Origin of the sequence: Flavihumibacter stibioxidans, from assembly GCF_014332695.1 — a bacterium.
Classification (GTDB): domain Bacteria; phylum Bacteroidota; class Bacteroidia; order Chitinophagales; family Chitinophagaceae; genus Flavihumibacter; species Flavihumibacter stibioxidans.
Genome location: NZ_MBUA01000032.1, coordinates 1 through 47,500, shown reverse-complemented (window position 1 = coordinate 47,500; position 47,500 = coordinate 1). Strand labels below are relative to the sequence as shown.

The following is a 47,500-nucleotide window of genomic DNA, read 5'->3' as shown; positions in this document are numbered from 1 at the left end:
ATGGCAAGAATCTATACTATAAGCAAACTTGCCTAAATAAATAGCAAACTTTCTATTAATAAACCAGCACACAACCCCATTTATTCACACCTTTGCCAATAACTATTGATTTTACTAACCAAGAGTGCTAATTTTGCCCTATACCTATTGCACAAAAGCCCTTATCATGGAGTTTAAAGACCGACTTAAGCAGGCAAGAACCAAAAAAGGCCTCTCACAAAGTGACCTCGCCAAAACCATCTGTGTCCATGTGACCAATATCTCCCGCTATGAGCGTGGGGAAAACAGGCCCGCTTCCGAAGTGTTGACCAAACTGGCCAATGCCCTGGGCACCACTGTAGATTTTCTAATAAGCGGATCCCTTAATGATCTGGCCGAAATACAAATTGCCGATAAAGAATTACTCTCCCAATTCAAACGGGCTGAGCATCTACCACAGGAGAAAAAACGGCTGGTCAAAGAGTTTCTGGAATCTTTTCTGATCACCAATGAACTCCAGCAAAAACTGGCCATTAAATAATATTGATCATTATACCATGGAACAACTGGTCGTACATATCAAAAAGAAAAACAAGCTGGCCTTTATCAAAGAACTGCTCAAAGCCTTTGACTATGTAGAAGTGCTGGAACCTTCCCAGCTTTCTGCAAAAGAAAAAAAATGGCTGGCTGGCCTTGAAGAATCCGTGCAGCAGGTCAACCAGCACAAGCAGGGGAAAATAAAATTGAAGTCCGCCAAAGCGTTGCTGGATGAACTATAAGGTACTGGTCACTGCTTTTTTTGAGCGGGAACTCAAAGCCCTGGCTAAAAAACACCGGTCCCTTAAAAAAGACCTGGCGGTCTTAATTGAACAACTGGAACAGCAGCCCACCACCGGCACCGACCTCGGCAACAACTGTTACAAAATACGCCTGGCCATTTCCTCCAAAGGAAAAGGAAAATCCGGGGGCGCCAGAATTATCACCCACGTCAAAGTCACTAACACCACCGTCTACCTGCTCTCCATTTACGATAAAAGCGAGATGGAGAATATCGCAGATAATACCATCAAAGAAAGGCTGAAGGAGATAGAGTGAGACTTGTTCTTTTAGTTGTCCACCTTATACAGTCTCATTCACAATGTCTCTTATTAGAATATAAATCCAATATTGGAAAATCCGCTCTGACTAATCACTATTTTCCGTCAAAAATTGACCACAGAAACCAATGCAGATAAAACGCTGCCGTAAGAGAATTGATTCGAAATTTGGACCTGACTAATAGTGGTAATATAGACCCGGAATAAAGTGCTCAGCTTCCGTGGAATTTCCAATCATTGCGCGTAATAGATAATATTCTCAAAAACAATTTTTTTCTTAGAAAGCACTTTAATACGTTTCTGTGTCAGATCCACCCACATGGTGTCAATAGGATTCTTGAACGCAGGCTTTAAATCGTTATAAGTGCTTAATAGAATTTCATTTCGATCTCCATCATATTGCCACCGCCCTTTCGACAAAAAAAATGAAGGGCCAGAACCATAATAAGCAAACGAGCTGTCTGGCTGAATACAAAAAACGCTTTGCCCACCATAGACTGGATTCAGCTTACTTTTAAAACACCTCTCACTTTTTAAAGCCATCCGGGGAGAGCAGGAGCATAAAAAAGCAAAAATAGCATACAGCAATATTCTCATTTACATATCTTTTATTTTGAAACAAATCCAGTAAATACTGTTTTCTTAGAATCTCGATACTTAAGTGTAGTTCCAGGATAATAAGAAACTTTAGGATTTATAATGCGGTGGGCCATAAAAATTGAATGCAAATAAGATCCAGTTGTTAACGACGTTGATGGCATAGTTTGATACGTTGGATGCAATCCTCGCACATACGCTACATCGATGTTCAAAACACTCTTTTTGTTTATTGCAAATTGTCGCTTGAACGCAGAAACTTCATCTGTCAAATCATGTAGATACCCCCTACCTGACCCATCGGCTTTTAAATCTGTTTGTCCTCGATCAAATTGAGCACCATGTGTTAATTCGTGTGCCAGACCAGGAATACCATATGATGCAGAAATATTAATATCAACAGCTCTGGTCGCGGGATTATACGCGATTTCGCCATCAATACCGCTGCCAGAAGGCGCTGTCCAATTACTATTTATATGATATTCTTGATCTGAAGCTGGAAATTCCACGGAAGCTGACCACTTTATTCCGGGTCTGAATGATCACTATTATTAAGGTACAAATTACGAATCAATTCTCTTACGGCAGCGATTTGTCTGCATTAGTTTCTGTGGTCAATTATTGACGGAAAATAGTGATTATGAAGAGTGGAATTTCCAGTCGTTTGCGCAAACTTTACCGTTTACAACGCATTGGAAATTTTGATTACCAGCAAGTCCGCTGCTATTTCACCGGGCTTGAACCCCGATAAATCTATCCTCGTATGCGCACCCGACTGCTTTAGTGGTAATGATTTGGACGAACCTAGTACACTGGCAGTGGCACCAGCCGCTAGTTTCAGGTCACGCAGCAAAACTGTGGACCTGTATTGCGGCAGCATGACATATAGATCCTTCCCTTTGGCGGTGAAAAAACATTCAATATGCGCACGGCCCGCAGCCGGTTTTACCAGGTTGGCCACACTATAGCCCGACATATAACTGTCATCTTTTTTATCAGGCCTCTTTCCTTCACTCCACTGGCAGTTGATCCTGAAGGCACTTGTGCCATAAATGGCTTCCCCATTCACTTCCAGCCACTTGCCCATATCTGTCAATCGCTGCTGCATGATCACCGGTATCCGGCCATCCGCAGTGGGACCAATATCCAGCAACAAATTACCACCCCTCGACACGATATCCACCAGCATCAATACCAGGTCATGACTTGATTTATAGTCTTCCAGTTTTTCATTCCGGTTATATCCATAGGAATGCCCTATCCCCTGGCTTTCTTCCCAGACAACACTGGCATCCATACCACTTCCGTATTCTGAAGTCGTGTAGGTCGCTCCGGTGTTTTTCCCGCGGGTATTATTTCCCCAACGGTCATCCACCACCACTTCTTTTGCAACCGGCGATTCATTGAATAACCAGGCCAGCAGTGATTCACTTTTCCAAGCAGTGTCGGATAGATCCCATTCCCCATCAGAGAAAATAACAGATGGTCTATATTTTGTCACCAGATCCCTGAACTGCGGGATCATGTGTTCGTCCACATATCTTTTCCTATCAGTCAGCCACAAGGGATTAAACCATTCATACAGGGAATAATAATAACCCATTCTGAGTCCCTTGTCCCTTACCGCATTGGTAAGATCGCCCAGCAGGTCGCGCCTGGGCGTTCCCGTTACAGCATTCCAAGATCGGCCCCAGGTTTTATCGGCTTCGGCACTGGGCCACAAACAATACCCCTCATGGTGTTTGGAAGTTAGCACCACATATTTTGCGCCGGATTTCTTAAATACCTCAGCCCATTGATTCGGGTCAAATAACTCCGCCCTGAACATAGGCTCAAATTGTTCATAGGTAAAATCCCTGCCATAATTCTTCTGGTGAAAGGTGAGAAAGTCTATCTGCTTTTCATGTAATCGATACCAATACCACTCGGCATAACTGTAACCACTATTCGGAATCACAGGAGCATAAGCAGGTACGGCATAGAGTCCCCAGTGAATGAAAATGCCGAATTTGTCCTGCTGAAACCAGTCCGGCATTTTTCTTTTATTCAACGAATTCCAGTTTGGTTCAAATTGCTGGGCAGGCAGGGTCCATGCCAACAGGACCAGGCACAGTAGTGACACTATTTTTTTCATAATAAGCTCTCCCTAATAATTTTTTTCATCAATACTATCCAGGATGGTACAATAACTGACGTACCTGTCGATATGTATCTTTCCATCGTTAACTGCCTGCTTCACTGCGCAGCCGGGTTCATTCATGTGAAGGCAGTTATTGAACTGGCATTCGTTGATGACGGCTCGCATTTCGGGGAAATAATGTGAGAGTTCCTGTTTGGTGATGTTTACCAGTCCGAGTTCCCGGATGCCCGGTGTATCAATAATCCTGCCACCACCCGGTAGGTCGAACATTTCCGCGAAGGTGGTAGTATGCATTCCCTTTCCGCTCCAGCCACTGACTTCCTGGGTGCGTAAGGCCATGTCCGGAAAAACCGCATTGATAAAAGTTGATTTACCCACCCCGGAATGACCGCTGATCAAAGTGGTCTTATCGTGCAGCATATCCTTAAGCTCCGCTATCCCCCGTCCGTCTTTTACGCTGATCAGCGCAACACGATACCCAATGGAACTATACATATCCTCGTATTCGGCGTACTTCTCCAGTTCTTTTTCGCGATAGAGGTCAGCTTTGTTGAAAACGATGATGGCCGGAATATGATAGGCTTCCGCAGTGATCAGGAAGCGATCGATGAAGCCCTGTGAAGTGCGGGGCTCCCTAAGGGTAGCAAACACCAGGGCCTGGTCGAGATTGGAAGCAATGATATGATGCTGTACTTTCTTATGCGGCGAAGTGCGGGCGATATAGTTCTCACGGTCATGGATACCTGTAATAGTAACGGTTTGCTCCAGTTCATTTTCCGGCTCCGCATCCACCCAGTCGCCCACGGCAATGGGATTGGTGGATGTGATTCCATCGATCTTCAACACACCTTTGATCCTTCCGTTGAACTGTGCTCCCGATTCATTCTTCAGGACATACCAACTTCCGGTAGACTTATACACTCTTGCTTTCATCCATACCAATGATTACTGCGAATGTACTGCAATATGTATTAAGGAAATTTTTTGAACAGGGTCAGGCGAAGCACCCATTCCAGGAAGAGAAAGAATCCGGCAGCCAGGACCAGGGGAAGGAATCTTTCGGTAAACCGGTGAATGGCGGTTACTTCCACAGTTGATTTTTCCAACTGGTCAATTTCTGAGTAAACCCTTGCCAGTCCTTCATTATCGGCCGCCCTGAAATATTTTCCGCCGGTTTCAGTGGCTATTTCCGTCAGCAGCTTTTCATCGATGTTTACCTTCTCGCGCTGCATGGAAACACGGCCATCACTGCCCTGTACCGGTATGGAAGCAAAGCCTTCCGATCCCACCCCGATGGTGTACACCCGGATGCCCAGTTTTTTTGCGATCTCTTTGGCTGTAACCGGTGGTATCTGGCCTCCGTTGTTCTCACCGTCGGTCAGGAGAATCACGACCTTACTTTTCGACTCACTGGTGCGCAATCGATCCGAACTGGTTGCAAGTCCCGATCCGATGGCTGTTCCATCCTCCAGCAGTCCGCTCTGGATACTGTATATCTGGCTTTTGAGTACCGCCTTGTCGGTTGTAAGCGGACAAAGGGTAAAGCTTTCACCTGAAAATATCACCACACCCAGGCGATCGGTTTTACGGCTGTCAACAAAATTGGCGGCCACTTCCTTTGCCGCTTCCAGCCGGTTGGGTGTAAAATCCTGCGCAAGCATACTGCCGCTGACATCAATACAGATGATGATATCAACCCCTTCACCCTTTACCTGCTCTTCATCAAACTTAGTCTGGGGTCTTGCCAGCGCCATAATAATAAACACCAGCGACAACAACCTGAATACAAACGGAAGCCTCGATAAACGGGCCTTCCAGCCCCTGCTGCCCCGCTCAAAAGCCGAATTGGTGGAGATAATTACTGTGGCCCTCTTCCCGGGTGAACGCTTCCAGTACCACCAGGCGAGCATGGGCACTAAAAGCAACAGCCATAATATCCATGGCCAGGCAAAACTGATGTTTTCAAAATACCTGGTTATCACGCGCTGGGGGTTTTACGGATTTTTGTTTCTATGTTTTCTATACTTTCCTTAATGTCGTTGAAAACCTGCTCATGCTCATTGACCCCGGGTTCATACCGGGCAAATTTAACGGCATCGGCTAACCGAAGCGACTGCGCCAGGCGATAGACCGATTCATTATCGAGACGTGACTTAACACCCACCACCAGTTGTTCGTTGGAAGCATCCGGACTGGTTACCAATTGCTGTTCCCTGAAATAGGTGCGAAGGATGTCATTCAACCTGGTATAAAACTGTTTTAACTGACCGGCGGCCGGAAGCCCCGATGCTTTCAAGGAAGCCAGTTCTGCTGTTGCCCGTTCATAAGGTGTTAGTCGCGGACCCGTCTGTACAGGGCTTTCGCCCGCTGTTTTCCTCTTCCTCCTGAGCAGCCAGATCAAGGCAGCGATGGCCAGTAATGTAACCACCGCAATTATGTAATTGATATAAAGCTGCTCCGTTTCCGGCACTTCTACAATATCCCTGATATCATGGTATGGCTGTGAAGGATCGGCAGGCGAATAACCCACATCGATCCTGATGGAATCGGTAAGATATCGGTTATTGTTTATCGTTATAGAATACCTGGGGATTGTCCAACTGCCTGAATCAAAGGAAGTGATGGTGAACAGTTCCTTGAATATGATGGCATTTACATTGATCTGCGTGTCTTTAACGGGTTGCTTCAGGTAGTCAAAATGTTCAATGCTGTCCACCTTAAACCAGCCCGTCTCGCTGCTTTTTGGGATTTCTGCTTCCAACTTCAACACGATCGGTTCGCCAATCAGGATACGGTCTTTACTGACTGAAGCCTTTACCATAATGTCCTGTGCCTGCAATGCAGTAGAGACAAGGAACAGCAAAAGCCCTGAGAATATTTTAATTGTAGTAAACGACATCTTTGGTTCAGGATCTTCCGATAAAAAATTTCTGTAACACTTTTACGTAATCTTCCCTGGTGGCAATATGAAGCAGGTCGCATCCGGCACGCAAAAAAACCTGCTTGCACCATTCTGTATGCTGGAAGAATGCGTCCTCGTGTGTTTTCCTTACAAAATAGTCTGAAGTATCGATCAGCAGTACCTTACCCGTTTCAGCATCTTCCGTTTCCATTATCCCGATATCGGGCAGTTTCATGTCCATGGGATCATACACTTTTATACCGATCACATCATGCTTTTTCCCGGCAACACGCAATGCGTCTGAAAACGCAGGATCCAGGAAATCGCTCAGCACGAAAACAATGCATCTTTGCCTCGTGGTATTATTCAGGTATCGCAGGGCCTGGGTAATATCCGTTCCTTTTCTTTTCCCCTCCAGGGTCAGCAGTTCCCGCACGATAAAAAGGCCATGGTCACGTCCCTTTTTAGGCGGGATATATTTTTCAATGCCGTCACTGAATAGTACGGCGCCCACCTTGTCGTTGTTGCTGATGGCGGAAAAAGAAAGGACCGCCCCTATTTCAGTAACCAGGTCTTTTTTCCTTGCATGAACGGTACCAAAGAGGGAACTGGCACTGATATCCACCAACAGCATCATGGTCAGCTCCCGCTCCTCTTCAAACATTTTACTGAAGGGGGTATTGAACCTGGCGGAAACATTCCAGTCGATGAAGCGGACATCATCACCGGGATGATACTCACGCACTTCCTTAAACGACATTCCCTTGCCCTTGAACGCACTGTGGTACTCACCCGTAAACAGGTGACGTGTGAGCTTTTTGCTTTTAATCTCTAGCTCCTTTACCTTCTTTAATATGTCAGCCGTTGTAAGCATGGTGTTAAGGTACCTGTATGGCTCTTAGAATATCATCCACTACCTGTTCAACATTCACATTCTCCGCTTCTGCTTCATAGGTGAGTCCCACCCGATGACGCAGTACATCTTTTGCAATGGCCTTCACATCATCGGGAATCACGAAGGCGCGTTTCGACAAATAGGCATAGGCTTTTGCGGCGAGTGCCAGGTTGATACTTGCCCTGGGTGAACCTCCATAGGAGATCAGTGGCTGCAATTTTGAAAGCCCGTACTGGTCAGGCTGGCGGGTAGCAAACACGATATCGAGAATATACTGTTCGATCTTTTCATCCATATACACCTGGCGGGTGAGATCCTTTGCTTCAAGGAGTTCCTGCAAGGTCACCACCTGCTGCACTTTGGGAGCTTTCATGCCCTGGACATTCTGACGGATGATCATCTGTTCTTCCTGTTTGGAAGGATAACCAACAATCACTTTCATGATGAAGCGATCTACCTGTGCTTCCGGCAAGGGGTAGGTTCCCTCCTGTTCCAGTGGGTTCTGGGTAGCCAGCACCAGGAAAGGTTCTTCGAGCGGGTAGGTACTATCGCCGATGGTTACCTGCCTTTCCTGCATGGCTTCCAGCAAGGCGCTTTGTACTTTTGCCGGGGCTCGGTTGATTTCATCTGCCAATACAAAATTGGCGAATATGGGTCCCTTTCTTACCACGAATTCGTTTCGCTGCTGCTGGTAGATCATGGTACCGATCACATCTGCGGGCAGAAGATCCGGCGTGAACTGGATCCGGCTGAACTTTGCATGTACAGCCTGTGCCAGGGATTTGATGGTGAGGGTCTTTGCCAATCCGGGTACCCCTTCCAGCAATACGTGACCATTGCTGAGCAGGCCGATCAGCAGGCGGTCAAGCATATAATGCTGTCCGATGATGACGCGACCCACTTCTTCACGAAGCCTGTCGATAAACACTGCCTGGTACTGGATTTTTTCATTTAACTGCCGGATATCATCAGATGTAGGCAACATATCTTAAATTTAATGATGCAAAATACAAACTCTATTCTTGCAATTCCTGCGCCAATATCTGTAAATCAATTGGCTGCACTAATATTTTTTTGCCGGTGCAATAAAACTGAAAAAATAATGTTATTAATACCGAATCCAACCTTATGATAAAACGCATGTACAAATACCTGCTTTTAACCGGATGCTTATTCTCTGTCCTGCTGAGCGCCTGCTCAAAAAACGATGACAGTCCGGCTAAAACAAAAACAGAACTGCTGACCGCAAGTTTGTGGAAGATCGCATCTGTTGGGGTTGACCTGGATAAGAATGGCACGGTTGATTTACCCTACTCACTGGAAACCTGCGAAAAAGACAATACATTTAAGTTTAATACAAATGGTACCGGCATTTCCGATGAAGGCCCGACCAAATGTGATGCATCCGATCCCCAGACCGAAGATTTCACCTGGGCATTTAAATCCGGCGAAACGATCCTGTACATCGCCATTCCCAATTCCCTGATCTCCGGGGATACTGTCATCAAAACACTTGATAACACCAAACTGGAAGTTTACCTCGACTTTACCGATCCGCAATCAGGCGCCAATGTGCGTTTACACTTCACCCTGACACATTAAGAAATACTATATAGAGTAAGTTTTTTTATCTGCTGATTTCATAAACAAAGCCCTGGCATTTTCATGCCGGGGCTATATTTTTGAAATCAACTCAGGTATTTCCCCACGATCGGCATCCTCCGGCCTACACCAAAAGCCTTGGAGCTGACACGGATAATGGGACAAAACTGGTTTCTTTTGTATTCATTGGAATTGACAAGTTTCAGTACCCTGTTCACCAATGCTTCTTCAATTCCCATGGAGATCAGGTCCTGCGGGCCCTGGCGCCTTTCTATATACTGGTAAAGCACTTTGTCGAGCAGTTCATATTCAGGCAGGCTGTCGCTGTCTTTCTGTCCAGGCCTGAGTTCAGCAGAAGGTGGTTTGGTGATGATATTTTCCGGAATGATCTCCTTATCGCGGTTGATAAATCTCGCCAAAGCAAAGACCTGCATTTTGTACACATCCCCCAACACACTGAGCCCGCCTGCCATATCTCCATACAAGGTACCATAACCCGTGGCCAGTTCACTCTTATTGGAAGTATTCAGTAAGATATAGCCGAACTTATTGGCGATGGCCATGACCAGGTTACCGCGGGTGCGGCTCTGGATATTTTCTTCCGCCACACTGAAAGGAAGGTCGCCGAAGACTGGTTTCAACGAATCCATGAAAGCGTCGAAAACAGGTTTAATCGGAATGATATCATAAGGGTTGCCCAGGTTCTTACTCAGTTGCACCGCATCGTCAACTGAATGGGAAGTGGAGAATTGCGAGGGCATCAAAATTGCCCTTACATTTTCAGCACCCAGCGCATCACAGGCAATGGCCAATGTAACGGCGCTGTCTATCCCACCACTGCTTCCAAGGATGGCTTTGGTAAAACCCATCTTGCTGAAATAATCACGGATACCCAATACCAGGGCTGCATATATCTGCCGGATATTGTTTTCGGCAGTGAGGTAAGAAATGATTTTTTCGGGGTCACTGATTTTGGAAACCCGCATATCCTTATCCAGTTGCCTGCGCTCTGTATCGCCGGCACCGGTTACTGTTGCGGATGCATCCAGATCCACCAGCATGAAATCCTCTTCAAAATATTTTGCTTCCCGGATCAGTTCGCCTGTTGCATTGTATATGAGGCTGCCGCCATCAAACACGATTTCCGTCTGCGAGCCCACACAGTTGCAATACACCATGGGGAGATGGTATTTGAGCACATTGGCGCGAACCACTTCCTTGCGATCTTCATCATGATCATAATCAAAAGGGGAAGCGGAAATATTGATCATGATATCGGGGTGCTGGCCGATCAGTTGTTCCATGGGTGATATCCTGTACAGCGGGTTTTCGCTGAGGGCCCAGATATCCTCGCAGATGGTCAGCGCGATCCGCCTGCCTTTAAACTCCAGCACATTCCATTCCCAAGCCGGTTCGAAATAACGGTATTCATCAAACACGTCGTAGGTGGGCAGGCAGGTTTTATGCGCAATGCCTTTTATCTCTCCCTGGTAAAGCAGCCATGCCCCGTTGAAGAGGTCCTTTCCTTCCTTCACGGGGTTGCGTACAGGAGCGCCGATGATCACACCGATATCCCGGGTATGGGCCCGGATGAGGTCAATGGATGCATTGCACTGGTTGATAAAATCATCAAACTCCAGGAAATCACGGGGGGGATAACCGCAGATACTCAGCTCAGAAAACACCACCAGGTCGGCGCCCTGTTTCCTCGCCTCCTCTATTGCCGATATGATCTTATTGGTATTGGCCGTAAAATTGCCGATATGATAATTCTGTTGTGCCAGCGCGATCTTCATCTTGTTAATTTTACTCTTCTTTACTGTACGAATGTACGTTAAACGACAGTATCATTATCTTGCAGCCGGACTGCAACAAATCAGCAAACAGAACGTTTTCGGAACATGAAATTCAGCATTTATCTGACAATAATAGCCCTGGCTTTTTCAGCCTGTACCGGTAACGGGAAAAAAGGACCGGATGTTTCCGGCATCAAAGTAAATACAACCATCGCGCGTTTTGACAAAGACTATTTTGCCATTGATTCCGGCAAGCTGAATGATGGCCTGAAACAATTACGGCAGCAATATCCCTGGTTCATCAATGATTTCACGGCGCATATTTTAGGAGCAGGTGTCATCAGCGATTCCAACCAGGTACTGCCCATCGCCAACCAGCGTTTCTATAGCAGTTATTACAGTGTTTACCAGTCTGTAAAAAAGGATTTTGAAAACCTGGCCGACACGGAGAAAGAACTCAACAAAGGATTCAGCACCCTGAAATATTATTTCCCTGCCTACGAAGTGCCCCGCTTTGTGAGTTATTTCGGTCCATTTGATGCGCCGGGTGCCGCCCTCACGGAGAATGCCATTGCCATCGGCCTGCAATTGTATGCGGGAAAGGATTTCCCCGTTTATACCACCACACAGGGACAGGAAATTTTCCCTGCCTATATCTCCAGAAGATTTGAGAAACCTTATATTGCTTCCAATTGCATCAAGGCGGTGATGGAGGATATGTTTCCCGATAAGAGCCAGGGACTGCCATTGGTAGAACAGATGGTGGAAAAGGGGAAATACTGGTGGCTGCTGGACCAGTTGCTGCCTGAAACTGCCGACAGTATCAAAACAGGATTCACCGGAGAACAGTTGAAATGGTGTGCCGGCAATGAAGGGGTTACCTGGAACCAGATGCTGCAGAACGACCAGTTGTATTCCATGGAGCCCGGCATCATCCAGATGTATATTGGTGATGCCCCGGGTACACAGGGTTTTCCGCCAGCCGCGCCGGGTAATATCGGCCAGTGGATCGGACTTCGCATTGTGCAGAGCTATATCAGCAAAAACCCTGATACCACACCGGAACAACTGATGAAATTAAGCGCCCGCACAATTCTCGACGGCGCCAAATACAAACCCAGGTAATAATTTTCTTAAGGATGCTGTCCCAGCGCTTTCATCATCCTGAAATGTGAGATCATGGAAGCTGTCATGGTCGGATAACAATGGTATGGCAATCCATGCTCCTTGCAGGTTGCCTGTACGATTTTACTGAGCGCGGGATAATGCACATGGCTGATCCGGGGAAACAGGTGATGTTCCACCTGGTAATTCAATCCACCTACATACCAGTTGATAAATATATTATCCGGTGCAAAATTGGCGGTGGTCTTCACCTGGTGTTCGGCCCAGGCATTTTCGATATGGGTAACTTCTCCCGAAGCATGTTCAAATTCAGTATGCTCTACCACATGCGCCAGTTGGAATACCAGTGCAAGTGTAAGACCAAGTACCAGGTGCATTACGGTAAAGCCGATGGCCCAGGGGCCCCATCCCACTATTGCAACCGGAATGGCGATATAAAATACCACATATAAAACCTTGCTCATCCAGAACACAAAATGTTCCTGCCAGCTCATTTTCTGCAGGGGGGTCTGGATGACCCGCTGTTTGAGGTACTTGTTGAAATCCATGATAAATACCCAGGCAAAGGATGAAATAGCATATACAAGCAGCACATAATAATGCTGGAAGCGATGTGCAGGAACCCATTTCTGGGTGCGGCACTGGCGCATGAGCGGACTCTTGGCAATATCATCATCCATGCCATCCACATTCGTATAAGTATGGTGCAGGATATTGTGCTTGAATTTCCAGATGAATGCATTTCCACCCAGGCCATTGAGGGTAAGTCCGAGCAATTCATTCACCCACTTTTTGGAAGAATAACTACCATGGCAGGCATCGTGCATCACGTTAAAACCGATGCTGGCCAGGACAGCTCCAAGCAGGGCGGCAAGTGATACCTGGACAAATACAGGCATTTCAAATGTGAGCAGGGAAACGTAGATCAGCAGGGCCGATGGTAATAAAACCAGGGTTTTAGCGTACAGACCAAGATTTCCGGTCTTCTTCAGGTTATTGTCCCGGAAATAATTATCTACATTGGTTTTCAGGGCATTGGAGAACGAATTCTGTTTGTTGTTGAAACTTACTTTGGGCATAAAGGGCTAAATTCCGCATTTAGGGATTTGGAAAGATAAGTGAATTGCACCAGATAAGTTTGTTAAAGGTTCATTCACTGTTTACTGCAACTGTTTCAGACCGAACCATCAGGATCCTGCAGCCCTGATTTTTTCTTTCATCATATCCCGCGCAGCCTGCTGGTCGGTTATGTTCTCAAAGGCGTCTTTGGGCACCAGGAAAAAGGACCTGTTATCAAAATACAGGTGAAAAAAATAGGGTGTTTCAATGAATTTGCTGAAACGCTGCCAGGGCCATGATTGCCTCCCCCTGTCTGTTGTCAGCGTGATTTCCTGTTCGTCAATGGACATCAGGAATTCGTCCCTGAAGGTTTGCGATTTTTTGTATATGCTGTTGGGCAGAATACGCCAGATCACCAGCATCAGTGCCATCCATAAAGTGGAAAACAGCAGGAAAGAAAACGGCTGTATCCTTTTGAAATATAGCAACACTGCCGCTGCGATGGTGAACACATTGATCAGGATGACCAGCAGCCTGATCTCGGGGCGGGAAAAAAAATGATACCGCAGTGCCTGGATCACCTGCTTGCGGTCATACGAAAAGGAAATATTCATGTCCGTTATTTTGCTTTCAGTTCAGTTTCAGTAACGCTCCAGTTACCCAGGTTTTCACCCTTAACGCCCCTGAAATCGATGGAGAGTTTCCTGCTGCCACGGGCACCTGTAACCGAAATTCTTCCGTAATTCTGTTTCTGGTCAATTCCCAAAACACGGAAGGGATTATCTTTCTCCGCGTTTCCAAAAACATGTGTGCCGGAGGTAAGGGGTGAGATGGTGATATCGTGTAAGGGATAATTACCCGGACGATCCACTTTAATGATCTCTGTATGGTGACGATCTCCCGTCAGGAACAATACCCCACTGATTTTCTGGTCCCTGATGAAGCCGGTCAGCTCATTGTATTCTACCGGGAAATCGAGCAATTTATCAAAGGGGGATGCAGGGTTCAGCACCTGGCTGCCCACGACAATTATCTTAAATGTTGCGGTGCTGTAAAGGAGTGACTGCTTCAGCCAGTCCAGTTGCTCCTTACCCAGCATGCGCTTCTCCGGATTCGGTTGTCCATATATGGTAGCTGGTGTTTTGTCCTCACTTCTCCATGTCCGGTCGTCGGTGAGGAAAAAATCAACATCGCTGTAAGCCAGTTTGGTGTAGATGCCTTTTTCGCCATCGCCATAGCCCGGATTGGCCCAGTAGTTTTTGAAGACCTCCCTGCTGGTGTTTTTGAGGTGGTAGGAACTGCCCATATCGTTGGGACCGAAGTCGTGGTCATCCCAGGTGGCATAATGGGGCATTGCCTTCAGGAAAGGCTGCAAAACAGCCATGCTGCGTTCGCGGCTGGGGCGGTACCAGAGTCCCCACTCGCTGCTGTAGTCCACTTCGCGGGTATACCAGTTATCGCCCAGCCAGAGCATGAAAGCTGCTTTTTCGGTGGCCATGTTGGAAAAGATGGAGGAATCCATTCCATAGGGTTTTCCCGGGCGGTCGAACACCGGTTCGTTGAAATAGGTACAACTACCGGCCAGGAAACTGAAATCCGGTGCGGGTTTCCGCCACTGCCAGAGGTCTTTGGTGGTAAACTCGCCACCGTACGTGGTTTCTTTATTATTGTAGACGATACTGTATTCATAAGTGGTATTAAAATCCAGTCCGCCAATCTCTACCTGTGTGGGGAAAAAATCGGTGGTGGGGGCGGTACCCAGCGGCATGTCCTTCAGGTAGGAAGGGGTTTTCTGTCCTTTAACCCAGTACCTGACTGCAACCGTTCTGGCGTCCTTTCCGACTTCCAGCCAGATTTTGGCGGTGCGAAGTTCTACCTGTCCAAGCATCGGGCCGGAAACGATACCCTTTTTATCCTGGGCATGGGTGCTGGCAACAGTACAAAAGAAGAGAAGGCCGAATACTACTGATCTCATGGATTTAAATTGAAGCTGCAAAGTAGTAAAAGGCTGAAAACAAACCACCCCGGAACTGTAAGTAACCGGGGTGGAGTGTCAATTCATTTACCAATCAGTCTTAGCGGATGGGCCTGCAGCTCTTGTAGTGCTTACCGGCAGCTTCACCGGGTGTAACAGCCCTGCAAGAACCGAATAACATCGCTAAAACCATAAAAGCCAGGAGTTTCTGCATAGATATGGGGTTTAGTGAACAAATGCAGGGTAATAACGCAAAAATCGTGCAAACGGTATGTGACCCGAAAAAAAAGCCCCCGGCTAAAGCCAGGGGCGTAGTTTCAATAAGAAACCGTCCAAGTATTTTTCAGGTGTCTGCCGTTTGGTATTTATGAATTCAATAATCCTAAACGTCAGACACCTATGAATCCCCTATGAACAACCCAAACTGTTACCGCAGTTCAGGCACTTATAGCAGGTACCGCTGCGGATGGTCAGGTGGCCGCAGACATTACAGGCAGGCGCATCACTTTGCATGGACTTGCTGGCCTGGTTCAGGGCATCATATCCGCTTCCGGTGCTGGTGCTCACCCTGGGTGCAGGTTTGGCAGCTTTTGGTGCTTCCGGTGCTTTGGAGGCTGCAGCAACCACCCTTACATCACTCAGCTCAGGTGTTTTTTTTTCGTGTTGCTGCGCAGTGGCGGGTTCATCCCAGTCGTCGTTACCGGTATTCATTACTTCGGGCTTATCCAGCACATGCACCAGATCGGTACGATCCAGGTATTCATATGCCAGGGACCTGAAGATGAAGTCCACGATTGAGGTTGTGCTCTTGATATTCGGATGGTCTACCATTCCTGAAGGCTCAAAGCGGGTGAAGACAAACTTCTCCACAAACTCTTCCAGGGGCACACCATATTGCAGGCCGATGGAAACCGAGATGGCGAAACAGTTCAGCATACTACGCATGGTAGCGCCTTCCTTGGCCATATCGATGAAGATCTCTCCCAGGGTGCCATCACCATATTCGCCGGTGCGGACAAATAGTGCCTGGCCGTTGATCTTGGCTTTCTGGGTGTATCCGCGGCGCTTGGCAGGCAGGGTCCTGCGCTCTACGATGCGGGCCAGTTGGCGCTTCAGTTTGGTATCGGGCGAAGACTGCACACGCTTTTGAACTTCTTCCAGCAATTCATCCACCGTCAGTTTGCCGAGGTCAATGATATTGGATTCGGTCATCGTGGTTTCAGCCTGCTCTGCCTGTGTTTCTTTTCCTTCGTCGGATTTCTTTTTCTTATCGCTTTTGTTGCTCAGCGGCTGGCTCAGCTTGGATCCGTCGCGGTAGAGGGCGTTTGCCTTCAGACCGAGTTTCCAGCTCAGCATGTAGCAGTCTGCAATTTCTTCTACGTTGGCCTCGTTCGGCAGGTTGATGGTCTTGGAAATGGCGCCGCTGATGAAAGGCTGTACGGCAGCCATCATGCGGATATGCCCGTGTGCATGGATATATCGCTCTCCTTTTTTACCACACTTGTTGGCACAGTCAAACACCGGCAGGTGCTCGGTTTTCAGGAAGGGGGCGCCTTCAACGGTCATGGTTCCGCACACATAGTCGTTGGCTGCATCAATCTGCTCTTCGGTGAAGCCCAGGGCTTCCAGCAGGTTGAAGTTCCAGTCGTTGTATTGATCAGCGGAAAAGCCAAGTCTTTCCAGGCAGGCTTCACCCAGTGCAAAGCGATTGAAAACGAAACCGATTTCGAAGGCAGCTTTTACCGCATCATCGAGTTTCTTGATTTCTTCTGCGATGAATCCTTTTTCACTCAGTGTCTGGTGGTTGATGTAAGGAGCGCCGGAGAAGCTTGCAGAACCAACTGCATATTTGATAATCGCGTCCATTTCCTTCTCGCTGTAGCCGAGATTTTTCAGGGCAGAAGGAACAGACTGGTTGATGATCTTGAAATAACCACCACCACTCAGTTTTTTGAATTTCACCAGGGCGAAATCAGGCTCCACGCCGGTAGTATCGCAGTCCATTACCAGGCCAATGGTTCCGGTTGGTGCAATCACAGTGGTCTGGGCGTTGCGGTAACCATTTTTCTCACCCAGTTGAACGGCTTCATCCCAGGCTTTGGTGGCAGCTTTCAGCAGGTAATCCGGACAGTACTTGGCCTGGATACCCTGTGGCTTGATGCTGATTCCTTCATAGGCTTCGGAAGCATCGTATGCGGCTGCACGGTGGTTGCGCATTACCCGCAGCATATGTGTTTTATTCTCTTCGTATTTGGCAAACGGTCCGTGTACACCGGCCAGTTCTGCAGAAGTTTTATAGGCGATACCGGTCATGATGGCGGAGATGGCCCCGGCAATTCCGCGGGCTTCTTCACTGTCATAAGGGATGCCGCTCACCATCAGCATGGTGCCGAGGTTGGCAAAACCGAGTCCCAGGGTGCGGTAGTCGAATGACAACTGTGCCACTTCCTTTGAAGGGAACTGAGCCATCAGTACGGAGATCTCCAGTACTACGGTCCACAGGCGGCAACTGTAAGCATATCCTTCCACATCAAACATATTATTGCTGGTGTCGAAGAATTTCATCAGGTTGGCAGATGCCAGGTTACAGGCCGTGTTGTCCAGGAACATGTACTCAGAACAAGGGTTGGAAGCCCTGATGGGTCCGCCTTCCGGACAGGTATGCCATTCGTTGATGGTAGTATCGTATTGTGTGCCGGGATCAGCGCAACGCCAGGCTGCATAGGAAATCTTGTTCCAGAGTTCGCGTGAAGAAACCTTCTTCATAGTGCGGCCATCACTGCGAGCCTTCAGTTCCCAGTCTTCATTCTTTTCCAGCTTCTCAAAGAAACTGTTGGGGATACGAACAGAGTTGTTGGAGTTCTGACCGCTAACGGTGCGGTAGGCTTCCCCTTCATAATCGCTGGCATAACCGGCTGCGATCAGGGCGCCAACTTTTTTCTCTTCTTCCACTTTCCAGTCGATGAAGTCCACGATTTCGGGGTGGTCGAGATCCAGGCAAACCATTTTGGCAGCGCGACGCGTTGTACCGCCGCTTTTGATGGCGCCGGCAGCGCGGTCGCCGATCTTGAGGAAACTCATCAGGCCAGAGGACGTGCCACCACCGCTCAGCTTCTCTCCTTCGCCGCGGATATTGGAGAAATTGGTTCCCACACCTGAGCCATATTTAAAGATGCGCGCTTCCCGAACCCAGAGGTCCATGATACCGCCTTCGTTCACCAGGTCGTCTTCCACGCTCAGAATGAAACAGGCGTGTGGCTGGGGACGCTCGTAAGCGGAGGTTGATTTTTTCAGCTGGCCGTCGATCTGGTCAACATAATAGTGACCCTGGGGCTTACCCTTGATACCGTACACTTCGTAGAGACCGGTATTGAACCACTGCGGACTATTGGGAACGCAGGCCTGGTCGAGAATGGAATAAACCAGTTCCTCATAGAACACCTGGGCATCCTGTTCGGAAGCGAAATAGCCATAACGCTCGCCCCAAACCCGCCAGCAATGTGCCATACGGTGGGCTACCTGCTTGGAAGATGTTTCACGGCCCAGGCTTCCATCCGCCTGTGGCACACCTGCCTTACGGAAATACTTCTGTGCCAGGATATCCGTAGCGATCTGGCTCCAGCCTTTCGGGACCTCCACATTATTCATCTCAAAAACCACTTCACCGCTGGGGTTGCGGATGACCGAGGTTCTGTAATCGTAGTCGAACAGGTCAAACACAGGAACGCCCTCTTTGGTAAAGCGACGGGGAAACTGCAGCCCTTTGGTGGCGGTTTTTTTATTGGCCATAATAATCTCTTGTTTAAAAAATTGAAAAGTCAGATACTACGGATACGGATGGGAAGGCGAAAATAGGAGGGCACTCCCTAAAATCAGAATCGTAAATATCCACCTATGTGGATAATCAATGGGGAAAATCCGGGGGTTCCCTACGGGGTTGCATTTGGTGCAAAATCCACATCCTGTAAATAACTTATTTGGCCTTACATGCAAAAAATTCAGTAAATAAGAATGAGTGATTTATATGCACAATTTAACCGTAAGAAAGCCGCTAACATACTGCCAGCAAGGATTTTAACAGAAATTAAACCAGTCCGGCGTAGTTTTGCCCCCTAATCGTCATATCCGGATGAAACACACTATTGCTATCGCTTTCGTAATACTGGCATCTGTCAGCACCCTTTCTGCCCAGAAAACGGAAACCACCTGGTTTGCCAGTTTCAATACCATCGGGCTGAACAAACGCTTCAGCATTCATTTTGACGGCCAGTGGCGGTCTGGCGATCATTACAGCAAAATGCTGACCTTGCTGCTGCGTCCCGGACTCAATTACAAAATTTCCGACAAACTCACCGTTACTGCCGGGTATGGACTGATCAGTGGTCGCAGGACCATCAGTGGCATCAGCGGTTACGCGCCGGAACACCGTATCTGGCAGCAGGCGGTTTATACACACCCTTTGCTGAACAGCAGCCTGGCGCACCGGTTCAGGCTGGAGCAGCGTTTCATCAGCAAATCATCTGTCAGTGCCGAACAGTTGGTGAATGATGGAAATATATATGCCAACAGGTTCCGGTATTTTTTCCGCACCGTGCTTCCCTTCAGGTCTGTTAAGGGTTTCAGCAAAGGTACATTCGGGGCCATCCAGAATGAGATCATGTTCAATATCGGCAACAATTCCGGTGTAAACGGCCGCAGTTTTGACCAGAACCGGGCATATGCCGCTTTCGGATACCGGTTCGGTAAAAAATTTGATCTGGAGGCAGGTTATATGAACCAGTATATTCAGGGACGGGGTACTGCCTTTACCAACAACCATGTAATCCAGCTGGCTACCTATACCCGTCTTTAAGGCCAATTGTGCCATACCAGCATTTTTTTGCATTTTTGTGCCCAGCCATTACCTATTGAATGCAGAAAGGCATCTATCAACAGATACAGGAAAAGAAACTTGCGAGGCAGAAATCCTTCGCCGTACTCGTGGACCCCGACAAGGTTCAGCCCGATCAATTGGAAGAATTGACAAAACTGGCTACCGATGCCGGAGTTGATTATTTCCTGGTAGGCGGCAGCCTGGTGATTTCCAACCATCTGGATGAATGTATCCTGGCCATAAAGGAGCAATGCGATATTCCGGTGATCCTTTTCCCCGGAAGCCCGTCACAGGTTTCACGCCATGCCGATGCGCTCCTTTATCTTTCCCTGATCTCGGGCCGTAATCCGGAACTGCTGATCGGACAGCATGTAATTAGTGCCCCATTTATTAAAAAAAGCGGGCTGGAAATCATGAGCACGGGGTATATGGTAATCGATGGCGGTGCGCCCACTACGGTTTCTTATATCAGCAATGCCAGTCCCATTCCTGCCGATAAAAATGAAATTGCCCTCTGTACCGCCATGGCAGGGGAAATGCTGGGCATGAAACTGATCTATATGGATGCCGGCAGCGGCGCACGCAAAGCCATAACCGAAGAGATGATCAGCAATGTGGCGGCCAATATCAGTATTCCGCTGATCGTTGGTGGTGGCATCAAAGACCCTGAAAAAGCCTATCTCAATTGCAAGGCCGGGGCCGATATTATCGTTGTTGGCAATGCCATTGAAAAAGACGCGGGACTGATCAGGGAAATGAGTGCAGCGGTTCATGCTGTGAGCAAGGTTATCCCGGGATGATCATTTCAGGACAATACGACCCGGCGTGTCAGTTCCCTCCACAATGGTTGAAATAGCCACAATAATGGCATTGGTAAGATCTGCCATGTTGCGGATATCAATTCTCTTCAGTTCATCGCAGCCCTGGTGATAACAACGGTCGCGGTCATCGCTGGCCATGATACTGTGCGCGGGTACGCCTTTTGACGCGAAAGGATAATTGTCAGACCTTTCAAACAAATCCCCCTTTTCATTCAGCAAACGGATCCCGGTGCCCTTCAGGTTACTACGCATTATACCAGCCAGGTTTGATTTTTTCATGCCTGTAACCATCAATGATCTTTTCCCGTATTGGGGAACGCCCAGCATTTCAAGATTGATCCCCGCCACAATTTTCCCGGCAGGAAGTTTTTGTGCCAGGTCCTGCGACCCCAGCAAACCGCTCTCTTCGCCATTGAAAGCACAGAAAATAATACTTCGTTTATTGGTCTCTGTTAGTGCATAATGTTTGGCCAGCATCATCATAGCAGTTGTGCCGGAAGCGTTGTCGTTGGCTCCGTTATATATTTTATCCACCTGGTTGTAAAAGCCCGACACTACATGGTCAAAATGCGCTGAAACCAGGATATATTCATCGGGTTTTGAGCTTCCCCTGAGGTAGCCGATTACATTGCTGATGGAATAGCCAGTATCATTGTCATTGGTATAAAAAGTATTGATGAAATGTTCATCCAACAGGGGTTTCAGGCCGATGGATGAAAAATAATCTGCCAGGTACTGCGTAACCTGTCGGTTTTCGATGGTGCCGGCAGATCTCCCGTTGAGGCTGTCGTGAGTCAGATAGGAAAGGATGCTGAGAATTTCCGCTTCGGTTACAAAAGCAGAGCGGACAAGTCCGCTGGCGGAACCGTCACTTTGATTAACAGGCCGGGGAGTACAGGCAGATACCTGAAGAAGCAGGGAACAGAAAAGGATAAACCAAATTCGCATTACCCGAAACTAAGGAATCTGTGCAAAGCGTAAAAGCGCTTTAACGTAAGTCTGAGGTATTCACCCGCGAAGGTGTATCCTGCCCTGCCACAATGGTCCTGGAACTGATGGCAATGGCACGGATGATACGGGTCATGTTCTCCATATCAAGGGTTTCGAATTCGTCATCGGCAGTATGATAATATTTTTCGCTGTCCATCTTGGAAGTGGAGATGGTATGCGCCGGCACGCCAAGTCTTGCCAGCGTTGCATTATCGGAACGGTAGAAAAGCTGCTGGTCGGGATAGGGATCTGGATGAAAAGTGAAACCGGAACCCTGCAGGTTCTTTGCCAGGATTTCGCCCATATTGGTTTTATCGTAACCTGTTATGTAGGCAGAATTAGTGCCCCATTTGCTTTCGGTTCCGATCATCTCAATATTGAACATGGCCATCACCTGTGCCGGATCAAACTGGCGGGAAAAATAGGTAGCTCCGTACCCGCCGGATTCTTCAGCCGTGAAGGCTGCAAAGATGATGGTGCGTTCGTTGTTATTAAGCTGTTTGAAATAGTTGGCCAGCATGATCACTGCAGTTGTTCCGGCCGCATCGTCATTGGCGCCATTGTAAATGGAATCGCCATTCAGTGGTTTTCCGATACCCAGGTGATCGTAGTGACCTGAGAAAATCACATATTCATTTTTACGTGATTTGCCGGGTAAGATACCCACCACATTGCTCAGGGAAGATCGCTCAATGGTATGCGTTGCGTCAACCCGGAAAGCAGATGGCTTGTCCTGCCCCAGGATAAAAATGGTACTGGTAGCGGTTTCCATCATCTGCCTTTTGAAGAAGGCCAGCCGGGGAAAGTTTTTTGAAAAAGATGTATCCACCATCACCAGCCTGTTCTTTCCTGAGCCGATATGTTCATTTGCTTTCTGGAAAATATTTGCACCCTTTTCGATGGACACTATTTCATAACCAGATTCAGGGGTAACAGAAAGAGTTGGCTGCCCTGTTACCACGACAAACTCACCGGCGGGCAGATCACGGCCATCAATAACCGCAGTTGCGCTCACCTGTGTGGGTTTCAGCATGGAAAAAGTTTGCAGGTATCCATTGCCGTTATCCGGTCTCTGCAGCCCAGCTTTTTCAAACTCTGCGGCGATAAAAGCGGCGGCCTTGTCGATTCCGGGCGAAAAGACTTTGCGGCCGGCCATATCATCGGCAGACAGTGTTTTCTCTATCCGGCTGACTTCATGGATATCAATTGTTGGTTCACCGGAAGCGGCACCGGGTTTGGCAGATTTACATGCGGAAAAACCAAGGGCGATCACCAGCGCCCACAAGGCGTTAGAACGTATATTTCTCATACTAAATTTTAAAAAATTCACCATTCACCATTCACCATTCACCATTATCAAAGACTCATCATCTCCTTGAATTTCACCGTCTGCCTGCGGCTGACTTCGATTTTCTCGCCGCCTTTCAGTTCGAGCAGGAGACCGCCATTGAAATACGGTTCAATCTTTTCGATCAGGCGAAGGTTCACGATATGCTTGCGGTTGGCGCGGAAGAATACTTTCTCATCGAGCCGCTCTTCCAGGGCATTAAGCGATTTCAGGATCAGGGGTTTATTATTGCCGAAGAAAACCTTGGCATAGTTGCCCACACTTTCAAACAGCCGGATGTCACTGAGTTTCACGAACCAGCAACGTTCACCGTCTTTTACAAAGACCTGGTCGTTCTCACTGAGCAGGCTGCGGTTGCTGCTGATGGCCGGTGCCATGGCTTCCTTCTCCTCCGCAATATGTAGTTTATTGATCGAATCTGCCAGGCGTTTGGTATCCACGGGCTTCAGGAGGTAATCCAGCGCATTTACTTCAAAAGCCTTCAGCGCATACTCATCATAAGCCGTGGTGAAAATAACATGGGGAGCTTTTTCGAGCTCACTCAGCATATCGAAACCGGTTTTACCCGGCATCTGGATGTCGAGGAAAACCAGGTCGGGTTGCAGGTTCTCGATTACCTCAATGCCTTCTGCGGCATTGGCGGCTTCTCCCACTACTTCGATCTCGGGAAAATCCTGCAGCAGTTTACGCAATTCGGTCCGGGCCAGTCTTTCATCATCTATCAGTACAGCCTTTATCATATGTCGGGGTTTATTAGGGGGTTGTAACCGGGATCTTTACACGTGCTTCCACCATATTGCCGTTGGACTCGCGGATACTGAAATCGGCCTTATTGCCAAAGAGTAACTGCAATCGGTTACGGGTACTGCTGATGCCGAATCCGTCACCGTTGATATGTCCGTTCAGCCGGCCGGTATTTTGTACCAGCAACTCATGGTAATCGTCCCTGAAATCTGAAATAATCCTCACTACCCCGCCCTTCATCTGCTTGCCGATGCCATGCTTGATGGCGTTCTCCACCAGGGTCTGCAGCATCATCGGTGGTATCGGCTGGTCCAGGGTATCTTCATCCACGGCATATTCCACCTGCAGGCGGTCTTCAAACCGGATATGCTCCAGGGCCAGGTAATCGCGCACAATATTCAATTCCTTCTCCAGGGGAACAGTCTCCGATTTCTCCGATTGCATACTGCTCCTGAGGATATTGCTGAGTTCGGTGATGGCATCCCGCGCGCGGCCGGGGTTCTCATCTATCAGTGCCCGGATACTGTTGAGCGCATTGAAAATAAAATGCGGATTGATATGTGCTTTGATAGTCTTCAGCTCAAGTTCCTTTACCAGGGCCTCCAGTTTGAGGGTATCAACTTCCTGCTTCCGGCTCTTGGCCACATAATGGTAAATATAGTAGATCAGGGTCCAGGGAATGATAAACAGGCCGATGTCCAGGGTCGATGCCATTAATTTGGTGGAGAATTCAATTTTCCGCGGAGCATCCGACTGTACATTAAAAGTTGAAATAAGTCCCATGTATAAAAGACTACAGGCCAGACTGGTAACTACGATGGCAATAGCCATCCGGGGAATCAGTTTTTCCACCGGCAGCATCAGCCAGCCGCTCTTGCGGATAAAGGCCCGTAGGATATGGGTGGTAAAAATGCCGGCCGAAAAGATCAGGAACAGCCGCATAAAGAAACGTCCATCGATTCTGGCTGGTGAAAAAGTATAGGCAAAAAAGAGCATGGACAGGACAACAAATGTCCAGCCCATCACCTGGCAAATCCAGTAATATTTTAATCCGCGTGGCAACATAGGTACAAAACTAGCTGTTTGAAACAGCACTAATATACTGAATTGTATTAATGGCCAAATAGAATGGAGCCGGGGCAATGTGTCAGGATGACCGGCAGTCAACCAAAACAGGCATTGTTTGTTAAAATCTTTACGCTGAACTATCCGGCTGACACTGGATCGTTCTGTATCTTTGATTCTTTATATATACTGAATGGAAATTAAACCGGGTCCCCTGCTGCAACACATCAATTCTCCGGCCGATCTCAAAGCCCTGGGCAAGGAACAATTGCACCAGGTTTGTGATGAGTTAAGGCAGTACATCATCGATGTGGTGAGTGTACATGGCGGCCATTTTGCAGCCAGCCTGGGTGTGGTGGAACTCACTACCGCCCTTCATTACGTGTACAATACACCCTATGACCAGTTGGTCTGGGATGTGGGCCACCAGGCTTATGGCCATAAGATCCTGACCGGGCGCCGCGATAATTTTGCCTCCAACCGCAAGTACGGCGGATTGTCGGGCTTTCCCAAACGCACTGAAAGTGAATACGATACCTTCGGTGTGGGGCATTCTTCCACTTCCATTTCAGCCGCCCTGGGCATGGCCATCGCTGCCAGGTATAAGGGAGAAGACCGTAAATCAGTGGCCGTTATAGGGGATGGATCCATGACAGCCGGAATGGCCTTCGAAGCCATGAACCATGCCGGTGTAGCCGACTCTGATATGCTGATTATCCTGAACGACAACTGCATGAGTATCGACCCGAATGTGGGCGCCCTCAGAGAATACCTGACCGATATCACCACTTCCCCCACTTACAACAAGCTGAAAGACGATATCTGGAAGGCTTTGGGAAAACTGCCGGTTGGCAAGAATTTTTCGAGGGAAATTGCCAGCAAGATGGAGCATAGCATCAAGGGTATGGTCACCAAGAGCAGTAACCTGTTCGAAGCATTGAAAATCAGATATTTCGGCCCCATTGATGGTCATAATATCACCAAACTGGTGGATACCCTGCAGGACCTGAAAAACATTCCCGGTCCCAAGATCCTGCATGTAATTACCGTAAAAGGAAAAGGATACGAACTTGCGGAAAAGGACCAGACCAAGTGGCATGCACCCGGACTCTTTGACAAGATCACCGGTGAGATCTACAAGAAGAAATTTGACCTGCCCCAGCCACCCAAATACCAGGATGTTTTCGGCCATACCTTATTGGAAATGGCGGAAACTAACGATCGCATCTTCGGTATCACCCCGGCAATGCCCTCAGGTTCTTCACTCAAGATAATGATGGACAAAATGCCTGACCGCGCCATTGATGTGGGCATCTGTGAACAGCATGCAGTAACTGTAAGTGCTGGTTTGGCAACCCAGGGCATGAAGGTCTTCTGCAATATTTACTCTTCCTTCATGCAGCGCGCCTATGACCAGGTGGTGCACGATGTAGCGATCCAGAAACTTCCGGTGGTATTCTGTCTTGACCGGGCCGGACTGGTAGGCGAAGACGGACCCACGCACCATGGTGCTTATGATATCCCCTATTTCCGCTGCATTCCCAATATGATCGTCAGCGCGCCAATGAATGAATCCGAACTGCGTAACCTGATGTACACGGCCCAACTGGAAAGCACAACCCTTCCCTTTGTGATCCGATATCCCCGTGGGGAAGGTGTTATGCCGGAATGGAAGACCGAACTGAAGGAGCTGGAAATCGGCAGGGGCCGTAAATTGAAAGATGGTGAAGAGATCGCAGTGCTCAGCTTTGGACACCCTGGAAATTTTGCCGCCTCCGCTATCCGCGAGGTAAAGCAATATGGTATCAATGCAGGCCATTACGACATGCGCTTCGTGAAGCCCATCGACGAAGAAATGCTGCACGAGGTGTTCCGCAAATACAACAAGGTCATCACCGTGGAAGATGGAACTGTCGTGGGAGGATTTGGTTCCGCGGTGCTGGAGTTCATGGCCAGACATAACTACCATGCACAGGTTAAAATACTGGGTATACCCGACCGCATCGTGGAACATGGAACACTGAAGGAATTACACCGTGAATGTGGTTATGACCTCAACGCCATTGCCGACACGCTGAAAGATATGATGAAGGAAAAAGTAAAGGTGAGCATCCTGCAATAAATGGATTCAGCGCGGGTTAAGAGAATAATTATCCGGCTGCTGGTTCCTGTGGGAATATGAATTCGAAATTATCCTCTTCCCGCTCATCGTTCCATTCCACGATGAAGTTGTTTCTTCCCTCCCCTGTCATGATCCGCATGTATTTCTGCTGGACCAGTTCGAGCATGCTCAGGAAAGAGAAAATGGCGTGAATGCGGTTTTCACAATGTTCAAAGAGTTTTTCGAAGGAAAGCGTTTTCTGAACCCGGCAGAGTGCCAGCACGTTTTCACGGCTTTGTTCCATGGTGTAATTGTATTGCACCACGGTATGCACCGGTTTGTTATTCCGGTCGTACACTTTTTGCATCACCTTTTCAAAGGCCTTCATTAGTTTGAAAAGGGTAATCTGCTGGATTTCGGTGCCCTCAGAAGCCTCTTCACCGATGGTTCCCAGTTCACGGGTAATATTACCTCTCTTGACCATTAGCATCCGTACGGCTTCCATTTCAGCCAGTTCAGCCGATGCCTGTTTGTATTTCCTGTATTCCAGCAGTTTTTCAATCAGTTCCTGCCGGGGGTCAATTTCATTTCCCTGGGCATCTGTTTCCTTCCTGGGCAGGAGCATTTTTGCTTTGATCCTCATCAGGGTGGAAACAAAGAGGATAAACTCGCTGGACAGCTCAATATTGAGTTTTTCCTGGCTGTGGATATAGGTCAGGAAATCGTTGATGATCCGCGTAATGGGGATGTTATATATATCCAGTTCATCGCGCTCAATAAAGAACAGCAGAAGGTCGAAAGGACCCTCAAACTGGGGCAATTTGATCTGGTAGGATATCTGTTGAGCGGCCATTTTTTTTCAAATAATACCCCCCGAAAACCCGGGGGCCGGGAAAGATACAATTTTTATGCGTCTGACGCGCGTCTGACGTACGTCAGACGCGCGTCAGACGGGTATCAGAATTTGGCAGAAAGGCCTACGCCCAAAAGGGACCTGATCTGGGTACCGGCTGAATTGCCATCCGGGCCGAATTGCCTTACGTCATCATCATATATGAGATCGAGGTTATATGTTACACTCAGGAACTTGTTGATCTTCATGGAAACCGCATTGGTCCAGAATACATCAATATTCTTGGGCTTTGCTTTATTCTTTTCATCCGTTACCGGATCGCGCTTGCCAAGGTAGTTACTGAAAAGATCAAGCCTGGATTTATATGTAACATTTTTAAGTACCTCCTTCATAAAACTGGCAGAGAGATATGCACCCGCTTCCATTGAGACTTTCCGGTTGGGGTTTACACCATACAGTGCAGACAATGGGGTTTCCTTTCCCCCATCAGGCAGGGGGATATCACCATTCTGGTAATAATAACTCAGCGGGTCATTGCTCACGATAACCCACCTGGCTGAAATGGGTGAAAACAACACACTGAAGTAACTGTTGGGTTTCCATTCAATACCGGGAGAAACCAGCAGATAAGCAGGCGCAAATAAGCCAGACACCCGCCTGCGGATGCCTTTATTCAGGTAATCATAATCGTACCCATCAGTCATCTGTGTTCGAAGGTTGAATACCCCGGCCAGCGCCCAATGATCATTCAGCTTTTTGCCTGCCTTGCTGTAAAAATCAAACTTGTCATCGGTTTTACGGGTACCCAGTGAGCTGGTTTTTTGTAATGCATATCCAAGGTCAAGTGTATTATCCCAGAAAAAATCACCCTTTTTCTTATTAGCGAAAAGGGTGGTATATCCGGCCACTGAAAATGATGATTTTTCCGCACCAGCAGCCCAGTTGCTGGAACTTCCCTGTGCAAGATTCAGGGAAAAGAGGCCACCTTTCCTCCAGCCTTTTTCATTGTATTTATAGGTAGTGTCGTCAAATGTATTACGGGAGGATTCCATTTTCATCCTGGAAACGGCTTCATCCTGTGCCCTCAGGCCGGAGCAGAAAAAAATCCCTGCAGCCACCATGGTAATAATCCTTTTGTTGACAGTCATACAATAGTTTTTTGAGTAAAAAAAATGGGCCTTTTGATGCTAATCAAAACGCCCATGCAAATATACAGGATGATTTACTATTTCTTTCTGAGTTCGTCCCTGATTTCGGTCAGCAGAACTTCCTGTGCGCTGGGACCGGCAGCTGCATTCGGGTCCTTACGCAGTACGGCCTTAATGAACAGGTAACACACAAATGCAATAATCATGAAATCCAGCACCGATGTGAGGAATAGTCCATATTGAAAGGCAACGGCTTCCCTCACCACAGCGCCGGAAGCATCCTTCTCAGCCTCTTTAACTACCCATTGCATATGAGAAAAGTCTTTACCGCCGGTGAGTAAGCCCAGAATCGGTGAAACCAGTCCGGTGGTGAAACTTCCGACCAGCTTTGAAAATGCGGTTCCCATTAAAAAACCAATGGCAACATCAACCAGACTGCCTTTGGTGGCAAATGCTTTGAAATCGGAAAGGAATCCCATAAGTAAGTATTTAAGGTTATGATTGGAAAATAAAATCCGTTAACAATATAATCAATTGCATCTGACTCCCCATCGGGGACAGGATCTATTTATTCACAAACCCACTACTTACCACTAACGACGCATTGCCTCACAACACCCCATCACACCACCATAATCTCCTTCTCCTTGGCCGCCAGGTGTTTCTCAACCAGCAGAATGTATTTATCAGTCAGTTCCTGGATATCCTTTTCCGCATCCTTTGCGGCATCTTCGCTCAATCCGTCTTTCTGAAGTTTTTTGATGTGCTCAATTGCATCGCGGCGGATATTGCGGATGGCTACTTTGGAATGTTCGCCCTCCCCGTTACATCTTTTCACCAGTTCCTTGCGGCGTTCTTCGGTCAATGGCGGCAGGAACATGCGGATAATCACCCCATCGTTCTGCGGGTTGATCCCGATATTTGAATTGATGATTGCCCTTTCGATGGGTTGCAGCATGTTCTTTTCCCAGGGCTGCACAGTGAGTGTACGCGCATCCGTTGCCATAATATTGGCCACCTGGGCGATGGGTGTGGGGGAACCATAATAATCTACCACAATTCCATCCAGCATTTGCGGATTGGCTTTACCGGCCCTGATTTTTACCAGTTCGGCTTCCAGGTGGTTGATCGCTTTCTTCATGGAATCGCCCGCATCATCCATGATCATAGATAATTCTTCTGACATTTCTTTTCAATTAATCGAGGCAAAACTAAGGAAATGCAGTTATTTCTGCCGCAATACCGTGTCTTCTGCAAGTGGAACAATACGTGGCGGGGACTTGTCTTCCACTTCGCCACTGGGAGTAACGAATAGTCTGGGCCGTCTTTGCCTGGCGTAGTACATTAAGGCAATCAGTGTAAAGAATATGCCAAACAGGATACCCATAAGGAGGGTAGACCCAAGGTCCCGGAAAATAAATGAAACCGCCACACTGATTGCATTGAGCGCCAGCAGTAGTATTGCTATGGTACGGTGTGAAAAACCATTGTCCAGAAACAGGTGATGAATATGGTTTCTGTCCGGTGAGAATGGCGACCTGCGCTGGAACATCCTGATGGCGAATACCCTTAAAGTGTCCATCAGGGGAACCATCAGGATACCGAAACCCACTGCCGGTGAGGCGCTTATCTGGTAGGCAGAACTTGTGGTTGCGGCGATATTGATGAATTTAATCACCAGCACAGCGTTTACCAGTCCCAGTAAAAGAGATCCGGTATCACCCATGAATATCCGGGCTGGCTGGAAATTAAAAATCAGGAAAGCCAGGATAGCTCCTGCCATGGAAAATGCCAGCACAGCATCAGCCGTATGGCCGATGCCCACGAAATAAATCCCGAATACACTGGTGGATAAAAGGCCCAGGCTACCTGCCAGTCCATCGATCCCATCAATCAGGTTAAAGGAATTAATGATCACGATAACAGTCAGGTAGGTGAAGAGCAGGCTGAAGGAGTCGGGTAAATTATAGATTCCGAGAAAACCATGCATGCTGGATATCTGGAGGTTTCCGTAATAAATGACTATAAATGCGGCCAGGACCTGGCCAATGAATTTTTTAACCGGCGAAATAATGATGATATCGTCTTTCAATCCGAGGTAAAATATCACCACAGTGGCCGCCAGGTAATACTGGATATCCTTTCCTTCCTGGAAATTGGCGATCAGCAATGTTGCAAAAACGAATCCGGCGAAAATTCCCAATCCACCCAGGGCAGGAATTGGGGACTGATGAACTTTTCTTTCATCCGGAATATCGTATAACTTTTTCATGGCCGCCACCCTGATAATAACAGGAATTGCCAGGAAAGTAATTGCAAAGGATAGTGTTAAAGCAAGTATGACATCAAACATGAACCATTGTTTGTTCGTTCGCGAAAATAAGTCCAAAATGTTATCTGTGCCTTAACAAATAACAATATAACCATAATCCACCATAAAAAATCGGGCCATTAGCGGATTACTTTATAAACGCAGGCATCGGAAGTTTAGTCTAAAAATTGCGTAGACAGATCCCGTTAAATGGGTTAGATTTGCCCCACAAAATTTGTATATGGCTAGTTTACAGGAGATTGCCTCACAAATCAGGCGAGATATCGTAAGGATGGTACACGGTGTATCAAGTGGTCACCCCGGTGGATCCCTGGGTTGTACGGATTTTATGACCGCCCTGTTCTTTAAGGTGATGAAACATGATCCGAATTTTAATATGGATGGCACCAATGAGGATCTGTTTTTTGTTTCCAACGGCCATATCTCTCCCCTGTACTACTCTGTACTGGCCCGCTCCGGTTATTTTGACATAAAGGAACTGGCAACTTTCCGTAAACTGAACAGCCGTCTCCAGGGGCATCCGGCCACGCACGAGCACCTGCCGGGCGTCAGGATTGCCAGTGGATCCCTCGGTCAGGGAATGAGTGTGGCCTGCGGCGCTGCGCTTACCAAGAAGCTGAATGGCGAATCTACGGTTGTTTATTCCCTGCACGGTGACGGAGAACTTGATGAAGGCCAGAACTGGGAAGCAGCCATGTTTGCCGCCCATCACAAAATAGACAACCTGATCTCAACAATCGACTGGAACGGGCAGCAAATCGACGGTCCCACTGCCAAAGTGATGAACCTCGGCAGCCTCGATAAAAAATTTGAATCTTTCGGTTGGGAAGTGTTGATTCTTGAAAAAGGGAATGATGTGGACGCCATCGTTGCGATGCTGGAGAAGGCCAAAACCTTCGTCGGCAAGGGTAAGCCCATTGTAATCTTAATGAAAACAGAAATGGGTAAGGGTGTGGATTTCATGGAAGGCAGCCACGAGTGGCATGGTATTGCTCCCAATGATGAACAGCTTGCCAAAGCGCTGGCACAGCTGGAGGAAACGCTGGGGGACTATTGATGGTGAATGGTGAATGGTGGTTAGATAACCAAGATCATTTGCTATATCAAGCGCGGCATCAATTTCGATGACAGAACCACGTGCAATTTGATAAAATCTTTTTCTTTCGGGAATAGTACCCCTGGAAGACCCTTCGGCCATATTGAGTTGAACAGATATTGCAGCCCTTCGGATTTGCGTCTGGAGGCCGAATCTTTCAATCTCTGGTAGTAGTGCTGCAAGACTGTAACATTCTCGTACAAGTTCCCTGATTACGATATAGGTATCCAGCTTTTGGTGATTTAACTGTAAAATCACCCTTCACCATTCACGATTTCAGCTCCACCCTCTCCCCTGCCGCCTTCCGGGCGGGGAACCATGCAGCCAGGAAAGCCACCAGTATAACGGTACCGAGTACCAGCAGGAAGTCGCGGGCAAGAAATTTCACGGGGTAATAATCAATGACAAAACTTCCGCCCTGAAGCATAACCAGTTTGTATTTTACCTGGGCCCAGCAAATCAGCAAAGCCAGCAAGGTTCCGGCAATAGCACCAATTCCTGCCAGCAGGAATCCCTCAGTGATGAAAATAGATTGAATGCGACCATTAGAAGCTCCCATGGCCTTTAATACCTGGATGTCCTTCTGCTTTTCCAGGACAAGCATCGTCAAGGAACCGATCATTGTAAAGGCCGCCACAACCAGAATAAGTGACAGTACTCCATATATGACCCATTTTTCCAATTGCATGATACTGTAAAGCCCCTGGTTCTGTTCATATCGTGTAAGCACCTTATATTCAGCGCCTAACAGCCTGGCAATCTGGTCCTTAACAGCTTCCTCATCAGCGTTTTCCTGCAAGGCGATTTCCAATCCGCCGTATTCGTCCGGGGCAAGGTTTAATATACGTTTCAGGAATGCCAGGTTGGTTAGCACATATTTATTATCGAAGTCCTGCTGAATGGCAAAAGACCCCGAGGTGTAGAGGTTTTCTGCACTCAGTGAGGCCATCGGGTCAGATACATTCAGGCTGGCGCCCCTCCTCGGAAGATACGCGGTAAGCGGAAGCAGTTCGCGGTCGCTCCATAAACCAAGGGCATTTTCAATACCGACTCCCAAAACGGAGGCGGGCTTGTCTTCGGTCCCCAGGTTGAACTCTCCCGCCTTTACCTCATCGGCCACAGTGGTAACATTCGTATATGAACTATCAACCCCTTTCAGGTAAACTATCGTCTGAGCCTCACCGTTTTGCAGCAAGGCCTTCTCTTCCATTACCAGCGACCAGGCACGCACGCCATCCATGCCGCCAATTGTCTTTAATTGTTTCTCATTTAACCGGATCAGCTTGCCATGGGCCGGGGTCACTTTCAGGTCGGTGTAAAATGTGGCGTATAATGATTTTACCAGCCCCTCGAACCCATTGAAAACACTGAGCACCACTATCAGTGATGCTGTGCCTACCACAACTGCCACCACACTGACCCATGCAATGATATTGATGGCATTGGTGGATTTTTTGGACTTGAAATAGCGCCAGGCAAAGAGGAAATTCAAGATATATCGGTTTGTTGCTATATATTAATCGGCGGATTTTTCAGATCCAGTTTCATCCTTATGGATCTGCCTGAACAGCTCTTCCATTTTAAACACATGGTCAAGTGTTTCATCCATATAAAACTGCATCTCCGGTATCCTGCGAACCTGGTGCTTGATGGAGGCTGCCAGCTCGCGCTTTATTTCCCAGGCCCGGTCTTCCAGCTTTTTCATGGCTGCCCTGGGGTCCGGTACCTTGAACAGGCTGATGTAGATCCGGGCCTCCAGCAGGTCCGGGGTCATTTTCACCGAAGAAATGGAGACCATCCCCCCATCCATCATGGTCAGCCCCAGGTGCTGGAACACCCGGTTGAGCACTTCCTGGATTTCTCCCGCCACCTGCTTCTGTCTTTTCGTCTCTTGTTGCATACCTGTTAATATGATGTTTAGGCAAAGATGCGAAGAAATCGGCACCCTTCACACCCCAAATTAATGTAGGTTTGCAGTTTCTATTAGCATTACAGAATGAAAAAATTTGCTCGCATTTTCAAATACCTGGGCGATAAAAAAGGCAACATCCTGCTTTATTTCCTCTTCAACTTACTGTCAATTCTCTTTTCACTGGTTTCACTTGCCATGTTGGCCCCTTTCCTCCAGCTCCTGTTTGGTAAAGAAAAGCTCTTAACCGCAGAGCCGGCATTTGAATGGACGGCTGCCGGTGTTATGCAATACATGAAATTCCAGCTTAGCCACCTGATCAGCGATAACGGTCCGGTTTATGCGCTGGCAGCCATCTGCATAACGATCATCATATCCATCTTTTTCAAGAACCTCTTTCTTTACCTGGGACTGAGGGTCCTGACCCCTATGCGCAACCATGTGATGACAAAACTGCGGGCAGAGTTGTACAGCAGGATCCTGCAGTTGCCAATTGGGTATTTTACAGAACAGCGCAAGGGTGATATCATCAGCCGCATGAGCAATGATATCAACGAAGTGGAATGGAGCATCATCGGCGCTATGGAAGTTTTGATTAAGGAACCACTTACCCTGATCATCGTAGTAGTGTCGCTAATATTCCTGAGCCCGGCACTTTCCATGTTCCTGCTCATTTTGCTGCCGCTGACCGGATTTGTGATCGGCAGGGTCAGCCGCACACTGAAAAAGCAATCCAACACTGCCCAGGAACAACAGGGACTATTATTGTCGGTGCTGGATGAAACCCTTGGCGGCATGCGCGTCATCAAGGCTTTTAATGCGGAGAAGCTGATCTCGGGCAAATTTTCCGGCATCAATAAATACCTCAACCATGTGCGGAATATGATGAACTTCCGTCGCGACCTGGCATCACCCATGTCGGAATTCCTGGGAGTAATGGTATTAACTGCCATTCTCTGGTTTGGCGGAAGGCTGGTGCTGAACAACCAGGCCGGACTGGAAGCAGATGGTTTTATCACTTACATTGTATTTTTCACCCAGATCATCAATCCGGCAAAAGCATTTTCCAATGCCTTTTACAATGTTCAACGCGGAAGTGCAGCCATTGCCAGGATAGAAGAAATCATTACGGCTCCACTGAAAGTGGAAGAGGCCCCGGATGCAAAACCGCTCCATTCCTTTAACAGCAGCATTGAATTCAGGAATGTGTCATTTGCCTACGAGGATGCCATTATCCTCGATGACATCAACCTTGTGATTGAAAAAGGGAAAACCATAGCGCTGGTGGGATCATCCGGCTCCGGCAAATCAACCCTTGCTGATCTGGTACCCAGGTTTCATGACGTAACAAAGGGAGAGATCCTCATCGATGGTGTCAATATCAAGAGCTACACCCTGGAATCGGTACGGGAACAACTCAGCATTGTTACCCAGGAGCCGATCCTGTTCAATGATACTATTGCCGCCAATATTGCGCTGGGTAAACCCGATGCCACGCAGGCGGAAATTGAGCATGCGGCAAGAGTAGCCAACGCGCATGACTTCATTTCGCATAAGGAAGATGGTTACCAGACCAATATCGGCGACAGGGGAAGCAAACTGAGCGGGGGGGAAAGGCAAAGGCTGACTATTGCCCGCGCCCTGCTGAAAAACCCGCCAATCCTTATACTGGATGAAGCCACTTCTTCTCTGGATACAGAAAGTGAAAGGCTGGTGCAGGATGCCATCGATCATATGATGCAAAACCGCACCAGTATTGTGATTGCCCACCGCCTGAGCACCATCCGCCATGCTGATGAAATCATTGTGCTGCAAAAAGGAAAGATTGTGGAGAGAGGTAACCACGACAGCCTGATCACCCAGAACGGATTTTATAAGCGGTTGGTAGATATGCAGGAGGTGAAATAAATTTGATTCCTAACAAAATACACTACATGAGACAAACCATCTTGTTTGCCCTGGCGATTGTTTTTAGCATCAGCTCGCAGGCCCAACAGAAATCCATCACGTACGAACAGGCATTCAAGGGAGCGCCCACCAATCTTATGAAGCCGCTTCCCAACATTACCAAATGGCTTGATGGCAAATATTATTACGAAACGCTTACCGAAAACAAAACTGTCAAAACCTTTAAGGTTGAGGCCAAAACAGGAAAGGCAGTTGAGTTCAGGGATACCGCCGGTGGCGTGAAATCGGCCCCGGTTCCAGCCATCGCCATTGTGGGAGCCCGCAACCAGACAGCTTCACCTGACGGAAAATACTTCGCTTATACCAAAACGGATAACAATCTTTACATCCAGGAAATTGCCACGAAAAAAGAAACCCGCCTTACCAGTGATGGCAATGATTCTGTATTGAACGGTTATGCTTCCTGGATTTATTTTGAGGAGATCCTGGGCCGTGCCAGTCGCTACAAGGCTTTCTGGTGGAGCAATGACGGCAGGCACCTTGCATTTATGCGTTTTGATGAAAGCGGCATGCAGGCCTTCCCGATCTATGTGGCCGATGGCCAGCATGGTTACCTTGAGAATAACCGTTACCCCAAACCGGGTGATAAAAATCCGGATGTCAAAATCGGTATTGTGTCACTTGAAAACGGCAATACAACCTGGGCCGATTTCAATCCAAGGGAAGACCAGTACTTCGGAACACCGGTATGGGCGCCCAATGGCCAGTTATGGGTATCCTGGATGAACCGTGGTCAGGATCAGCTGAAAGTGTATAGTGTGGATGTAAACAACGGCGGCAAGACCCTGGTATACGAAGAACAGCAGAAAACATGGATCGACCTGGATGATAACGACCGTTTTGAATTCCTTGCTTCCGGAAAAGGTTTTATTCTTCGCAGTGATGCCAGTGGCTGGCGTCACCTGTACCTGCATGATATGACAGGTAAAAGATTGGCCACATTAACTTCAGGAGACTACACCGTTGGTGAAATCTTTAAAATAGATGAAAAAGCCAAACGTATTTATTTTGCCGCCCGCAAGGAAAACAGTGCCCGCACAGACCTATACAGTGTTGGGCTGGACGGCCAGAAAATGATCCGGCATTCATTTGGTGATTATTCCTTCAGGGGCATGCAGATCGCGCCGGATAACAAATCATTTATCACCACTTATTCCAACCTTGCCACCCCGCCCAAAATGGCGCTTGTGGATATGAAGGGAAAAGTAATCCGCGAACTGGGTGATGCAACCGGACCAGATGCAGGAACCTACGCATTACCAAAAAAAGAACTGGTACGTGTAAAATCTGCTGACGGCCTGTTTGACCTGCCTGTGCTGATCACTTACCCCATCGGGTTTGATCCAGCCAAAAAATATCCAGTGATCGTAAACATCTATGGTGGTCCCAATGCAGGCACCGTTTATGATACTTACCGCATGATGGGAACTGATATCTGGTGGGCACAGGAAGGCCTGGTGCAGGTGGCCATTGATAACCGCAGCAGTGGCCACTTTGGTAAGAATGGTATGAATTTCATCCATCGGCAGCTTGGCAAATACGAAATTGAAGATTATATGAGTGCGGCCAAATGGCTGGGTTCACAGTCATGGATAGACGCTACACGAATTGGTATTACCGGCGGCAGTTTCGGCGGTTATATGACGGCCATGGCCCTTACCTACGGTTCTGATGTATTTACTCATGGTATTGCCAATGCATCTGTAACAGACTGGAGCCTGTATGATACACATTACACAGAACGTTTTATGGACACCCCGGCGGAGAATCCTGAAGGATATAAGATCACTTCTGTAATGAATTATGCCGATCGTTTGAAAGGCGTGTTGCGTATTGTACATGGAACAACCGATGATAACGTGCATATGCAGAACAGCGTTCAACTCATTAACAAACTCCAGGATCTTGGAAAGCCATTTGAGATGATGATCTATCCGAACGAGCGTCATGGCATTGGTGCGAATGTTCGTGCAAAGCGCGACCACCTTGTATCAGAAAATGCCAGTTTCTTCTATAAGCATTTGTTGAAGAAACCTGTTCCGGAAGTATTCTGGAAGCAGGGTCAGAAGAAAGGATTTTAGTTGATTGCGTTTGGGTTAATTCAGGTAGTAACCAAATCATATAAAAAGTGTGCCGGTGTTCCGGCGCACTTTTTTTCTTGATGACCTGGATTTCATCCACGTTGGTCAATTTCATAACTTCGGTTGATGGCAATTGAACAGGCAACATTAAAAGATTTGAAGGAGCTGACAGCACTTGTCAACAGCGCCTACCGGGGAGAGTCTGCCAGGCAGGGATGGACAAATGAATCTGACCTGCTGAGAGGTGGTGTCAGGGTAACGGAGTCGGATGTGGAGGAGATGATCAGCTCACCGGATTCCATGATACTTAAATACACCGAAGGTGGTCAGATTACAGCCTGTGTTTACCTGAAGGAATATGAATATTATCTGTATCTGGGTTTGCTTACTGTATCCCCGGAACTTCAGGGAAGGGGTACCGGTAAAAAACTTTTACAGGAAGCTGAATCGCAGGCGAAGAGATTGGGCAAGAGTTCGATTCGCATGACTGTGATCAGTATCCGGAAGGAATTGGTGGAATGGTACAAGCGGCACGGTTACCATGACACAGGTGTTCGAGAACAGTTCCCTTATAAGGCCGGTTATGGTGAACCAAGCCAGGACCTGGAATTTTTAGTACTTGAAAAAAGATGCGACTGATTTTTAGCCCAGCTGGTTACTTCCATGGCGGGCAGTAAATGACACCTGTAAGTTCCTTCAGGTCGCGGAAGATAACAGACACTTCCCATGTACTTCTTATGCCAGGAGAATCCTTCAGTTTTGATATGAGCACATCATAACTAAAACCCAGTTGCAGGTTCTTATACGTTGCGCCAACGTAAGGCACTATGGCATTTTTGGACCAGTACCATACACCTGCACTCAGGCTGGTGTTGAACTCTTCATCCAGTATATAACCAAGTCCCCCTCCTACTGAAAAATAGCTGGCAGTAGTCTGGCGCTGGTAAATACCATTTGTGGTCAGCACAACAGACTCGCTCAGGTTTCTTTCATAATTCGCATGTACCACATAACGTGTGGCAAGCCGCTCCTTTTCATCCTTAAGGAAGGTTTGCCGGGGCCTGTTAACATGAAAGGCGGACATACCGAAATCGAAATTGGCGATATCATTCTGGTAGGAATAAGTAAGCCCTACACTACCAGACAAATAAGGTTTCATGTTTGACAAGGCTGATTCACCGGAAGGCATGTTAACGTCAAATCCGCGGCCATTGTATTGTTCGCCAAATGTAGCGCGGGACCAGTCCATCCTTTTGTGCCCATAGATTAGTCCGACTCCGGCACCTACATAATGACGGCCCAATCCTTCTGCTACCAGGATATTATAGGACACATTCGCAGATCCGTAGGTACTCTTCAACACTCCGCTCATGGTCTTATCATACATCAGCATGCCACCAGCGCCAAAACGCTGACCTTCAGACAGCCTGCCCTGCAAAATTTTTGAATCAAAAGAAATGGTTCCCGTCATATAAGGAGCCGTAGGTCCTATCCACTGGTTCCTGAAATTCATGATCGTGCGCCAATCGCCGTTGATATTGGCGGTGAGTGCCGGATTAACATTCAGCGGGGAAGCCCAGAATTGCGAGAAGTTCGGATCCTGGGCCTTAAGCTGACAAGCTGTTGTAATTGAAACAAAAACAAGTACAGATCTGACATGACCCGCATGCAATACAGTATTTCCCGACTGCCTGGCAAACCGCAGGAGGTCCAGAAGTAAAGTAAATAATTGTACAGATGTTTTCATACGCAATATTTTATCGCATCAATGCTACCAGTCCGGTCACTTTAAATATTTCTCCATTAATGCCAACAGCTTCGGCCGTCCAGGTATATGTATCGATTGGTTGAATTGCTCCTTTATAATATCCGTTCCATCCCTGCCCGATGGTTTTTGTTTCGTACACCAGTTCACCCCAGCGGTTGAACACCCTGAAGTGCCTGAGTTCCCTGACATTGATAGTGAATGGGAACAGGAGGTCATTCCTGCCATCACCGTTAGGGGTCCAAACAGTTGGTACATGCAGTGTGGGCCTGGCACCTGGCTCAGTGCTGTTTATAATTTCAACCCGCATGGTATCTACCGTAACACAACCGGCTTCGGAACGCATTTCGATTTTGTATTCAGTTCGTTTGTCGTAGTTGAATACTGGATCGATGATATTGTAGCGGCTGAGGCCTCTTGGCGGGAACCAGTTGAACATGTTATAGTTGTCGCCAATATTCCTTCCCTGCAACTGGGTAGGCGTATTGGAAGTGGTGAATACAGGCGGCAGGTTTTTACCATCTATCGGCAAGGTGATCCAAACTGTGTGGGCAATTCCCTGAACGGTGTTTGTACAGTTCCTGTCTGTCGCAGAGAGCATGGTATAAGTTGTGGTGGCAGTAGGTTTAATATTCAATCTGTACACATCACTGTTGATATTGTTCACACTATGCGTCTGACTGCCATCGGAATAAGTAAACGAGAATGGAGCCTGTCCCTTGAATCGAATGACCAGGTTGGTACTCAAACCAAGACAGAGGGAATCCGGAGCGTCGACACTTATTTCAGGCAGTGCGTTCACAGTAACTGTAACGGGTTTTATCGTAATACAACCATTGCCATTCACAGCCCTGATAAAATAGGTGCCGGACTGGCTGATGGCATTCGGATTATTCAACGGATTGGTAGCATTGGCATTCATCCAGTAACTCAGAGAAAGGCTGGCATCACTGCCAGTCGTGATAGCAGGTGAGGTAATATCAACAGTGGACGGGGTACATACTGCAGGCGGATTGGTCACCTGCAATGCTGGGGTAGCCCATACGGTTATGTTTACAGGTCGAACAATGCTACAGCCGAAGGAATTAATCGCCCTGATATAGTAGGTGCCGGATTGAGTCACGCTGTTTGCGTTGTTCAATGTTTGGGTAGCATTGATATCTCTCCAGTAACTCAAAGTCAGGTTGGCATCACTACCGGAAGTAACTGAAGCGGCGGTCAGGTTTATGTTTCCTGGGGCGCAGACAGGGGCAGGATCATTGATGACCAGGTTCGGCTGCGGATTAACAGTTACTACAACAGACCTGATGATTTCACAACCTGTGGCAGCAATTGCCCTGATATAATAAGTACCGGAACTTACGCTGGAAGGATTATTCAACGGCTGGGTTGCAGACTGATCAGCCCAGTAAGTCAGATTCAGTCCGCTTTCGCTGCCATTGGTAACAGCCGGATTGGTGAGATCCACAGTGGCAGGGGCGCACACAGTCTGGTTATTGGTAACCAGGTCTGGCAATGGTATAACGGTAACGCTCACCTGCCTGATAACGGCACAACCAGTAGAAGCTTCTGCCCTGATATAATAAGTACCAGTATTAACACTTGATGGATTATTCAGGGAACGGGTTGCGTTCTGGTCTGTCCAGTAAGTAAACACCAGGTTGGCATCACTTCCTGCTGTAACTGCCTGGCTGGTTAAATCTACCGTTGCGGGTGCACAAACCGTTTGGTCAATAGTCACCAGGGTTGGCAATGGAAGGATTGTAACATCCACGGATTTGATCACGTAACATCCTGAGGCAGCCGTGGCCTTGATATAATATGTACCGGAGCCTGCCCTGGCCGGGTTATTCATCGGCTGGGTAGCATTGGCATCCATCCAGTAAGTCAGGTTCAGGTTGGCATCGCTTCCTGCGGTCACGGCCTGGCTGGTTAAATCTACTGTTGCAGGTGCACAAACCGACTGATTACTGGTAATAAGTACCGGTAAAGCCATCACGGTAACTGTTACCGGCTTAATGATTTCGCAATCATTTGTATTTACAGCTTTAATATAATAGGTACCGGAGCCTGCCCTGGTCGGATTATTCATCGGCTGGGTAGCATTGGCATCCATCCAGTAAGTCAGGCTCAGGTTGGCATCGCTTCCTGCAGTGACTGCAGGGGTTGTCAGATCCACTGTTCCGGGTGCACAGACACGCTGGTCAACAGTAACCAGAATTGGTAATGTATTTACGGTAACTGTAACAGGAAGAACTACAAAGCAGCCATTGGCAGCGGCGCCACGGATATAATAGGTTCCTCCGGAAACTGCCGATGGATTCAGCAAGGATGATGTAGCAGCTGCATTAGTCCAGTAAGTATAGGACAGGTTAACATCACTTCCGGCAGTAACAGCCGGATTGGTAATATCAACTGTAGCCGGTGCGCAAACTGCTGCAGGATTTGTAACAAGCATTACAGGTGCGATCAGTTGATCTATCGTAACCGAAGTTTGTGCGATACAATCTTTTGCATCTTTCACCTGAACGGTATATGTTCCAGCAGGGAGGTTGGTGAATGTATTTGAGTTCTGGTAAGTTACACCTCCGTCGATACTAAACTGATAAGGAGTGAATCCCAGGGATGCCGTTGCGGTTATGGTTCCGCTGGACTGGTCGCAAGCGATCACCGGTGCATTTGCACTCAGTGTTACCGTACAGCAAAACTCTTTACCAAGTTCAACATCTGCCTGTGCTGTACAATTATTGGCGTCCTTGACGTGGATGGTGTAGTTACCGGCATCCAGGTCATTAAACAGATTGCTGCTTTGATAGGTGACACCACCATCAATGCTGTAGGAATAAGGTGCAGTACCATTCTGTGCAGTGACTGTGATGGTACCAGTTGTTTTATCGCAGGTGATATCAGGAGCGGAAAGATTCAGGTCAATAACAGAGATGTTTTGTCCCACTGTTATATTTAGTTGAGCGGTACAACCATTGGCATCGGTTACAGTTACAGTATAGGTTCCCGTAGCAAGGTTGCTGAGGTCCTTGGTGGTGGCACCGGTGTTCCATTCGTAGGTATATGGTGCAGTACCGCCGGTAACATTGATCTCTACAGCACCGGTTGAGCCCGTACAGGTGGTGTTGGTTACGGTTGGGGTGATGGTCAGGGTTTGGATGTCCTGGGTTACTTCGATTGTCTTCTCTGCCGTACAACCGTTGGCATCAGTGATCGTCACCGTGTAGCTGCCCGGAGCAAGATTGGTCAGATCTTCATCAGTTGAACCGGTGTTCCAGCTGTAGGTGTATGGTGCAGTACCGCCTTCAACGCTCAGGTCAATCGAACCGTTCTCAGCAGTACAGATCGCAGCAGTGATCAGTTCCGTGATCGTCAGGGTAACATCATCTGTGGCTACCGGTACATCCAGGGTAGCGGTACAACCATTGGCATCGGTCACCGTTACGGTGTAAGTTCCGGTAGCAAGGTTGCTGAGGTCTTTAGTGGTGGCGCCGGTATTCCATTCGTAGGTATATGGTGCAGTACCACCGGTAACATTGATCTCTACAGCACCGGTTGAGCCCGTACAGGTGGTGTTGGTTATGGTCGGGGTGATCGTCAGGGTTTGGATGTCCTGGGTTACTGCTATTGTCTTCTCTGCCGTACAACCGTTGGCATCAGTGATCGTCACCGTATAGCTGCCCGGAGCAAGATTGGTCAGGTCTTCATCGGTGGAACCGGTGTTCCAGCTGTAGGTGTATGGTGCAGTGCCACCGGTTACACTTACATCAATCGCACCGTTCTCAGCAGTACAGATCGCAGCAGTGATCAGTTCCGTGATCGTCAGGGTAACATCATCTGTGGCTACCGGTACATCCAGGGTAGCGGTACAACCATTGGCATCAGTCACCGTTACGGTGTAAGTTCCGGTAGCAAGGTTGCTGAGGTCTTTGGTGGTGGCGCCGGTATTCCATTCGTAGGTATATGGTGCAGTACCACCGGTAACATTGATCTCTACAGCGCCGGTTGAGCCCGTACAGGTGGTGTTGGTTATGGTCGGGGTGATCGTCAGGGTTTGGATGTCCTGGGTTACTTCTATTGTCTTCTCTGCCGTACAACCATTGGCATCAGTGATCGTCACCGTGTAGCTGCCCGGAGCAAGATTGGTCAGGTCTTCGTCAGTTGAACCGGTGTTCCAGCTGTAGGTGTATGGTGCAGTGCCACCGGTTACACTCACATCAATCGCACCGTTCTCAGCAGTACAGATCGCAGCAGTGATCAGTTCCGTGATCGTCAGGGTAACATCATCTGTGGCTACCGGTACATCCAGGGTAGCGGTACAACCATTGGCATCAGTCACCGTTACGGTGTAAGTTCCGGTAGCAAGGTTGCTGAGGTCTTTGGTGGTGGCGCCGGTGTTCCATTCGTAGGTATATGGTGCAGTACCACCGGTAACATTGATCTCTACAGCGCCGGTTGAGCCCGTACAGGTGGTGTTGGTTATGGTCGGGGTGATCGTCAGGGTTTGGATGTCCTGGGTTACTTCTATTGTCTTCTCTGCCGTACAACCATTGGCATCAGTGATCGTCACCGTGTAGCTGCCCGGAGCAAGATTGGTCAGGTCTTCGTCAGTTGAACCGGTGTTCCAGCTGTAGGTGTATGGTGCAGTGCCACCGGTTACACTTACATCAATCGCACCGTTCTCGGCAGTACAGATCGCAGCAGTGATCAGTTCCGTGATCGTCAGGGTAACATCATCTGTGGCTACCGGTACATCCAGGGTAGCGGTACAACCATTGGCATCAGTTACCGTTACGGTGTAAGTTCCGGTAGCAAGGTTGCTGAGGTCCTTGGTGGTGGCGCCGGTGTTCCATTCGTAGGTATATGGTGCAGTACCACCGGTAACATTGATCTCTACAGCGCCGGTTGAGCCCGTACAGGTGGTGTTGGTTATGGTCGGGGTGATCGCAATGATTTCGGAAACAAGATTATAGGTATATGTCCATTCATAAGTGTCACCGGAACAGTCGGTATAAATCCAGGTATAAACTTTTGTTCCATTACAAACCGGATCTGCACTGATGGTTGGGCCTGCAATATCCAATGAACGATTACAATTATCCAATACCACAGGAGGAACTGGCAGAACCTGAGCCTCAGACAAACTTGAAATTGTTGTGGAAGCATTTTCCGGCATAACCACTATCGGAGTACTGATGGTATAGGTATATATCCATACTTTACTGCTACCAGAACAATCTGTATACGAATAGGTATAAGTTTTTTCTCCAGAACATACCGGATCAGCACTTATTACAAGAGAAGGTGTAATTATCCGACCACAATTATCTGTAACCACCGGAGGCGTTGGTTCAACAGCAGCTGCAACACAAGGAACAACTAAACCATCATTGGCTGGCAACTCAAACGAAGGCTGATCAATTGTGTAAGTATACACCCAATCCCTGGTTACCCCATTACAATCAGTATAGCTGAATGTGTACACTTTTGTACCAGTACAGGCCGGATTTCCTCCTTCTGTCATGGTCGGCGTTATCGGACGACCGCAGTTATCTGAAACTACAGGAGGTGTAGGCTCAGCAGCATCAGCAATACATGAAACAGTTGAGAAACCATTATCCGGAATGGTAAATGCAGGTATACTGATAAAATAAGTATATATCCAAACATATGTTTGATCAGCACAATCTGTATATGTAAATGTATATATTTTCTCACCGGAACATTCGGGGGCATCACCTACAGAGACAACAGGGATAATATTACGACCACAATTATCAGTAACTGCGGGAGGAATAGGCATTATGGCATCAGTCACGCACGAAACTGTTGAGGATGCATTAGCAGGTAGTACGACAGTTGGTGGATTAATAGAATAAATGAAAGTCCAAATCGCTGGTTGCCCTGCACAATTTGAATAGGTAAACGAGTATATTTTTTCCCCTGCACACACCGGATCCGGACTTTCTGTCATAACAGGGGTAATCGGTTCGCCACAGGCATCGAGAACTAAAGGTGCAACAGGCAGCATAATTTCAGACAGACAATTAATAATCGCCGAACCATTTGCCGGTAAGGTAAATTCTGGTACAGGGAAGGTATAGGTATACACCCAGGTCTGGCTGGCCCCGGAACAATCCGTGTAAGTAAACTCATAGGTCTTCGTTCCTCCACAGGAAGGATCTGTACTTACCACAGGAGCAGATGGGACAAGCGTACGCCCGCAATTATCTGTCACAACAGGGGGAACAGGAACCACCGCATCAGCCACACACGCAACCACTGAAGCACCATCAGCAGGAAGCGTTACCGTCGGAGCACTGATGGTGTAAGTGTAGGTCCAGGTATAATCAACATTGTTACAATCAGTATAAGTGAACGTGTACACTTTAGTACCAGTACAGGCGGGGTCATTGCCAACTGTCATGGTCGGCGTAATCGGACGACCACAGTTGTCAGTAACTGTCGGTGCTGTCGGAGTTACCGCATCAGCCACACAAGCAACCGTAGATCCACCATCAGCAGGAAGCGTTACCGTCGGAGCACTGATCGTGTAAGTGTAGGTCCAGGTATAATCGACATTGTTACAATCGGTGTAAGTGAAGGTGTACACTTTAGTACCGGCGCAGGCAGGATCAGCACCAGCTGTCATGGTCGGTGTAATCGGACGACCACAGTTGTCCGTTACTGTCGGTGCTGTCGGAGTTACCGCATCAGCCACACACGCAACCGTAGATCCACCATCAGCAGGCAGCGTTACCGTCGGAGCACTGATCGTGTAAGTGTAGGTCCAGGTATAATCAACATTGTTACAATCGGTATAAGTGAAGGTGTACACTTTAGTACCGATACAAGCAGGATCAGCACTTACCACGGGAGCAGATGGCACAAGCGTACGTCCGCAATTATCTGTCACAACAGGGGGAACAGGAACCACCGCATCAGCTACACAAGCAACCGTAGATCCACCATCAGCAGGAAGCGTTACCGTCGGAGCACTGATCGTGTAAGTGTAGGTCCAGGTATAATCAACATTGTTACAATCGGTGTAAGTGAACGTGTACACTTTAGTACCAGTACAGACAGGATCAGCGCCAACTGTCATAGTCGGCGTAATCGGACGACCACAGTTGTCAGTAACGATCGGTGCTGTCGGAGTTACCGCATCCACCACACACGCAACCGTAGATCCACCATCAGCAGGAAGCGTTACCGTCGGAGCACTGATCGTGT

The 47,500-nt window shown here is 47.9% G+C and carries 38 protein-coding genes and 1 pseudogene; 12 read left to right on the top strand and 27 right to left on the bottom strand.

Annotated features, from left to right (window positions below; translation table 11 throughout):
- Positions 1-166: 166 nt before the first annotated feature.
- The 3 genes from BC349_RS19775 to BC349_RS19765 are packed head-to-tail and all read left to right on the top strand — an operon-like array spanning position 167 to position 1,074.
- Complete coding sequence (locus tag BC349_RS19775) at positions 167-520, top strand: helix-turn-helix domain-containing protein (protein WP_187258530.1); 354 nt, start codon at positions 167-169, stop codon at positions 518-520.
- Positions 489-758: a hypothetical protein gene (locus BC349_RS19770; protein WP_187258529.1), complete on the top strand. Its 270-nt coding sequence runs from the start codon at positions 489-491 to the stop codon at positions 756-758. The genes BC349_RS19775 and BC349_RS19770 overlap by 32 nt, the downstream gene beginning before the upstream one ends.
- Entirely contained in the window at positions 748-1,074 is a 327-nt protein-coding gene (locus tag BC349_RS19765) for a type II toxin-antitoxin system RelE/ParE family toxin (protein ID WP_187258528.1), read from the top strand. Before BC349_RS19770 ends, BC349_RS19765 begins: the two co-directional genes overlap by 11 nt.
- A gap of 236 nt (positions 1,075-1,310) precedes the next feature.
- On the opposite strand, the gene BC349_RS19760 is transcribed toward BC349_RS19765, so the two are convergent.
- From BC349_RS19760 to BC349_RS19725, 8 genes are all read right to left on the bottom strand, one after another.
- Entirely contained in the window at positions 1,311-1,673 is a 363-nt protein-coding gene (locus BC349_RS19760; protein ID WP_187258527.1) for a hypothetical protein, read from the bottom strand.
- Between the two features lie 11 nt (positions 1,674-1,684).
- Positions 1,685-2,182: a hypothetical protein gene (locus BC349_RS19755; RefSeq protein ID WP_187258526.1), complete on the bottom strand. Its 498-nt coding sequence runs from the start codon at positions 2,180-2,182 to the stop codon at positions 1,685-1,687.
- Positions 2,183-2,355: 173 nt separating this feature from the next.
- The gene (locus BC349_RS19750) at positions 2,356-3,807 is read right to left on the bottom strand and encodes an alpha-L-fucosidase (RefSeq protein ID WP_187258525.1); all 1,452 of its coding nucleotides are present in this window, start codon (positions 3,805-3,807) and stop codon (positions 2,356-2,358) included.
- A 12-nt stretch (positions 3,808-3,819) separates the two neighbouring features.
- The gene (gene rsgA / locus BC349_RS19745) at positions 3,820-4,746 is read right to left on the bottom strand and encodes a ribosome small subunit-dependent GTPase A (RefSeq protein WP_187258524.1); all 927 of its coding nucleotides are present in this window, start codon (positions 4,744-4,746) and stop codon (positions 3,820-3,822) included.
- A 38-nt stretch (positions 4,747-4,784) separates the two neighbouring features.
- Positions 4,785-5,795, bottom strand: coding sequence for a VWA domain-containing protein (locus tag BC349_RS19740; RefSeq protein ID WP_187258523.1), 1,011 nt, complete (start codon positions 5,793-5,795; stop codon positions 4,785-4,787).
- Positions 5,792-6,712, bottom strand: coding sequence for a hypothetical protein (locus tag BC349_RS19735; RefSeq protein WP_187258522.1), 921 nt, complete (start codon positions 6,710-6,712; stop codon positions 5,792-5,794). Before BC349_RS19735 ends, BC349_RS19740 begins: the two co-directional genes overlap by 4 nt.
- A 7-nt stretch (positions 6,713-6,719) precedes the next feature.
- Positions 6,720-7,589, bottom strand: coding sequence for a DUF58 domain-containing protein (locus BC349_RS19730; protein ID WP_187258521.1), 870 nt, complete (start codon positions 7,587-7,589; stop codon positions 6,720-6,722).
- Between the two features lie 4 nt (positions 7,590-7,593).
- On the bottom strand, positions 7,594-8,595 hold the full coding sequence (locus BC349_RS19725; RefSeq protein WP_187258520.1) for an AAA family ATPase: 1,002 nt from the start codon (positions 8,593-8,595) through the stop codon (positions 7,594-7,596).
- Between the two features lie 143 nt (positions 8,596-8,738).
- Here BC349_RS19725 and BC349_RS19720 point away from each other — a divergent pair, with 143 nt between their 5' ends.
- Entirely contained in the window at positions 8,739-9,212 is a 474-nt protein-coding gene (locus tag BC349_RS19720) for a lipocalin family protein (protein WP_187258519.1), read from the top strand.
- Positions 9,213-9,298: 86 nt separating this feature from the next.
- On the opposite strand, the gene BC349_RS19715 is transcribed toward BC349_RS19720, so the two are convergent.
- On the bottom strand, positions 9,299-11,008 hold the full coding sequence (locus tag BC349_RS19715) for an NAD+ synthase (protein WP_187258518.1): 1,710 nt from the start codon (positions 11,006-11,008) through the stop codon (positions 9,299-9,301).
- A gap of 105 nt (positions 11,009-11,113) precedes the next feature.
- Between BC349_RS19715 and gldB the strand changes: the two genes are divergently transcribed.
- Positions 11,114-12,133, top strand: a complete 1,020-nt coding sequence (gldB, locus tag BC349_RS19710; RefSeq protein ID WP_187258517.1) for a gliding motility lipoprotein GldB — start codon at positions 11,114-11,116, stop codon at positions 12,131-12,133.
- 8 nt (positions 12,134-12,141) lie between these two features.
- Here the strand turns inward: gldB and BC349_RS19705 are convergent, their stop codons facing one another.
- From BC349_RS19705 to BC349_RS19690, 4 genes are all read right to left on the bottom strand, one after another.
- On the bottom strand, positions 12,142-13,212 hold the full coding sequence (locus BC349_RS19705; protein WP_187258516.1) for a fatty acid desaturase family protein: 1,071 nt from the start codon (positions 13,210-13,212) through the stop codon (positions 12,142-12,144).
- Positions 13,213-13,320: 108 nt separating this feature from the next.
- Positions 13,321-13,806, bottom strand: coding sequence for a YcxB family protein (locus tag BC349_RS19700; protein ID WP_187258515.1), 486 nt, complete (start codon positions 13,804-13,806; stop codon positions 13,321-13,323).
- A gap of 5 nt (positions 13,807-13,811) precedes the next feature.
- Positions 13,812-15,167 (bottom strand): alkaline phosphatase D family protein, encoded by a 1,356-nt coding sequence (locus tag BC349_RS19695; RefSeq protein WP_187258514.1) that lies wholly within the window; start codon positions 15,165-15,167, stop codon positions 13,812-13,814.
- Between the two features lie 408 nt (positions 15,168-15,575).
- Positions 15,576-18,956 (bottom strand): vitamin B12-dependent ribonucleotide reductase, encoded by a 3,381-nt coding sequence (locus BC349_RS19690; RefSeq protein ID WP_187258513.1) that lies wholly within the window; start codon positions 18,954-18,956, stop codon positions 15,576-15,578.
- Positions 18,957-19,296: 340 nt separating this feature from the next.
- Here BC349_RS19690 and BC349_RS19685 point away from each other — a divergent pair, with 340 nt between their 5' ends.
- On the top strand, positions 19,297-20,019 hold the full coding sequence (locus BC349_RS19685) for a DUF2490 domain-containing protein (RefSeq protein WP_187258512.1): 723 nt from the start codon (positions 19,297-19,299) through the stop codon (positions 20,017-20,019).
- Positions 20,020-20,078: 59 nt separating this feature from the next.
- Positions 20,079-20,840 (top strand): phosphoglycerol geranylgeranyltransferase, encoded by a 762-nt coding sequence (locus tag BC349_RS19680; protein ID WP_187258511.1) that lies wholly within the window; start codon positions 20,079-20,081, stop codon positions 20,838-20,840.
- Here BC349_RS19680 and BC349_RS19675 read toward each other — a convergent pair whose 3' ends face one another.
- The 4 genes from BC349_RS19675 to BC349_RS19660 are packed head-to-tail and all read right to left on the bottom strand — an operon-like array spanning position 20,841 to position 25,008.
- The gene (locus BC349_RS19675; protein WP_187258510.1) at positions 20,841-21,809 is read right to left on the bottom strand and encodes a M28 family metallopeptidase; all 969 of its coding nucleotides are present in this window, start codon (positions 21,807-21,809) and stop codon (positions 20,841-20,843) included.
- Positions 21,810-21,849: 40 nt separating this feature from the next.
- Complete coding sequence (locus BC349_RS19670; RefSeq protein WP_187258509.1) at positions 21,850-23,160, bottom strand: M28 family peptidase; 1,311 nt, start codon at positions 23,158-23,160, stop codon at positions 21,850-21,852.
- Positions 23,161-23,207: 47 nt separating this feature from the next.
- Positions 23,208-23,939 carry a LytR/AlgR family response regulator transcription factor gene (locus BC349_RS19665; RefSeq protein ID WP_187258508.1) on the bottom strand — a complete coding sequence of 244 codons (732 nt, stop codon included), beginning with the start codon at positions 23,937-23,939 and terminating at the stop codon, positions 23,208-23,210.
- Positions 23,940-23,952: 13 nt separating this feature from the next.
- On the bottom strand, positions 23,953-25,008 hold the full coding sequence (locus tag BC349_RS19660) for a sensor histidine kinase (protein WP_187258507.1): 1,056 nt from the start codon (positions 25,006-25,008) through the stop codon (positions 23,953-23,955).
- Between the two features lie 193 nt (positions 25,009-25,201).
- Here BC349_RS19660 and dxs point away from each other — a divergent pair, with 193 nt between their 5' ends.
- Positions 25,202-27,130, top strand: coding sequence for a 1-deoxy-D-xylulose-5-phosphate synthase (gene dxs / locus BC349_RS19655; protein WP_187258506.1), 1,929 nt, complete (start codon positions 25,202-25,204; stop codon positions 27,128-27,130).
- Positions 27,131-27,158: 28 nt separating this feature from the next.
- Here the strand turns inward: dxs and BC349_RS19650 are convergent, their stop codons facing one another.
- From BC349_RS19650 to BC349_RS19630, 5 genes are all read right to left on the bottom strand, one after another.
- Positions 27,159-27,962 carry a segregation and condensation protein A gene (locus BC349_RS19650; RefSeq protein WP_187258505.1) on the bottom strand — a complete coding sequence of 268 codons (804 nt, stop codon included), beginning with the start codon at positions 27,960-27,962 and terminating at the stop codon, positions 27,159-27,161.
- A gap of 104 nt (positions 27,963-28,066) precedes the next feature.
- Positions 28,067-29,110, bottom strand: a complete 1,044-nt coding sequence (locus BC349_RS19645; protein WP_187258504.1) for a DUF3078 domain-containing protein — start codon at positions 29,108-29,110, stop codon at positions 28,067-28,069.
- Positions 29,111-29,187: 77 nt separating this feature from the next.
- Entirely contained in the window at positions 29,188-29,589 is a 402-nt protein-coding gene (gene mscL / locus BC349_RS19640; RefSeq protein WP_187258503.1) for a large conductance mechanosensitive channel protein MscL, read from the bottom strand.
- Positions 29,590-29,732: 143 nt separating this feature from the next.
- Positions 29,733-30,296, bottom strand: coding sequence for a ribosome recycling factor (gene frr, locus BC349_RS19635; RefSeq protein ID WP_187258502.1), 564 nt, complete (start codon positions 30,294-30,296; stop codon positions 29,733-29,735).
- 39 nt (positions 30,297-30,335) lie between these two features.
- Complete coding sequence (locus tag BC349_RS19630) at positions 30,336-31,463, bottom strand: glycosyltransferase family 4 protein (RefSeq protein WP_187258501.1); 1,128 nt, start codon at positions 31,461-31,463, stop codon at positions 30,336-30,338.
- A 199-nt stretch (positions 31,464-31,662) separates the two neighbouring features.
- Here BC349_RS19630 and BC349_RS19625 point away from each other — a divergent pair, with 199 nt between their 5' ends.
- Positions 31,663-32,499 carry a transketolase gene (locus BC349_RS19625; protein ID WP_187258500.1) on the top strand — a complete coding sequence of 279 codons (837 nt, stop codon included), beginning with the start codon at positions 31,663-31,665 and terminating at the stop codon, positions 32,497-32,499.
- 27 nt (positions 32,500-32,526) lie between these two features.
- Here the strand turns inward: BC349_RS19625 and BC349_RS20250 are convergent.
- The 3 genes and pseudogenes from BC349_RS20250 to rbfA form a co-directional block, all read right to left on the bottom strand.
- Positions 32,527-32,796 (bottom strand): annotated as a pseudogene (locus tag BC349_RS20250) (four helix bundle protein); the annotation flags it as partial.
- 10 nt (positions 32,797-32,806) lie between these two features.
- The gene (locus BC349_RS19615; protein ID WP_187258499.1) at positions 32,807-34,030 is read right to left on the bottom strand and encodes an FtsX-like permease family protein; all 1,224 of its coding nucleotides are present in this window, start codon (positions 34,028-34,030) and stop codon (positions 32,807-32,809) included.
- Positions 34,031-34,054: 24 nt separating this feature from the next.
- A complete protein-coding gene (rbfA, locus tag BC349_RS19610; protein ID WP_187258498.1) occupies positions 34,055-34,438 on the bottom strand; it encodes a 30S ribosome-binding factor RbfA in 384 nt (127 codons plus the stop codon).
- A gap of 96 nt (positions 34,439-34,534) precedes the next feature.
- On the opposite strand from rbfA, the gene BC349_RS19605 reads away from it, so the two are divergent.
- From BC349_RS19605 to BC349_RS19595, 3 genes are all read left to right on the top strand, one after another.
- Positions 34,535-36,355: an ABC transporter ATP-binding protein gene (locus BC349_RS19605; protein ID WP_187258497.1), complete on the top strand. Its 1,821-nt coding sequence runs from the start codon at positions 34,535-34,537 to the stop codon at positions 36,353-36,355.
- A gap of 26 nt (positions 36,356-36,381) precedes the next feature.
- Entirely contained in the window at positions 36,382-38,496 is a 2,115-nt protein-coding gene (locus tag BC349_RS19600) for a S9 family peptidase (protein ID WP_187258496.1), read from the top strand.
- Between the two features lie 126 nt (positions 38,497-38,622).
- Positions 38,623-39,135, top strand: a complete 513-nt coding sequence (locus BC349_RS19595) for a GNAT family N-acetyltransferase (protein ID WP_187258495.1) — start codon at positions 38,623-38,625, stop codon at positions 39,133-39,135.
- A gap of 16 nt (positions 39,136-39,151) precedes the next feature.
- Here BC349_RS19595 and BC349_RS19590 read toward each other — a convergent pair whose 3' ends face one another.
- Together BC349_RS19590 and BC349_RS19585 are read right to left on the bottom strand one after the other, a co-directional pair.
- Complete coding sequence (locus BC349_RS19590; RefSeq protein WP_187258494.1) at positions 39,152-40,243, bottom strand: PorP/SprF family type IX secretion system membrane protein; 1,092 nt, start codon at positions 40,241-40,243, stop codon at positions 39,152-39,154.
- 10 nt (positions 40,244-40,253) lie between these two features.
- Entirely contained in the window at positions 40,254-47,495 is a 7,242-nt protein-coding gene (locus tag BC349_RS19585) for an HYR-like domain-containing protein (protein WP_425489749.1), read from the bottom strand.
- Between the last annotated feature and the right edge of the window lie 5 nt (positions 47,496-47,500).

Excerpts from the sequence above, each read along its gene's own strand:
- BC349_RS19600 (WP_187258496.1), top strand. The coding sequence starts at position 36,382 with ATGAGACAAACCATCTTGTTTGCCCTGGCGATTGTTTTTAGCATCAGC.
- BC349_RS19645 (WP_187258504.1), bottom strand. The coding sequence starts at position 29,110 with ATGACTGTCAACAAAAGGATTATTACCATGGTGGCTGCAGGGATTTTT.
- BC349_RS19690 (WP_187258513.1), bottom strand. The coding sequence starts at position 18,956 with ATGGCCAATAAAAAAACCGCCACCAAAGGGCTGCAGTTTCCCCGTCGC.
- BC349_RS19590 (WP_187258494.1), bottom strand. The coding sequence starts at position 40,243 with ATGAAAACATCTGTACAATTATTTACTTTACTTCTGGACCTCCTGCGG.
- BC349_RS19715 (WP_187258518.1), bottom strand. The coding sequence starts at position 11,008 with ATGAAGATCGCGCTGGCACAACAGAATTATCATATCGGCAATTTTACG.
- gldB (WP_187258517.1), top strand. The coding sequence starts at position 11,114 with ATGAAATTCAGCATTTATCTGACAATAATAGCCCTGGCTTTTTCAGCC.
- frr (WP_187258502.1), bottom strand. The coding sequence starts at position 30,296 with ATGTCAGAAGAATTATCTATGATCATGGATGATGCGGGCGATTCCATG.
- BC349_RS19700 (WP_187258515.1), bottom strand. The coding sequence starts at position 13,806 with ATGAATATTTCCTTTTCGTATGACCGCAAGCAGGTGATCCAGGCACTG.
- BC349_RS19705 (WP_187258516.1), bottom strand. The coding sequence starts at position 13,212 with ATGCCCAAAGTAAGTTTCAACAACAAACAGAATTCGTTCTCCAATGCC.
- rbfA (WP_187258498.1), bottom strand. The coding sequence starts at position 34,438 with ATGCAACAAGAGACGAAAAGACAGAAGCAGGTGGCGGGAGAAATCCAG.
- BC349_RS19660 (WP_187258507.1), bottom strand. The coding sequence starts at position 25,008 with ATGTTGCCACGCGGATTAAAATATTACTGGATTTGCCAGGTGATGGGC.
- BC349_RS19720 (WP_187258519.1), top strand. The coding sequence starts at position 8,739 with ATGATAAAACGCATGTACAAATACCTGCTTTTAACCGGATGCTTATTC.
- BC349_RS19695 (WP_187258514.1), bottom strand. The coding sequence starts at position 15,167 with ATGAGATCAGTAGTATTCGGCCTTCTCTTCTTTTGTACTGTTGCCAGC.
- BC349_RS19665 (WP_187258508.1), bottom strand. The coding sequence starts at position 23,939 with ATGATAAAGGCTGTACTGATAGATGATGAAAGACTGGCCCGGACCGAA.
- BC349_RS19605 (WP_187258497.1), top strand. The coding sequence starts at position 34,535 with ATGAAAAAATTTGCTCGCATTTTCAAATACCTGGGCGATAAAAAAGGC.
- BC349_RS19670 (WP_187258509.1), bottom strand. The coding sequence starts at position 23,160 with ATGAGAAATATACGTTCTAACGCCTTGTGGGCGCTGGTGATCGCCCTT.
- dxs (WP_187258506.1), top strand. The coding sequence starts at position 25,202 with ATGGAAATTAAACCGGGTCCCCTGCTGCAACACATCAATTCTCCGGCC.
- BC349_RS19750 (WP_187258525.1), bottom strand. The coding sequence starts at position 3,807 with ATGAAAAAAATAGTGTCACTACTGTGCCTGGTCCTGTTGGCATGGACC.
- BC349_RS19630 (WP_187258501.1), bottom strand. The coding sequence starts at position 31,463 with ATGTTTGATGTCATACTTGCTTTAACACTATCCTTTGCAATTACTTTC.
- BC349_RS19625 (WP_187258500.1), top strand. The coding sequence starts at position 31,663 with ATGGCTAGTTTACAGGAGATTGCCTCACAAATCAGGCGAGATATCGTA.
- BC349_RS19735 (WP_187258522.1), bottom strand. The coding sequence starts at position 6,712 with ATGTCGTTTACTACAATTAAAATATTCTCAGGGCTTTTGCTGTTCCTT.
- BC349_RS19685 (WP_187258512.1), top strand. The coding sequence starts at position 19,297 with ATGAAACACACTATTGCTATCGCTTTCGTAATACTGGCATCTGTCAGC.
- BC349_RS19680 (WP_187258511.1), top strand. The coding sequence starts at position 20,079 with ATGCAGAAAGGCATCTATCAACAGATACAGGAAAAGAAACTTGCGAGG.
- BC349_RS19765 (WP_187258528.1), top strand. The coding sequence starts at position 748 with ATGAACTATAAGGTACTGGTCACTGCTTTTTTTGAGCGGGAACTCAAA.
- BC349_RS19650 (WP_187258505.1), bottom strand. The coding sequence starts at position 27,962 with ATGGCCGCTCAACAGATATCCTACCAGATCAAATTGCCCCAGTTTGAG.
- BC349_RS19730 (WP_187258521.1), bottom strand. The coding sequence starts at position 7,589 with ATGCTTACAACGGCTGACATATTAAAGAAGGTAAAGGAGCTAGAGATT.
- BC349_RS19760 (WP_187258527.1), bottom strand. The coding sequence starts at position 1,673 with ATGAGAATATTGCTGTATGCTATTTTTGCTTTTTTATGCTCCTGCTCT.
- mscL (WP_187258503.1), bottom strand. The coding sequence starts at position 29,589 with ATGGGATTCCTTTCCGATTTCAAAGCATTTGCCACCAAAGGCAGTCTG.
- BC349_RS19675 (WP_187258510.1), bottom strand. The coding sequence starts at position 21,809 with ATGCGAATTTGGTTTATCCTTTTCTGTTCCCTGCTTCTTCAGGTATCT.
- rsgA (WP_187258524.1), bottom strand. The coding sequence starts at position 4,746 with ATGAAAGCAAGAGTGTATAAGTCTACCGGAAGTTGGTATGTCCTGAAG.
- BC349_RS19770 (WP_187258529.1), top strand. The coding sequence starts at position 489 with ATGAACTCCAGCAAAAACTGGCCATTAAATAATATTGATCATTATACC.
- BC349_RS19775 (WP_187258530.1), top strand. The coding sequence starts at position 167 with ATGGAGTTTAAAGACCGACTTAAGCAGGCAAGAACCAAAAAAGGCCTC.
- BC349_RS19595 (WP_187258495.1), top strand. The coding sequence starts at position 38,623 with ATGGCAATTGAACAGGCAACATTAAAAGATTTGAAGGAGCTGACAGCA.
- BC349_RS19725 (WP_187258520.1), bottom strand. The coding sequence starts at position 8,595 with ATGTTGCCTACATCTGATGATATCCGGCAGTTAAATGAAAAAATCCAG.